Source organism: Pseudoalteromonas fenneropenaei, assembly GCF_042643375.1.
GTDB classification, from domain to species: Bacteria; Pseudomonadota; Gammaproteobacteria; order Enterobacterales; family Alteromonadaceae; genus Pseudoalteromonas; species Pseudoalteromonas fenneropenaei.
In genome coordinates, this window is sequence record NZ_JBHRSD010000027.1 from 1 (window position 1) to 57,671 (window position 57,671).

49 protein-coding genes, 1 tRNA gene and 1 pseudogene (1 of these 51 running past the window's edge) are annotated in these 57,671 nt (G+C 45.5%); 23 read left to right on the plus strand and 28 right to left on the minus strand.

Going from position 1 to position 57,671, the window contains the following annotated elements; all coding sequences use genetic code 11:
* Positions 1–373 precede the first annotated feature (373 nt).
* Together ACFOEE_RS14515 and ACFOEE_RS14520 are read right to left on the minus strand one after the other, a co-directional pair.
* The gene (locus tag ACFOEE_RS14515; protein WP_377125683.1) at positions 374–1,336 is read right to left on the minus strand and encodes a diguanylate cyclase; all 963 of its coding nucleotides are present in this window, start codon (positions 1,334–1,336) and stop codon (positions 374–376) included.
* A complete protein-coding gene (locus ACFOEE_RS14520) occupies positions 1,317–5,771 on the minus strand; it encodes a response regulator (protein ID WP_377125686.1) in 4,455 nt (1,484 codons plus the stop codon). The genes ACFOEE_RS14515 and ACFOEE_RS14520 overlap by 20 nt, the downstream gene beginning before the upstream one ends.
* A 192-nt stretch (positions 5,772–5,963) precedes the next feature.
* Between ACFOEE_RS14520 and ACFOEE_RS14525 the strand changes: the two genes are divergently transcribed.
* On the plus strand, positions 5,964–8,417 hold the full coding sequence (locus ACFOEE_RS14525; RefSeq protein ID WP_377125689.1) for an EAL domain-containing protein: 2,454 nt from the start codon (positions 5,964–5,966) through the stop codon (positions 8,415–8,417).
* Positions 8,418–8,444: 27 nt separating this feature from the next.
* Entirely contained in the window at positions 8,445–11,546 is a 3,102-nt protein-coding gene (locus ACFOEE_RS14530) for an ATP-binding protein (RefSeq protein ID WP_377125692.1), read from the plus strand.
* A 78-nt stretch (positions 11,547–11,624) separates the two neighbouring features.
* On the opposite strand, the gene ACFOEE_RS14535 is transcribed toward ACFOEE_RS14530, so the two are convergent.
* The 6 genes from ACFOEE_RS14535 to ACFOEE_RS14560 all read right to left on the minus strand — a co-directional run bounded on the left by ACFOEE_RS14535 (position 11,625) and on the right by ACFOEE_RS14560 (position 15,812).
* Positions 11,625–12,170, minus strand: coding sequence for a hypothetical protein (locus ACFOEE_RS14535; RefSeq protein ID WP_377125695.1), 546 nt, complete (start codon positions 12,168–12,170; stop codon positions 11,625–11,627).
* A 22-nt stretch (positions 12,171–12,192) separates the two neighbouring features.
* Positions 12,193–12,399: a hypothetical protein gene (locus ACFOEE_RS14540; RefSeq protein ID WP_377125698.1), complete on the minus strand. Its 207-nt coding sequence runs from the start codon at positions 12,397–12,399 to the stop codon at positions 12,193–12,195.
* Between the two features lie 137 nt (positions 12,400–12,536).
* Positions 12,537–13,004, minus strand: coding sequence for a hypothetical protein (locus ACFOEE_RS14545; RefSeq protein ID WP_377125701.1), 468 nt, complete (start codon positions 13,002–13,004; stop codon positions 12,537–12,539).
* Positions 13,005–13,084: 80 nt separating this feature from the next.
* Positions 13,085–13,624 carry a hypothetical protein gene (locus tag ACFOEE_RS14550; protein ID WP_377125704.1) on the minus strand — a complete coding sequence of 180 codons (540 nt, stop codon included), beginning with the start codon at positions 13,622–13,624 and terminating at the stop codon, positions 13,085–13,087.
* On the minus strand, positions 13,621–14,799 hold the full coding sequence (locus ACFOEE_RS14555; RefSeq protein WP_377125707.1) for a peptidylprolyl isomerase: 1,179 nt from the start codon (positions 14,797–14,799) through the stop codon (positions 13,621–13,623). Before ACFOEE_RS14555 ends, ACFOEE_RS14550 begins: the two co-directional genes overlap by 4 nt.
* Complete coding sequence (locus ACFOEE_RS14560) at positions 14,799–15,812, minus strand: phospholipase (RefSeq protein ID WP_377125710.1); 1,014 nt, start codon at positions 15,810–15,812, stop codon at positions 14,799–14,801. The genes ACFOEE_RS14555 and ACFOEE_RS14560 overlap by 1 nt, the downstream gene beginning before the upstream one ends.
* Before the next feature lie 207 nt (positions 15,813–16,019).
* Here ACFOEE_RS14560 and ACFOEE_RS14565 point away from each other — a divergent pair, with 207 nt between their 5' ends.
* Both ACFOEE_RS14565 and ACFOEE_RS14570 read left to right on the plus strand, forming a co-directional pair.
* On the plus strand, positions 16,020–16,868 hold the full coding sequence (locus tag ACFOEE_RS14565) for a MipA/OmpV family protein (RefSeq protein ID WP_377125713.1): 849 nt from the start codon (positions 16,020–16,022) through the stop codon (positions 16,866–16,868).
* Positions 16,858–17,271 carry a DUF3019 domain-containing protein gene (locus ACFOEE_RS14570; protein ID WP_377125716.1) on the plus strand — a complete coding sequence of 138 codons (414 nt, stop codon included), beginning with the start codon at positions 16,858–16,860 and terminating at the stop codon, positions 17,269–17,271. The genes ACFOEE_RS14565 and ACFOEE_RS14570 overlap by 11 nt, the downstream gene beginning before the upstream one ends.
* A 7-nt stretch (positions 17,272–17,278) precedes the next feature.
* Here the strand turns inward: ACFOEE_RS14570 and ACFOEE_RS14575 are convergent, their stop codons facing one another.
* From ACFOEE_RS14575 to ACFOEE_RS14590, 4 genes are all read right to left on the minus strand, one after another.
* A complete protein-coding gene (locus ACFOEE_RS14575) occupies positions 17,279–18,859 on the minus strand; it encodes a cryptochrome/photolyase family protein (RefSeq protein WP_377125839.1) in 1,581 nt (526 codons plus the stop codon).
* Positions 18,860–18,952: 93 nt separating this feature from the next.
* Entirely contained in the window at positions 18,953–19,468 is a 516-nt protein-coding gene (locus ACFOEE_RS14580; RefSeq protein ID WP_377125719.1) for a hypothetical protein, read from the minus strand.
* A 51-nt stretch (positions 19,469–19,519) separates the two neighbouring features.
* Positions 19,520–19,990 carry a globin gene (locus ACFOEE_RS14585; protein ID WP_377125722.1) on the minus strand — a complete coding sequence of 157 codons (471 nt, stop codon included), beginning with the start codon at positions 19,988–19,990 and terminating at the stop codon, positions 19,520–19,522.
* 131 nt (positions 19,991–20,121) lie between these two features.
* Positions 20,122–20,904 carry a delta-class carbonic anhydrase gene (locus tag ACFOEE_RS14590; RefSeq protein ID WP_377125725.1) on the minus strand — a complete coding sequence of 261 codons (783 nt, stop codon included), beginning with the start codon at positions 20,902–20,904 and terminating at the stop codon, positions 20,122–20,124.
* Between the two features lie 190 nt (positions 20,905–21,094).
* Between ACFOEE_RS14590 and ACFOEE_RS14595 the strand changes: the two genes are divergently transcribed.
* From ACFOEE_RS14595 to ACFOEE_RS14675, 17 genes and pseudogenes are all read left to right on the plus strand, one after another.
* Positions 21,095–21,171, plus strand: a tRNA-Met gene (locus ACFOEE_RS14595).
* 293 nt (positions 21,172–21,464) lie between these two features.
* Positions 21,465–21,920 (plus strand): ribosome maturation factor RimP, encoded by a 456-nt coding sequence (gene rimP / locus ACFOEE_RS14600; RefSeq protein ID WP_377125728.1) that lies wholly within the window; start codon positions 21,465–21,467, stop codon positions 21,918–21,920.
* A 38-nt stretch (positions 21,921–21,958) separates the two neighbouring features.
* Positions 21,959–23,458 (plus strand): transcription termination factor NusA, encoded by a 1,500-nt coding sequence (nusA, locus tag ACFOEE_RS14605; protein WP_377125731.1) that lies wholly within the window; start codon positions 21,959–21,961, stop codon positions 23,456–23,458.
* Between the two features lie 26 nt (positions 23,459–23,484).
* A complete protein-coding gene (infB, locus tag ACFOEE_RS14610) occupies positions 23,485–26,148 on the plus strand; it encodes a translation initiation factor IF-2 (RefSeq protein WP_377125734.1) in 2,664 nt (887 codons plus the stop codon).
* Positions 26,149–26,247: 99 nt separating this feature from the next.
* Positions 26,248–26,679: a 30S ribosome-binding factor RbfA gene (gene rbfA, locus ACFOEE_RS14615; protein WP_377125737.1), complete on the plus strand. Its 432-nt coding sequence runs from the start codon at positions 26,248–26,250 to the stop codon at positions 26,677–26,679.
* Positions 26,679–27,620 carry a tRNA pseudouridine(55) synthase TruB gene (gene truB / locus ACFOEE_RS14620; RefSeq protein WP_377125740.1) on the plus strand — a complete coding sequence of 314 codons (942 nt, stop codon included), beginning with the start codon at positions 26,679–26,681 and terminating at the stop codon, positions 27,618–27,620. The genes rbfA and truB overlap by 1 nt, the downstream gene beginning before the upstream one ends.
* 119 nt (positions 27,621–27,739) lie before the next feature.
* The gene (gene rpsO / locus ACFOEE_RS14625) at positions 27,740–28,009 is read left to right on the plus strand and encodes a 30S ribosomal protein S15 (RefSeq protein ID WP_377125743.1); all 270 of its coding nucleotides are present in this window, start codon (positions 27,740–27,742) and stop codon (positions 28,007–28,009) included.
* 235 nt (positions 28,010–28,244) lie between these two features.
* Positions 28,245–30,374 carry a polyribonucleotide nucleotidyltransferase gene (gene pnp / locus ACFOEE_RS14630; RefSeq protein ID WP_377125746.1) on the plus strand — a complete coding sequence of 710 codons (2,130 nt, stop codon included), beginning with the start codon at positions 28,245–28,247 and terminating at the stop codon, positions 30,372–30,374.
* 382 nt (positions 30,375–30,756) lie between these two features.
* Positions 30,757–31,638, plus strand: coding sequence for a lipoprotein NlpI (nlpI, locus tag ACFOEE_RS14635; protein ID WP_377125750.1), 882 nt, complete (start codon positions 30,757–30,759; stop codon positions 31,636–31,638).
* Positions 31,619–32,773, plus strand: a complete 1,155-nt coding sequence (locus ACFOEE_RS14640; protein ID WP_377125753.1) for a hypothetical protein — start codon at positions 31,619–31,621, stop codon at positions 32,771–32,773. Before nlpI ends, ACFOEE_RS14640 begins: the two co-directional genes overlap by 20 nt.
* 245 nt (positions 32,774–33,018) lie before the next feature.
* Positions 33,019–35,811 carry a monovalent cation/H+ antiporter subunit A gene (locus ACFOEE_RS14645; RefSeq protein WP_377125756.1) on the plus strand — a complete coding sequence of 931 codons (2,793 nt, stop codon included), beginning with the start codon at positions 33,019–33,021 and terminating at the stop codon, positions 35,809–35,811.
* Positions 35,811–36,167, plus strand: a complete 357-nt coding sequence (locus tag ACFOEE_RS14650; protein WP_377125759.1) for a Na+/H+ antiporter subunit C — start codon at positions 35,811–35,813, stop codon at positions 36,165–36,167. The genes ACFOEE_RS14645 and ACFOEE_RS14650 overlap by 1 nt, the downstream gene beginning before the upstream one ends.
* Complete coding sequence (locus ACFOEE_RS14655; protein WP_377125762.1) at positions 36,167–37,684, plus strand: monovalent cation/H+ antiporter subunit D; 1,518 nt, start codon at positions 36,167–36,169, stop codon at positions 37,682–37,684. The genes ACFOEE_RS14650 and ACFOEE_RS14655 overlap by 1 nt, the downstream gene beginning before the upstream one ends.
* Positions 37,684–38,220 (plus strand): Na+/H+ antiporter subunit E, encoded by a 537-nt coding sequence (locus ACFOEE_RS14660; RefSeq protein ID WP_377125765.1) that lies wholly within the window; start codon positions 37,684–37,686, stop codon positions 38,218–38,220. Before ACFOEE_RS14655 ends, ACFOEE_RS14660 begins: the two co-directional genes overlap by 1 nt.
* Entirely contained in the window at positions 38,214–38,483 is a 270-nt protein-coding gene (locus ACFOEE_RS14665; protein WP_377125768.1) for a K+/H+ antiporter subunit F, read from the plus strand. Before ACFOEE_RS14660 ends, ACFOEE_RS14665 begins: the two co-directional genes overlap by 7 nt.
* 9 nt (positions 38,484–38,492) lie before the next feature.
* Positions 38,493–38,822 carry a Na+/H+ antiporter subunit G gene (locus ACFOEE_RS14670; RefSeq protein WP_377125771.1) on the plus strand — a complete coding sequence of 110 codons (330 nt, stop codon included), beginning with the start codon at positions 38,493–38,495 and terminating at the stop codon, positions 38,820–38,822.
* A 123-nt stretch (positions 38,823–38,945) separates the two neighbouring features.
* A pseudogene (locus ACFOEE_RS14675) lies at positions 38,946–39,844 on the plus strand (IS110 family transposase); the annotation flags it as partial.
* 182 nt (positions 39,845–40,026) lie between these two features.
* Here ACFOEE_RS14675 and ACFOEE_RS14680 read toward each other — a convergent pair.
* The 16 genes from ACFOEE_RS14680 to leuS all read right to left on the minus strand — a co-directional run bounded on the left by ACFOEE_RS14680 (position 40,027) and on the right by leuS (position 54,703).
* Entirely contained in the window at positions 40,027–40,176 is a 150-nt protein-coding gene (locus tag ACFOEE_RS14680; RefSeq protein ID WP_377125842.1) for an IS630 transposase-related protein, read from the minus strand.
* A complete protein-coding gene (locus ACFOEE_RS14685; protein WP_377125774.1) occupies positions 40,169–40,351 on the minus strand; it encodes an IS630 transposase-related protein in 183 nt (60 codons plus the stop codon). The genes ACFOEE_RS14680 and ACFOEE_RS14685 overlap by 8 nt, the downstream gene beginning before the upstream one ends.
* A 211-nt stretch (positions 40,352–40,562) precedes the next feature.
* The gene (locus ACFOEE_RS14690; RefSeq protein ID WP_377125777.1) at positions 40,563–41,765 is read right to left on the minus strand and encodes an aromatic amino acid transport family protein; all 1,203 of its coding nucleotides are present in this window, start codon (positions 41,763–41,765) and stop codon (positions 40,563–40,565) included.
* Between the two features lie 162 nt (positions 41,766–41,927).
* Positions 41,928–42,893: a lipoyl synthase gene (gene lipA / locus ACFOEE_RS14695; RefSeq protein ID WP_377125780.1), complete on the minus strand. Its 966-nt coding sequence runs from the start codon at positions 42,891–42,893 to the stop codon at positions 41,928–41,930.
* Positions 42,890–43,477: a lipoyl(octanoyl) transferase LipB gene (lipB, locus tag ACFOEE_RS14700; protein ID WP_377125845.1), complete on the minus strand. Its 588-nt coding sequence runs from the start codon at positions 43,475–43,477 to the stop codon at positions 42,890–42,892. The genes lipA and lipB overlap by 4 nt, the downstream gene beginning before the upstream one ends.
* Positions 43,478–43,629: 152 nt before the next feature.
* Positions 43,630–43,908 (minus strand): DUF493 family protein YbeD, encoded by a 279-nt coding sequence (gene ybeD, locus ACFOEE_RS14705; protein ID WP_377125783.1) that lies wholly within the window; start codon positions 43,906–43,908, stop codon positions 43,630–43,632.
* Positions 43,909–44,149: 241 nt separating this feature from the next.
* Positions 44,150–45,313 carry a serine hydrolase gene (locus ACFOEE_RS14710; protein WP_377125786.1) on the minus strand — a complete coding sequence of 388 codons (1,164 nt, stop codon included), beginning with the start codon at positions 45,311–45,313 and terminating at the stop codon, positions 44,150–44,152.
* Between the two features lie 46 nt (positions 45,314–45,359).
* Complete coding sequence (locus ACFOEE_RS14715) at positions 45,360–46,127, minus strand: septal ring lytic transglycosylase RlpA family protein (RefSeq protein WP_377125789.1); 768 nt, start codon at positions 46,125–46,127, stop codon at positions 45,360–45,362.
* Positions 46,127–47,233 (minus strand): rod shape-determining protein RodA, encoded by a 1,107-nt coding sequence (gene rodA / locus ACFOEE_RS14720; RefSeq protein ID WP_377125792.1) that lies wholly within the window; start codon positions 47,231–47,233, stop codon positions 46,127–46,129. The genes ACFOEE_RS14715 and rodA overlap by 1 nt, the downstream gene beginning before the upstream one ends.
* Complete coding sequence (mrdA, locus tag ACFOEE_RS14725; RefSeq protein ID WP_377125795.1) at positions 47,230–49,101, minus strand: penicillin-binding protein 2; 1,872 nt, start codon at positions 49,099–49,101, stop codon at positions 47,230–47,232. The genes rodA and mrdA overlap by 4 nt, the downstream gene beginning before the upstream one ends.
* Positions 49,102–49,109: 8 nt before the next feature.
* Positions 49,110–49,580 (minus strand): 23S rRNA (pseudouridine(1915)-N(3))-methyltransferase RlmH, encoded by a 471-nt coding sequence (rlmH, locus tag ACFOEE_RS14730; RefSeq protein ID WP_377125798.1) that lies wholly within the window; start codon positions 49,578–49,580, stop codon positions 49,110–49,112.
* Between the two features lie 3 nt (positions 49,581–49,583).
* Positions 49,584–49,901, minus strand: a complete 318-nt coding sequence (rsfS, locus tag ACFOEE_RS14735) for a ribosome silencing factor (protein ID WP_377125801.1) — start codon at positions 49,899–49,901, stop codon at positions 49,584–49,586.
* A gap of 33 nt (positions 49,902–49,934) precedes the next feature.
* Complete coding sequence (nadD, locus tag ACFOEE_RS14740) at positions 49,935–50,582, minus strand: nicotinate-nucleotide adenylyltransferase (protein ID WP_377125804.1); 648 nt, start codon at positions 50,580–50,582, stop codon at positions 49,935–49,937.
* The gene (gene holA, locus ACFOEE_RS14745; RefSeq protein ID WP_377125807.1) at positions 50,582–51,622 is read right to left on the minus strand and encodes a DNA polymerase III subunit delta; all 1,041 of its coding nucleotides are present in this window, start codon (positions 51,620–51,622) and stop codon (positions 50,582–50,584) included. The genes nadD and holA overlap by 1 nt, the downstream gene beginning before the upstream one ends.
* Positions 51,622–52,113, minus strand: a complete 492-nt coding sequence (locus tag ACFOEE_RS14750; RefSeq protein ID WP_377125810.1) for an LPS-assembly lipoprotein LptE — start codon at positions 52,111–52,113, stop codon at positions 51,622–51,624. Before ACFOEE_RS14750 ends, holA begins: the two co-directional genes overlap by 1 nt.
* Before the next feature lies 1 nt (position 52,114).
* Entirely contained in the window at positions 52,115–54,703 is a 2,589-nt protein-coding gene (gene leuS / locus ACFOEE_RS14755; protein ID WP_377125813.1) for a leucine--tRNA ligase, read from the minus strand.
* 605 nt (positions 54,704–55,308) lie between these two features.
* Here leuS and ACFOEE_RS14760 point away from each other — a divergent pair.
* Both ACFOEE_RS14760 and ACFOEE_RS14765 read left to right on the plus strand, forming a co-directional pair.
* Positions 55,309–55,767 (plus strand): zinc ribbon-containing protein, encoded by a 459-nt coding sequence (locus ACFOEE_RS14760; RefSeq protein ID WP_377125816.1) that lies wholly within the window; start codon positions 55,309–55,311, stop codon positions 55,765–55,767.
* Between the two features lie 44 nt (positions 55,768–55,811).
* Positions 55,812–57,671, plus strand: partial view of a Lon protease family protein gene (locus ACFOEE_RS14765; RefSeq protein WP_377125819.1) — the 5' portion only. The gene runs 558 nt beyond the window's last position; the window shows 1,860 of its 2,418 coding nt (coding positions 1–1,860); the start codon lies at positions 55,812–55,814; its stop codon lies off the right edge, out of view.

The window sequence follows — 57,671 nt, forward strand, 5'->3', positions numbered from 1 at the left end:
CAAGCTCAGCTGACACTAGAGTAAACAACGCCCCCTTCTAGGGGGCTAATGCAAAGTCACCTTCTAAAGAAGGTGGTTTTGCATTAGCTCCTCGAAGGGGCTCTATCGACTCCAGTGTTTTCCTGTCACTATCTTATCCAAGATAAGCGCGACATAAAGTCACGCCTACAGAGCAAAAAATCTTTGTTGGGAGAGTTCACCTCTCGCTAATTCAATCCAAGGCCACAAATTTAAAGGCAAAGCCTAATTGATGATAACCACCTACTGAAGTAGGTGGTTTAAGGCTGAAAATCAAAGCTATATTCATTACAACCACAATGCACCTACAGCGATTTGCACTTTCCAGCAGGTACCAACTGGGTAGAATGGCGCCCTAGCTAACTGCTTTAGGAAACTGTGGATTTAGCATACTTAGATGCGGGAAAACGCAATTTTTACCCTGCTGTTTGGCATTGTAAAGGTGCTTGTCTGCGAGTGCGACAACACTTAGATCATGTTCATTCGCGTAGATCAAGGTAGATGCACCAATGCTAACGGTAAGATAATGAAAAGGCGATTGCGCATGTTCAATTTTCGCGTTGTAACATTGAGAGCAGATCCGCCCAGCGACTTCCAGCGCACCCGCTAAATCTGTATCCGGTAACACCACGACAAACTCCTCACCACCATAGCGACAAGCAAAATCTGTTGGCCTCAATATTGAGCTGGTAATGATCCGTGCAACTTGTCGCAGTGCTTCGTCACCTTTTAAATGGCCATAATGATCGTTATAGCGTTTAAAACAATCAATATCTAACAGCAGCAGCGCGGTGTCCTTTTGGTTACGAATACTGGCACTTTCGAGCTTTTTGATGTGTTCATCGAAGTACCTGCGGTTATAGACTCCTGTAAGGCCATCAATAAACACTAACTTCATTAAAAAATCCCGCTGGTACTTGATGGTTAAATGGACCTTTAAGCGGTTTTTTAAAGTTGTGGGGTTCACAGGCTTAGTAATATAATCCACGGCTCCAGCATCCCAACATGCATCTTCATCTTTTTGCCCAACAATAGCAGTTAAAAAAAGAATGGGAATGTCGTGGGTCCTTATATCTTGTTTTAAACGCCTACATACCTCTAAGCCGTCTATCCCAGGCATCATCACATCCAACAAAACGAGGTCAGGTAGCGTTTCTGAGCATAGTGCTAGCGCATCTTCACCTGAGGTGGCGGCAAGAATGGCATACTCTGGGCTTAATATGTTGTAGATGGACTGAATACTAATCGGCGCATCATCTACGACTAAAATCGTTGAGCCATGCGGATTAAACGCAGTTTCACCGTTTAGCGTGTTCATGTGATTTTTTCTCATCCATTAGCGTATCCAGTTCGGACAATAATGCTGCGGCTTCTCTAAATTTAAGCTTATTGAGCGCAATTGCAAGTTTATCTGACAGATCTGAAGAAGTTTGGCGTAATCTCGGTAACACCAAACTGAACGTTTCTAGCGCATGCATATTAAAATTCTTCACCTCCTCCTGGAGTTGTTTAAATTTTTGCGCAAAATCATCACTGCTGTATGGTATGTCGAGAGTGTGTGTTGTGCTAAGCAGTAAGTTATGTAACTGTTCACATTGTTGTGTAGCAAGAGCTAAATCGCGATTAAGAGTCTCAAGTAGCGCAGCAGACAAAGCTGCCAGCCCTTGCTCAGACAGAGTTTGTTCAAGCGTTTGTGCGGTACGTGATAGCGCACTAAACCCCAATGAAGCCGCAGTGCTTTTCAAGGTATGAAAGAGCCGTTTCAATTCATCTAATTCAGGAGTTGAGGCGAAAAGTTGTTGTTGATATTGCTGAAGATCTGCCATAAACAAGTCGAGTGAACGAGTGTAGGCGCTTTCGTTATTGTTAAAACGAGCCATTGCAGAGGTAATATCTAATCCTTGGTGTTGGCAATAAGTAGTGATATCCGGCGCCAATGTGGATACTTGCGCACACTCAGGGCTATCGTTGGCTACATTTGCCACTACTTTATTGTTTATCACACTTAATATCGTATTTACCAATGCCTCGACATCAATCGGCTTCCCTATATGCCCTAGCATGCCTGCCTCAAGGCACTTTTCTTTATCGGAAGGCAGGACATTGGCAGTCATGGCTAAAATAGGCAAGGTACTGAATTTCTCTTGACACTTAATCCGTTTGCAAGTTTCGTATCCGTCAATACCTGGCATTTGAATATCCATTAGCACAACATCGAACGTGATTAAGTTGTTTTCTAGCTCCGTCAATGCCTGTTGGCCACTTGCCGCCATTGTCACTGCCGCACCTTGTCCTTCTAATAGGGCGCGCGCAATCAACTGATTTGTCGGGTTATCTTCAACCACCAAAAGCCGCAGCCCAAAGAGTGGCAGCTCGCGCGAAGGAGAGAGCTTGGCATTTGAACTGATGGCGTTAGCATAAGCTTGCAATAGCTGAGTTCTTGTGACAGGTTTGGTTAGGAAGCCATCGAATAAATCGGTATTGTGCCGGAACTTTTCTGTCATTTCCTCTTTACTGAAGGCTGTGAGCATAAGTAGTATCGGCATTTCATCTTGTGGTGTGACTCTTCGAATCGCTTTGGCGAGCTCCCAGCCGTCCATCTCCGGCATCTGCCAGTCTAAAATAACGATATCAAAAGCTTCGTTATGATTGCGAGCTGACTGATAGAATGGCAACGCATCTTGGGGATTGGAGGTAGCTGTGACTTCCCATGCCAGTTGGGCTAACGTGTCGCACAAGATCTGTAAGCCAGTTTTATTGTCATCCACCAGCAGCACACGAATAGTCTTGTCGGGTCGAGGTAGCGCAGTGGCTTTTTTTGCTGCTGCGGGATTAACCCATATATCGCAGGTAAATTCGGAACCTTGGCCCTGTTTGCTCGCAACATTAATGTCTCCGCCAAGTAAATGGACATACCTTGTAGCGATAGTCAAACCAAGCCCAAGTCCACCAAATGCCCGAGAGGTGGAATTATCAGCTTGATTAAACATGTCAAAAATGGCTTGGATATCATTTTCTGATATACCAATCCCAGTATCTTTAACGCTTATTCCTAGCCTGATGCGGTCATTCGCTGTCGTTTCAATCACGAAAATTCGAATAATAACTTCGCCTTGTTCGGTAAATTTAACCGCATTACTCCCCAAGTTTTGCAGGATACGTTTTAACTTCTGACCATCTGTGCGAATAATATTAGGCACGTCTCTTTCTACAAAATAATGCACTTCAACGGGCTTCGCAGCGACCAGGTTGTAGAGTTGTTCGCCCACTTGCATGAGGACGTCGTCCAATGCAATATCTTGCTCGACTAATTCGTCGCTGTTATTTTCTAGACTGATAAACTCTAGAATATCGTCTACGATAGAGGTGAGAGAGCGAATGGCTTGTCTGGCTAAGGACAGGTTGGGCTGTTTAGCATTATGATTATCGCTTGTATCAATCAGTTGCAAGCAGCCATTGATAGCATTCAAAGGTGTTCTTATTTCATGGCTTATATTTGCAATAAAGTGGCTTTTTGCCTGATTTGCAGCATCAGCTTGATGCAACGCCATTTCCAATTGTTTTTCTTTTTCAAGCAACTCAGAAATATTCTTGGCAGCAATGAAAATAGCAGGCTCATTTTCAAATGTAATTAGGCAAGCGGACACCAGTTTAGGGGAGAGTTGATTTCCTGCACGTTTGAATGCGGCATCAAAAGTAGATTGTCCATGCTGTAGTATTTTTTCTCGAATATTGCCCCATGACTCACCCTGGCGAGGTTCTAGAAATGTACAAATATGATGGCTTCTCGTTTGTGGATTGGATATGCCAAGCGCTTCTTGTGCGTAGGGATTGCAGTAAAATATTGTGCCTTCCATTGTTATCCAAAGCATAATGTCTTTTGAGTGGTCGAGCACGGCCCGCAGTAAAGTTAATTCCTTCACAAGCTGCTTACTTTGACTGATATCGTTGGCAATAAAGACGTAGCCATCAATGCCCGCCATGCGAGAAATGGGGGCAATATTAAGTTGAGTAGCAATGTCTTGGCCGGATTTATTTTTCATTACAGCATGAACGGACACATACCTTGAACTCTCAGACGATTTCATCATCTGCTCAATAAAATCATCAGGCAGTTTGTTGCCAATGAATGAAATGTCAAAACTGCTGACATTCAACAGGCTCACCACATTCATTGTGTGAATGACCTCTTCTTCGCGATATCCTAGTAAACTGCTGGCCATGTGATTAAACAGTAAGACCTCACCATCAATCGTAGTTTTAATAATGGCAAAATTGGTGTTGTTTAAGATGCTGTCTTCAAAAGACATTTTTCCGACGAGTTGATCAGATTTGCAGAGCACATCTTGCTTAAGGGCATTATTGGTTTTAACAAGTTCATTTTGTAAATAGGTCACATCCGTTGCATCGTGTACCGTAAGCGTTGCACCCGTAAATTCGTTATTAATATGAATGGGGGAAAAGTTCAAAGCTAAGTAACGTGCTTCAACGGATGGGTCAGCTTGATATTTTATGCTCAGGTTATTGACCACCTGACCATTGGCGACCAGTTTATACACTGCAATGATTTTATCGGTTGCAAGTGAGCTGGCCAGCCAATTGATAAAAGGCTGGTTTAAAGAAGCCGGTGTGTCGAAGCCAAAAATTTTCTCAGCCGCTTTGTTCCACTGATTGATAGTAAATTGACTGCTCAGCGCAATTACGCCGTCGGATGCGTTATCAACTACAGCGGCGAACGCGAGCCGCTGCCTAAGTTCAGCAAGACGATGGCGTGAATAATGAATGATGGCAGCGAAGAATACGGCAATGAGCGCCGTCAGTAAGATGACTTGCCAAAATGCACGTGTAGCATTCTCAAGTGGTAAATGAGTAAAAAATCCATCAAGTGGGTTTACGTAGACTAACCATTTGCGCCCAAATACATTCACTTCTCTTGTCGCAGACAGTGCCTCAGCATTGTCTTTAAACGCAAAGTCACCATAAAAATCAATCGGGTCATTGGTAGTGGTATCTGAAATGGCGATTGCCAGCAGATTGGCTTTACTAAATACCGCGTCCAAAATTTCATGGATGAGCAAAGGTGCATAAACCCATCCTACCAGTTCTTCTTGGTTCGTTTGAGCCTGATGGTTGAATATGGGATGGAGCAGTAAAAACCCGTGTTTAATTTTCTGACTCTCCTGCACCAGTGTAATAGGGGCGGTGAGTTGTGTTGTCCGCGATGTTGCACTGATAAGTGCGGCTTGGCGGCGAAAATATTCTGATCCAATATCTAGGCCTACCGCTAACTGGTTATTCGCCTCTGGCTCAATATACTGGATAATCAAGAGCGGGTCGCTTGGGGAGTCAAGTTGCTTTAAGGTAAAGTGGCCGTCTCGTTCCAAGCGAGCCGATTGCAAAAAGGTGTCGAGCGTAGCTGCAGGCACTTTTTTTATTATGCCAAAACCGCGAGCACCCGGAAATTCTTTGGCATAATCTCTGCTTGCAAAGTACTTAAGGTGGTTTTGGTAATCCAATTTATCAAAACCAAGCGTATCAACAGACGCTTTTAAACCTCTTAGACCATATTCATACAGTTTGACTGCCGAAGCAGTATCACTAACGATTTTATCTAGTTCTCGTGTCAGATGTTCTGCAATGATGTTGTTATTGCGCTCACTAATCATCCGCTCCACATATATGGCAAACAGCGAACCAATAATAACGATAAAAACAGGAATATAGAGAAGTGCTTTAGATTGAGTTAAGCGCAAATGTGACTCCTATCATAAGGTGCATTGCTCCGCGTCTGCATAATGGCCTCATCAGGACCATAGTCATTTAAATTAAAGACTTTTTTTACTTACCCGCAAGCTATGTGAAAAATATAACCTATGATTGAGATAGTGCGAGTCAGAATTTTTACATAGGCTGGCAAGTTTGGCATTTAAACAAGGAGACTCAAGGTGCTGTTTGCAAATGTTCCTGAATCGGCGAGTAAAATCCTGATAGTGGATGATTCATTGACTAATATCTTGTCTTTGAAAGAAATCTTACATGACTGTGGTGATATCTACTTCTCCGACTCAGCGAAAGAAGCACTTGCGTTGATCCCATCCATTGTTCCAGACTTAATTCTGCTCGACATTGAAATGCCAGAAATGGATGGTTGGCAACTGTGTCAGACCTTAAAATCAATGCCCAAGTTTACAGACATTCCAATTATATTTATCACAGGCCACAGTGATAAAGACTATGAATCTATTTCTCTTGAATTGGGCGGCATGGATTTTATTCATAAGCCATTTAACCCCAAGATCTGCAAGTTACGAGTGTTTAACCAGTTAAAAATCAGGCATCAAAACAAATTAATTAATAGAGCAAAGGAGCAGCTACAGGCTTTGGTGAGACAGGTTCCCGTGCTTATCACCTACTGGAGCACAAATTGGCTGTGCCTGTTTTCCAACGACTACAGTGGCAGTTGGTTTAACGTGAAAAACACGGCAGGTTTGAAGTTTCCGCTCGAAGAAGGCTTCCCAGATGAACTGGCCTCAACAATAAAGCAAAAGGCCCATCAAGACCACGCGCAAAAATATACCGTCAAGACCATTGTGCAGGGTGAAACGCGCTTTTACCAAGTTTTTCAAACACCTGTTGAGCATGAGCAGGTGCTTGATGGTTTTCTCGTCACTGTGGTGGATATTTCTGAGCTTAAATTGGCAAAACAGGCGTTATATACAGAAAAAGAACGGCTGCGAGTGACGCTTAATTCCATTGGTGATGCGGTAGTGGCGACGGATATGAGCGGCGTTGTGACTTTTATGAATCCCATAGCTGAGCGTATGACTGGATGGCGATTTAAAGAGGCCATAGGTGAAAAGATTGAAAAAGTGATGCCACTGCGCGATGCAAGCTCAAAGCATATGCTCACTAACCCTATCTATTTGGCATTGCGCGAGCAACGTACCGTTGCAATGGCGTTAAACAGTGAGCTCCTCTCGCTTAACGGCCAAGTCTTTGCAGTAGAGGATTCAGCTGCGCCAATCAGGGATGAAAACGGTACAATAATTGGGGCCATTATGGTGTTTCATGACGTCAGCGAAGCTATGGCAATGGCGATAAAGATGAGCCACTTGGCCAATCATGATCAACTCACGGATTTACCAAATCGAATTTTGCTCCAAGACCGCTTAGTGGTTGCCTGTGCTAGTGCGAAAGCCCACCAGCTGAAAGCCAGCGCCCTGCTGATTGATATTGATAATTTTAAATATCTAAACGATTCACTGGGTCATCAAGCTGGCGATGAGTTGATCTGCCTGATGGCAAGTCGGCTGAAAAGTTTTATTCCCCAATCGTATACGTTAGCGCGGTTAGGTGGGGACGAATTTGTGATTTTGATGAATGACATTAACTCCGCTGAAGCGGCGTCAACTCTTGCATCGACTTTACTGGAAGCGATGCATGAACAGTTTAGGCTTAACGACCAATATTACAGTGTGTCCATCAGTATTGGGATTAGTGTGTTTCCCGATGATGCGCCAGATCCAGAGCAATTAATGCGTCATGCTGACGTTGCGCTGTATCGCGCCAAGCAAGAGGGACGCAACCGTTACAGCTTTTTTTCTGACGAATTAGAGTCTGCTTTAATGCAGCGTCATGAGCTAGAAAATGTCATTCGTCATGCGCTCAAACATGATGGATTGATAGTCCATTTTCAACCTAAGTTTGATTTAGTGTCCAAGCGTATTGTGGGTGCTGAAGCGCTCGCGAGATTAAAAGACAGGACTGGTAAGCTGATTTCGCCTGCTTCCTTCATACCATTGGCAGAGGAGTCAGGCTTAATTTTAGAACTTGGCCGCCAGATGTTAATGAAATCCTGTGTTGTTGCTAAAACACTTGAGCTGAAAGGTTTGGCTATCCCAATTTCTGTCAATGTTGCGGCTGCGCAGTTTCGTTCAGACGACTTGGATGCACAGATCAATACCGCACTGGCTGAGAGTCAATTACCCGCGCAATTATTGGAATTGGAAATAACGGAAACGGCATTAATGTTAGATGCTGAATTGACACAAACTAAACTGGAACAATTGAAAAATTTAGGTATTTCAATCTCTATTGACGACTTTGGCACAGGTTATTCAAGCTTAGCCTATCTGAAGAAATTCAATGTCGATGTGATGAAAATCGATATGTCGTTTGTACACGATATGCTCCTTAATAAAAATGACTACGAAATTGTGAAAACTATTATTTCTTTAGGGCAGTCAATGGGGTTGAAATTGGTTGCCGAAGGGGTTGAAAACCAAGCACAGTGTGACGCATTAGTCGCGTTAGCTTGTGGTACTGGGCAGGGCTACCTTTTTAGTAAACCCCTTGCTACGGAAGAATTTATTAGTTTTTGTAGTAAAGAGATGTGTTAAACCATGCCGAAAATCAAAAGCTTAAGAATGTTTAACAAGAAATGGCTGCCATTTTTCGGGCTTGGGATCTTAGTTTCTTGCGCCGTGGCATTGTATTTTGCCTTTTCAAAATATGCTTACACCGAGTTGCTCACCCAGCAGGCAGAACAGTTAAAAAATAGTAATAGTGCAGTATACAAAGCGATGACGTCTTCGCTTAATGATGTTAGGCGTAAAGTCGAGTTTTTACATGCTACCCCGCCAGTGAGTGGCATTGCAAGGGCATATCTCAATGCTGGCGTTGATCCGGCCGATAGCACCACGCTAGCGCAATGGCGTAAGCGCTTAGAAACGATTTTTGTCGCTTTTATTCAAAGTTATCCTGAAGTAAAGCAAATAAGACTAATTGGGCATGCAGATAATGGCCGTGAGATTGTCCGGGTCGACCGTCGCGATGGCAAGGTCGTCATTACGCCAGAAGCCTTGTTACAAGCTAAAGGGTCAACAAACTATTTTGCTGATATTACCAAGTTAAATGCCAATGAATATTATGTGTCGGATATTACGCTTAATCGTGAGCACGGTGTGGTCGAAACCCCAATTTGGCCGGCTTTAAGAGTTGCAAAGCCCATATTCGACGAGAATTATAAATTCTTCGGCTTTCTGATGGTGAATATCAATGCATCAGAGTTACTTGATACCCTTCAATCTACAGTGAATCGAGAAGGCCAAGCACTGTATGTTTTAAATGACGCGGGATACTTCATTTCGTCGCCCTACGAAAACCAAAATTATGGCTTTGACCTTGGTAATTCCGAGCTTCGTTGGCAGGTTCTTACGGATACCACAGAGCCCCCTCTGTCTGGAAAAGTTCAGGCAGCTTATATTGATAATGTTCGCCATTTAATTTTGGCCAGTCGCGTGTATTTATCGACCAAAGACAGTCGCTCATTAACCTTTGTAACTGGTATTTCTAATATTCAAATTCAAGCGCTGTGGGAAAAACAGCGAGATTATATTATTTTTATCATAGCCATTATAGTGCTGGTGGTTGTGGGTATTATCTATATTTACCAAAATTACTTAGATAAGCTGCTTAAGCTCTACAATGATCAATCTCGCTATGAGGCTTTAATCTCAGGTTCTTCCGATGCTATTTTAAATATCGATGAAGATGGTAATATTTTAAGTTGTAATGATTCAGCATCCTATTTATTTGGATTAAGTGAAAAGGAAGCCAAGCAGAAAACAATTGGCGATATTCTCGGCCGTAACAGTACTGCCCAAAATCTCGATAATGCACTGTTGTCAGGTGTTATTAAGCAGCGCAGTGCTGTTGCGTTAGAGCTAGATATTGAGCTGTCCAACAATAACACGCGTACATTAAATATTAATTTGTCACCGGTGACGCCAAAAAATGAGGCAATACAGCCAAGCGTTGCAGCGATTATTCGCGATGTAACAGAGGCAAAGAGCTATCAACACAAAATCATCGCTATTAATGAATCACTTGAGCAGCAAGTATCTGAAAGAACAAAACAATTAGCACTTGCGACGGAACAGGCACAAGAGGCAAATAAGACTAAAAGTGCTTTTGTTGCCAACATTAGTCATGAGATCAGGACGCCGCTCAATGGTATTGGAGGTATGTTAGAGTTGCTTAACCGCGAGGCGTTAACCGACAAGCAATCCAGTTACCTTGGTATGGCTAAAGCCAGTGTTGCAACCTTAACTGTACTTATTAACGACCTACTTGATTTAACTAAAATAGAGTCTGGAAAACTTGATATTGAGCCTAATCCATTCAATCTCATTGAAACTGTGAGCTCTGTGATTGCCACGATGAATTTAAAAGCGCTAGAAAAGGGACTAGCACTCTATGTCGATTTTACCGATGTGCAACATGAGAACTTGATAGCAGATTCTTACCGGCTCAAACAGATCATTATCAACTTGCTTGGCAACGCATTAAAATTTACAGATTCTGGCCATATATTGATAAAAGTGGGTACCAAACTAATTGCCACAGATGTAGTTGTGGACATTGCTGTTCACGATACTGGTATGGGGATCTCAAAAGCGCAGCAGCAAAAGCTGTTTAGGCCATTTACTCAAGCAAGTGCTTCGATTGCAAAGGACTTTGGAGGGACTGGGCTTGGCTTGTCGATTGCAAAACAACTGGTCAGTTTAATGGGTGGCGAGATATCTGTGCAAAGTAGCGAAGGACAGGGGAGTGTGTTCAAATTCACAATTATCGCTCAGTACGACGAGAATGCGGATTACAAAGCTGTCGCACCAGCATTGGCCGCGGTGAAGTGTTATGTTTTAGTCAAAGAACACCTCGAAAGAGACATCATACTGCGGCAATTAAAGGCGTGGCAATGTCAGGCAGAGGAGCTCAACTCAGTTGAGGCGTTTTTTGCGCTTACAGATGAGTCATTACCTGATTTAATCATTAGTGATAATGCATCTTTAAATGACAAATTTGCGCAGTGGCATGCGCAGAAAGCAGAAACAAAAAAGTGTAAGCTGATACTGATAAAAGATATCCATGATATTGAGCCGCAAGTACATGAAAGTGAGCGTTGCGTTTATCAAGAGCGGCCAATCTTGCCCATTTCACTACTTATGGCGTACAAGACACTGCGGCATCCAGAAATACAGTACAAAGCCGTCTCAAAGCCTACCGCAAGCATAGTTCACAAGCACACCAACTCATACCGAGTATTGATTGTGGATGACAATGAAATCAATCGATTCGTTGCGCAAGGCTTGTTGGAAAAGCATCCCATTGTGAGCCTCATTGCCACCAATGGTGAAGATGCGCTCCATGTGATGCGGGAATTGAAAGACGCTGAGCGGCTCGATCTGGTGCTAATGGATTGCCAGATGCCAATTATGAACGGTTTTGAAGCCACTGAACGTATTCGCAAAGGTGAAGTTGGAGAAGCGTTGCAAAATATTCCCATTATTGCGATGACTGCAGGTGCAATGGCGGGAGATAAAGATACATGTACCCAATCTGGTATGAATGATTTTATCTCTAAACCGCTTGATCCCGTGATATTTGAAACCAAAGTATTGCACTGGTTGAGCACAACGAAACAGTTTGATGACGAAAGCTGCAAGACTTCGGTGTCGTCAGGCTAGGGTGGTAAAGCAGGGTTTTATCGACCTCGGCCACTTAGTTGCGTGTATGGTTAATCGTTAAGCTAACAATACCTAGAATTAAAGCCACTTACTGTTCAGCTCAATACGCAAGGCGCGCGCGATTGGGTAGGCGAGCATGAGCATAGATGTGAATAGATTGAGTGATATCAAGCCTTGAGAATAAATAACGTTCAGCAAATTGGTATCGAAGACAACTCTGTCCGCATAGCGAAGTAGTTGCAAAACTACAGAAACCGCGGATAGATAACAGATATAGCGTGTGACTTTGGCCAGCTCACAACCTTTGCGATTATGGAAATGGACGATTGCCGCAATAGCGAGCAGTTCATGCACACTGAAGAAGATGTAATACAGCTGTCGTTTCCCCATCACACTCATATCGGCAGCCAAAATAGCATCGGATGCAAGTCGGCCAGTGAAATGAAAAACGGTTGCAACTGCGACCAGAACAAATAAGGAGTGCTCAACTTTTTCCACAACATTGTCAGCTGGCTGACCAAACAGTAAAGTTTTAGTGGAAACGACGGCAAAACAAAGCAGGGAAAACAGTGCTACAAATTTACTTGAAATAAAAATCCAGTCTAGTGTCACTGCCAAAGTCATATTCTACCGTCTGTGATGTGATCTAATCGGTTAGATTACATTTACTGCTGCTTTCGTCTTTATAGACTATTGGTGGTTCAACTCCGCCACCACCGCCACCTACGCCACCAAATATAGTGGACAAGCGTTCTGAATCGAGAGTTTTCAATTGCTTACTATTATGCTTCCGATTAAGAAACGCGGCGAGGTTACTACATAAAGCGGCTTTTGCAAGTTTTTTTGTATCCATTTAGATTGCTCCTATTGATAAACGCACTTCCAGCTTATCAGATTGAAGAGCAATTGCATGCATTTTGTACTTAAATTGGTTGCAAATTGTGTAGAGTGAAACACCTATTCTTTTGATGCAAAAGCTTGTGAAAACACCTAACCCTGATACCACATCAGGACAAACTGCCCATGCTCAGGTGTGGCGACCCACCACAGGCCTTGCTCTTTACACAAGTAAACTTGGTAGTGGCGCTGTAAGGAGGCGTAACGTAAGCCATTACTGGGCCACCAACTCGGTAACTGGGTTGGTAAGTGATCTATGTGTGTGCTTGCATAACAGGGTTTCGGCAGCCAATTTGTGCCTTGCTGGGTTTGTAAGCGAATAAATACGCGATTACTATCGAGATTATATTGCACTCGTAAAAGCTGACTGTCTTGCGGTAGCCAAGTTGGCAGCCAGCCTTTTTCTTGTAGCGCTTGGGCTTTTGCTAAAGTGGCATATTGTTCGTCAATTTGCTCCGTACAGGCACTAAGCCAAGTAGTCGCAATGAGTAGGCCCATCTTTGCAATGCGCGATAGCTCTGAACTGTAACGCAGCTTAATCTGCGATGGAAGTGCTAACACAAGAGGCTCCTAACTCAGTCTAATGACGACGATTAGAAGCCTAGCAAAGTGACGCTGAATCTCAGGTGACCAAAAACAGTTCAGTTTGACTCAAGTTCAGTTTGTAATTTATGACTCAGTGCCGCTAGTGCGGCGATCTTTTCCCGTGCCTCTGCCAATTGCGATTCTTCAAGGCCAGCTGCTATACCTTGAGCCAGCAGGCTTTCCAGCTTTGCGATTTTAATTTTACTGGCCGCGACAAATTCATGTTTTAACTTATCTTGCTGTTTCTGTTGGTGCCGCTGATAGGCTTCATGGTCATCTAAGTCACCTTGATACGCATTGCTAAGATGCTGCTCACTGCTCTTGGCAATAGGGGGTAAATAAATGATGGGAGACGAGTCAGGCTCTGGTGTTGCTTGGGGAGTCGTCTGAACTAGCGCTATAGCATCCGGCTGCAGCGCCTCAACTTGAACAAGAGCTGGTGCAATCTTTGCTTTGGGCTCTGCAATTGCTGCGAGTTCATGCGCGGCTGTCCCAGAAGGGTCCCGCGCGCTTGTTGTCGTGGGCCACAGCACATAACATCCAGTAGTAAAACTGATGATTAAAATCAGTAACAAGCTAACTTTCACTGCATTCATAGCGATGCGTCCTGTTGCTGCCGCCAATTGGCAAAACGTTGTTGATAGGCCGCTTGTGCCATGGCGGTGAGCAGGGCTTCACGGGCTTGATAGCGAACCGTCTCGCTGCTTAGGTCATAATAGGCGTAACTGCGGTTGCCGGTTTTTATCAGCAGCCATTGACCTTGTGGGGTTCGGATCGGGTGTGACAAAGTGTGTGGCGGCAAATTAAAGGCAACATTTTGCGACCAATTATTGCGGCTCTTGGCTTTATTGAGGCGCCCTTGAGCTGCGACAAATAACTGCTTATCGCCAAGCGTAGCAAACGAAACCTCGGGACTTTGATTGAGTTGCTCACGAAACGCCAATGCCTCGGCTTGGCTATCAAAGCTTGCACCCTCGGCTTCAACTTCGGCAACATAACGAAAGTCTGCTTTATGGGCATGATAGTATGCGGCAATTTGTGCTGTTGAGACTTGCTCAAGTAAGGCTGTCAAGTAAGGACTTTTCTCGCTGTGCATCTGCTGTTTGACACCTAAATAGGCCAGCATAGCGGGGCGTAGCACCTCAGCTTGGCTGAGCTCAAATAACGCATCTAAAGTAATTTGGCGTTTGTCTAACTCAGGTTGGAGGCGAGCTATGATTTGCCTATAGTAGTTGCGCCGCTCTAATTCGTGATGTAGTACCCGTACATCACCTTGATGAAGGGCGAAGCGCATTTGCATCGAAAGTGTGCTGACAATATCCGCCAAACTGCATTGCACTGAGGGTAATTGCAGCTCGACCTGTGCCAGTTGCTTAAGCTGGTCGGCGCTATATTGCCCAGTTGCTGGATAAGAGCCAAGTTGCGCCATCAACCAAGGCTTATCAAAAGTCGCTAAGTCATGGTCACTAAGTGGATTAACGCTGGGAAAAGTAAAGTTATGCTGGAGCAAGTCTAGCATATAACGCTCGGTATGAAATTGAGTACTAAAGCCAACCTCTGCCTGACGAGTTAAAAAGTGTGGCGCTAAGCGATGTGCTTCGGCCAACAAGAAGCGGTTTTCACTAACACGATGTAATAACTCGTCTTTACTCAGCATTTGTCCTTGCGCTTGATAGGCTTTATCCAACAAACCCAATATTGCAGGAGTGGGCTTAGCCCACACCATAAATGGCAGGAAAAGACCTGCCAACAAAGTCAATAACCAAGGCATTAACGCGCTACCATGGCATGGTTAAGCAAATGTACAACCATGGCAATTGCGTGCGGGATCACTTGCTTGCCGGTTTGCACACGGTCGTAATGATCGGTTGAATTTAATACTATGCCGCCTTCAGCATAGGAAAACGCGCCGCCTTGCGTCAGTAATGGGCGGATATCACTGCTATTGCTTGGCACCGCAGAGAAGTTGGCCATCGCCGCTTTTACCAATTGGGTATCGTTCAGTTTTTCTTGGTCATAATAGTCTTTTACCCAGCTTTCCCAACTTGAGTGATTTAAATCTGAAGTTGTCCAAGTGTGGTGAGGTTGCAGCAAATCTGTGGTGTGAAACACAAACCCCAAGATCTGCGGCTGGCCGCTTTGCAGATAGCTTTGGTACCAATATTGGCCTAAGTTATCGATAGGCTGAAAGGGGATCTTTTCAAAGTCTTTATACATGCTGTAGCTAGATTGGCTGTCGATACGATAATGGGCTTCAGTAATACCGTAGCTATTGTATTTACTGTCGTCAGCGCCAAACCAACCAGTTTGTCCGCCTTTGCCGTCGTCAAGATGGTCGCCTTTAAGCCAAGTTGCAGCCATAGTGTCAATCGCACCCCAAACCGTCAGTTTGTCGTAATTATAGCCGCCAAAGTCGTTACCATGGGCATCGGCACCTTGGGTATGGTTTTGAAAATGCCAGTAGCTAGTGTATTTGACGATACTTTCAGCGCTACCCCAAAGCGGCGCTTGTACACAGTCCCCTGTTACCGCACCACATAAAAAAGTATCTTCAAAATCATCTACGTCATAAGCTGCTTGACCTAACACATTGGCAAGCTGTGCCAGCGTCATACCATGTTGACTGGCATATTGCTGTAATTTACTAAATTGCGTGGTTTGCGGATTTTGCGCCATATAGTTAACCGCATCAATAACGATACGTTTATGTGTTTCTTGACTGAAAGCCTGTGCTTCCATGGTAAATAACGGCAGTAGCAGCGCGAGAGTTAATGTTTTTTTCATATTTGTACCTTAAAGTAATGGCTCTAAACCAGAGCGCGCCCAATTAGACGGCGTTTAAGTTACATTAGTATTAAATTAATGTTAAATAAAGGGTGTTTTTAGAGTTTATTCGATGTTTTATTAGTCAACTAAAATGCGATAGAATGGGTTGGTTTTGAGCACAATAAAAATAATAACAACCATAATTAGATCACTAATGGACTCTGCATGACAATTAAGCACCTGATCACTCTGTTTTTTTTCTCGGCGGCGATACTGCTTAACAGCCCTCACTCATTGGCCGCAGAACACGAAGGTAATGATGAGAGAGAAAGTGAGTTTCGTTGGCAACTGAGTGCGGGTTTATTCGCCTTGGATATGAACATGCCAAAACTCGTGGGCACAGATAGCCGCTTTCGAGGCTTCACTCCGCTTGCTGATATTACCGTTGAATATAAGAACTTTTATGTTGATAGCAAATTAGGCGACTTTTACGGTGGTTCGGATATTGGCTATCAATGGATTGTTGAACCTGATTGGGGAATTGACATTATTTACGGTAATTACCAGTTACCGTTTGATGAGACTGGTTACTTTAATGTTGAAGGTGACTTACCTGTGCCAGAGCTGCGTGGCATTCGTAAACGCGAGTCAGATCAATCGTTTGGCCTCTCTTACTACCGTACCTATGGTAATTTCCAAACTTCAGTTGAGGTGGTTTATGACTTGCTCGGTGACACCAAAGGCTGGGTAATTCATGCCGAAGCGACTCGTAATTTTGAACTACGCAATTGGGACTTATGGCTCAACTTTGGCGTGAATTATTACTCGCAGAACTTCCAAAACTATTTTTATGGTGTGACGCAAGAAGAAGTCAGAGCCAATCGTCCTTATTTTGAAGCTAAGGCCTCGGCCAGTGCGTTTTTGCAGTTTGAGTTAAACCATCCTATTTCTGAAAGCTGGGTGTTTAGTAGTGGCGCGTCATTGATCTGGGGCTTGTCAAATATCCAAGACAGCCCACTGGTAGAACGTAATTATGCGCGAGTGCTGTTTATAGGGGCAAAATATGTCTTTTAGAAACAGCGTCAGGGTGTTGCTATTGATAGCTGGATTTGTACCTGTGTTTGCGTTTGCCAATAACAGCACAGATACGCCACTTGAGCCGCAGCTACCACTGGCGATTTCACCCAACAAATGTGTTGCGCTGAATGAAGGCCGGACTTGCTTTGCTGATGTAACCTTTACGCTTAAATTACCAGATAATGGTGAATATTGTTTGCGTGAGCGTGACAATCCCAAACCGATAGGTTGTTGGAAAGAAGCGCAGACTATCCATTATCTGTATAGTTTTGCCCGTGCCGAAACCACCCTTTATGAGTTAGTCCGGCGCCGTAGCGGTGAGGTATTAGGTGAAGCGGTAGTTGAGGTTAATTGGGTACACCGTATTCGCACTAAAAAACGCCGTTGGCGCCTGTTTTAATTGACCATTACAACGCGTTGAGGGTTAGCAAATATTGCTCAGCTTGCGTTAAAATTGCATGACGAGTTGCTTCGTCTTGGCGATACCATTGTCGGTAGAGGATAGTCATGCGAGGATTATTGCTAAACAAAGCTTCATGACGCTGTAAAAAATGCCAATACAGACTGTTGAACGGACAGGCGTCAGGGCCAACTTTGTTTTTTACGTTATAGTGGCAATGCTGGCAATAGTCGCTCATTTTATTGAGATAGTTACCACTGGCAACGTAAGGCTTAGTGGCAATGATCCCGCCATCGGCAAATTGGCTCATACCTCGGGTGTTTGGGAGTTCAACCCATTGTAGGGCATCCACATAGATACCAAGATACCACGCATCTACGTCATCTGGGGCAATCCCAGTGAGTAGGCAGAAGTTACCGGTCACCATCAGCCTTTGAATATGATGTGCATAGCCAAAACGTAAACTTTGCTTAATGGCTTGCTGCATACACTGCATTTGTGTTTCACCGTGCCAAAAATAATCTGGCAGAGGCCGCGTCGCGTGCAAGCTGTTAAGACTTTCATACTTTGGCATATTGCACCAGTAAATTCCCCTAACAAATTCTCGCCAACCTAAAATTTGCCTGATAAAGCCTTCGATTTGCGGCAGGGAAATGCGTTCAGGCGACGCTTGATAAGCATCAATGGCGCTCGTTATCACATCCAGTGGGTGAAACATTTTGCTATTTAAGGCAAAAGAGAGCCGGCAATGGTAGAGACTCCAGCTATGCTCAGTTTGACAACTCATGGCATCTTGAAATTGGCCAAAAAAGGGTAAGCAAGTTTGGCAAAAGTGGGAGAGTAGTTGCAGTGCCTGTTTTTTATTGGTGGGCCACAGTAATTTCGACTGGCTTTTGCCAAAAGTAGAGATTTGATGACGTGCTAAACGCGCTAAAATCTCCTCCACATCGTTTGCAAAGCATAAAGGTGTGGGAATAGCTGCTAAATCGTCTTTGCGTAGCGCTTGGCGATTCTCTTTGTCAAAGTTCCATTGTCCACCAACTGGCTTACCCTCGGCCATAAGGATGCCATAACGACGGCGCATGGCACGATAAAAGTATTCCATAGTGTGGTGTTTATTGGCGCTAAAATAGCGTGGAATGTCATCAAAAGGCAGCAAAAAATGCTCACTGTCATAACGCTCGACACGGACAGGATTGGCACGCTTTTTCAATATCGTGGCAAAGTCTAACAATTGCTCAGCCACCCGATACTCATCGGGTTGCTGATAGGCAAAAGCTTGGCATTTAAATCGTGTCAGTAAAGCCTGAAGTAGCGTGGGTAGGTCAGGGTAGGCTTGGGTGTCATCTAATGTAAGGTACAGCACCTCATGGCCCGCTTGTTGTAAAGCGTGCGCGAAATTCTGCATGGCCGCAAAAAACGCGCAAACTTTTTGCACATGATGTTTAACGTAATCGGTCTCTTGTCTTAGCTCAGCGATGAGGTACAACGTACTTTCGTCGCGGGTTTTAAACCAGCTATGTTTAGGGTTGAGCTGATCGCCTAAAATCAGACGAAGCTCGCGGTACTGAGGTAGTGATGTGGTCATGATGCTATGGCGTAAGACATTATTCTTGCTATACGCCATATGCGCTCGATACGATCAGCTTTGCTGGCAGAAACCTGCCATCAATCTAACGTGTTACTGCGTTTTGCAGGTGTCGATTATTTGGCGTAGGTGAGAACCAATATCGGCACTTTTGTTTTGTGTATCGGCAAGCAGCGCTGCAGCTTGTGCTTTTAACTCAGCTAAATCGTATTGTGCCAGCAGAGTACGCAAATAGGATACGGTGTCGGCACCTTGGCGTAATAAATTAGGTAATTGCTCAAGGCTAATTTCTTGATTACTTAAGTCTGCGATATTTGCCACCAACTCGCTGAGGTTTGCGCTGTCTTGCAATGCCCCTTCGACTTCTATCAACGCACCCATAGGGTCGGCGTCAAGTTTGTTGGCTACACAGGCTGCAAGTGTACCTTGCTCGGCAGTTTTTGCGACCGCATCTAAACCTTTCGCGCGGATCTCAGAGATCACGGTTTGTAACTCTTGATGCTGTTCTAAATATTGCGTTTCCAGTTGGCTTTTGTTGGAAACAATAACATCGCAGCCGCTTAACCACAGAGTAGTGGCAACGGCTGTAACGGCTAAGTGTAGTTTCATAGTCTCGCTCGAGTATCTTTATTAGAGACAGTTTACTTGGCCTTTAAGTTGCTAACAAGCCTGAGATTTACGCGCTTTATATTCGCTTAGGCTAACAATATTGTGACGACCAAACATTTCGTGATTAAGCACATTAGCCACTAAATGCAACAGGCGGCGCCAGGCATTGCGCATTGCCAAGGTAAATTGGCGACTTAAATGGAGCTGCAGGGTGACCAATAAACTGTTACACAACACGGAAATATCGCGTTCAGTCATATGAAAGGTCTTGAGCTGTTCGCCCAAGGGACGCAAAAATTGGATCAATTTTTGACTGTCCACCGTGAGATTGACGCATTGCTGTAAAAAATTAAAGAGTTGATGTTCGTTGTTTAAAATCACTTGCTCATGAGAGAACACTTCACTGTTCATTTGATAGCGATTGACATGATTCAGCCAGCTAATGCAGAAGCAATGAAAATTGGGGCGGATGATGGCCACTGATTGGGTTAACATGCGATATTGGTAGGGAGATATGCTCATAGTCGCTCCAATTAAAAAATCAGATGCGCTTCCTTTTGCTTAAAAACACTTACGAGCTGAGTATAGACAGCGAATGTGCAGTTTGCGACATTCGCCATCAAGTTTGTGCTATATTTCTAGCAACAATAATTTTAATTGATTGGTGACAATAACTTAGGATTCGTTACTAACTCTCGCACACCATGCGCGTGATCTTCCTCAAACACGTTTTCTTCGCACCATTTAGCCAAACTGTTGATATCAACTTTGGCACAGCTTGGGCGCACGCTCCACGTCACTTGTAGGGGTGAGCATTGCTGATTGTTGTAACTTGGACCTGTGGTAGAGCCTAAAAACTCAATCGGTTTGCCCGTGTTATTTGGGATATGTTTAGCTTGATGATAACCATTGACGATATTACCGTCATAATCGAGGGTATTAAAATCCACAGCGTCTGGGTCGTTCACCACTAAAAATACCTGAGTCTCAACACGCAGGTTAGGGTTGGCACATTGCTCATTTAAACATGAGCCTAATCCCTTACCCGGCGCAACATCACATGAGCTATGTACCCAGTGAACTTCAATCGTATCGCCAGGCTTGAGGTTTTTACACACTTTCCCTTCGGGTGCTTTCAGCTCAGCGGCGGTTAAGCTGCTGGTCGCATTACATTGATAACCACCATATTGACCTTCACCGGCAAATACAGAAAAGTCTTTGGCTTTGTGCTCAGCATTTTTGTGGAAATGAATATTACACAAGTTCATTTGATCACTGGCTGGAGCTTTACTGAATACTCGGGCATTCTCGCCTAGTACACTGTCAATATCACGTGGCGTTTGTGGGCCGTAGCCTTTGCAGCTGGCTGCGATAGCTGAGGTTGAGGTTAGACCGACTACAATACTGGCTAACAGCGAATTTAATGTCTTATTCATAAAAATTCCTATAATGGGTAAATGCTGTTAGTATAAATGGAATAATAATGGCGACAAGTGTTATCGAAAATAACCATCCCAATTCAAATTAAGCCAAGATAACTTTTATTTTTCGATGGGTTGCTTATTAATGTAACACTCTTTATAATGGCCGCCAGTTTTGACACGTTCCTTGTTGGACGTGCGTTGCCGCGGGATGGAGCAGCCTGGTAGCTCGTCGGGCTCATAACCCGAAGGTCGTCGGTTCAAATCCGGCTCCCGCAACCAAGACTTTTTTGCGTTACGCAGAAATTACGTTGAAAGCGCGTAAGCGTTTTGTGAGAAGTCGCGCATTCTGGTAATGCGCGTTTTTGTTTCGGCGCTTCTCAAGGCAAAAAAGTTTGACCGCAACCAAGCTGGCCTTAGGCCACACCGCTAAGTTTTTGTGTGACGCCCCGCTTGGTCCGGGGCGTTGTTGTATCTGGTTACTGCTAAAGTTTTTGACTAGACTCAGTAAACGATACTGTTACAGCTATATTTTGGGGGCACATGCCCTTTTTTTGTTTGTATGGAGGAAATTCGTGACAAAACTCGAGCAAGATTTAACCACTATGCTTGAACCCGCTGTAGAAGCTTTGGGTTTTGAGTTATTGGGTCTTGAGTTTGTAACAGCTGGCCGTCACTCGACGTTGCGCGTTTACATTGACCATGAAGATGGAATCAATGTCGAACATTGTGCGGAAGTCAGTCATCAAGTGAGTGCTATCTTAGACGTCGAAGACCCGATTACAAATGAGTACACCTTAGAGGTCTCTTCGCCAGGCGTAGACAGACCTTTGTTCAAGCAAGCGCATTTTGAAAAAGCGCTAGGGGAAGAAGTACGTATTCGTACTAAGCTTCCTCAGGATGGTCGCCGCAACTTTAAAGGCGACTTAGTTGCAGTTAACGGTGATATGCTCACGCTAAAAATCGACGGTGCTGAATTTGTCCTTATGGTCAGCAACGTTGAGCGTGCCAATATCATTGCAAAGTTCTAATTTGAGTGCGAAGGAACAGGGCAAACGAGGCATTACCTATGGCAAAAGAAATATTATTGGTGGCTGAGGCCGTCTCTAATGAAAAAGCGGTTCCAAGAGAAAAAATCTTTGAAGCTTTAGAGTTCGCACTAGCGACCGCCACGAAGAAAAAACATGAAGGTGAAATCGAAGTACGTGTATCGATTAACCGTAAAACAGGCGAGTACGATACTTTCCGTCGTTGGCAAGTTGCTGAAACGTTGGAAAATGGTGCGCTTGAGCACCCGTTCTCACAAATCACTCTGGATGCAGCGCGTTTTGATGATCCTGAAATCCAATTAGGTGATTATGTCGAAGAACAAATCGAGTCAATTAAGTTTGACCGTATTACCACGCAAATGGCGAAGCAAGTGATCGTACAAAAAGTACGTGAAGCTGAGCGTGCGTTAGTCGTTGACGCTTATAAAGATCAAAAAGGTGAACTAGTTACTGGTGTTGTTAAAAAAGCATCACGTGACGCTGTTATCCTTGATTTAGGTAACAATGCTGAAGCGGTTATTTACCGTGAAGACATGCTACCGCGTGAAACGTTCCGTCCTGGTGACCGTGTACGTGGTTTACTTTATGAAGTAAAACCAGAAGCGCGTGGCGCGCAGCTATTCGTAACACGTTCTAAACCAGAGATGTTAATGGAACTGTTCCGTATTGAAGTACCTGAAATCGGCGAAGAAATGATTGAACTGCGTGGCGCAGCGCGTGACCCAGGTTCTCGTGCTAAAATCGCGGTTAAATCCAACGACAAGCGTATTGACCCAGTAGGTGCGTGCGTGGGTATGCGTGGTGCGCGTGTACAAGCAGTTTCTACTGAGCTTGGTGGTGAGCGTGTTGATATCGTGCTTTACGATGATAACCCAGCGCAATTTGTTATCAATGCAATGGCCCCAGCAGAAGTGGCGTCAATCGTAGTTGATGAAGACAAACGTGCCATGGATATTGCGGTTGAAGCAGATAACCTAGCACAAGCTATCGGCCGTAACGGTCAAAACGTGCGTTTAGCAAGCCAACTGACTGGTTGGGAGCTGAACGTGATGACAGTGGAAGAAATGCAGCGTAAGAACTCTGAAGAGTCTGACAAGCTTATCCATCTATTCACTGAAAACTTAGATATAGATGATGATTTCGCGACGTTACTTATCAATGAAGGTTTCTCTTCATTAGAAGAAGTTGCGTACGTACCAGTTGCTGAATTCCTTGAGATCGATGGTCTTGATGAAGACACAGTGGAAGAGCTACGTAACCGTGCGAAAGACGCGTTAACCACGAAAGCGCTGAAAAACGAAGAAAGTCTGGAAGGCGCTGAGCCATCAGATGAATTGTTGGCACTTGAAGGCTTAGATCGCCACACTGCACTAGTGTTGGCAAGCAAAGGTATCATTACCTTAGAAGATTTAGCTGAGCAAGGTATCGACGATTTAGTTGAAATCACAGATTTAACAGAAGAACGTGCTGGTGAGCTTATCATGGCTGCCCGTAACATCTGTTGGTTTGGTGAAGAGTAAATTATTAACGGGAGGTAACACACACAATGGCAGAAGTGAGCATTGAAAAGCTAGCCGAGACGATCAATACAACTGTTGATAAGTTACTCCAGCAGCTACAAGACGCTGGTATCACCAAAGCCAAAGGTGACGCGGTTACGGAAGCGGAAAAGGCGCAATTATTGAACCATCTGAGCAAACAGCATGGTGGTTCTGGCGCTGAAGGTCCTGAGCGTATGACGCTACAGCGTAAGAGTAAAAGCACGCTGAGCGTTACCGGGTCAACTGGCAAAGCAAAATCAGTTCAGGTTGAAGTGCGTAAAACACGTACCTACGTGAAGAAAAGCGCACTTGAGCAGCAACAAGAACTTGAGCGTCAGGCACAAGAAGACGCAGCACGTTTAGAAGCAGAGCGTCAAGCTCAAGCACAAGCGGCGCTGCGCGCCAAAGAAGAAGCGGAACGCAAAGCGCAAGAAGACGCTGAGCGTAAAGCGCAAGATGAAGCAAAACGTAAAGCAGACGCAGAGCGCAGTAAAGATAAAGTGCAGGAAGCACACAAGCCGACCTTAACTGAGGCGGAGCGCGCGGAGCAGGAGCGTTTGCGTAAAGAAGCGGAGCAAGCAGCACTGAAAAAAGCTGAAGAAGAAGCTAAACGCGTGGCAGAAGAAGCAAAACGCTTAGCGGAAGAGAATGAAGCGCGTTGGCAGCAGGAAGAAGAAGAACGTCGTGTGCGTGAAGCGAATAGCGATCACCACTTGATGACTTCAACTTATGCGCGTCAAGCTGAAGATGAATCAGATGAGCGCGAAGAGAAAAATGCACGCCGTAGCGTGAAGAAGAGCAAGTCAAAAGCGAGCCAAAAAGAGCGTGAATTGCCGGTTAACCGCAAAGCGCACAAAGGTAAGTTAAAGGCACCTTCAACGTTACAGCAAGGCTTCCAAAAGCCAACTGCTGAAGTGAAAAACGAGGTTCGTATCAGTGAGACTATCACAGTTGCTGAACTGGCTTCACGTATGGCAGTAAAAGGCGCGGAAGTGGTTAAAACCCTGATGAAACTGGGTGACATGGTAACCATTAACCAGGTTATCGACCAAGAAACAGCACAATTAGTTGCTGAAGAAATGGGTCACAAAGTGGTTCTGGTTAAAGAAAACCAACTTGAAGAGCAAGTGCTAAGCGACCGTAGCGAAAGTGAAGAGCTAGTACACCGTGCACCAGTTGTAACCGTAATGGGTCACGTTGACCACGGTAAAACGTCAACACTTGACTACATTCGTAAAGCGAAAGTAGCCTCAGGTGAAGCGGGTGGTATTACTCAGCACATCGGTGCGTACCACGTAGAAACCGAAGGTGGTATGATCACTTTCCTAGACACCCCAGGCCACGCGGCGTTTACCTCAATGCGTGCTCGTGGTGCGAAGGCAACGGACATCGTGGTATTAGTGGTTGCAGCAGACGACGGCGTGATGCCACAAACGAAAGAAGCGGTACAACATGCTAAAGCAGCAGGCGTGCCTCTGATCGTTGCGGTAAACAAAATGGATAAACCAGGTGTTGATCCAGACCGCGTGAAGAACGAACTCGCTGCACTTAACGTTATCCCAGAAGAGTGGGGCGGTGACACGCAATTCGTTTATATCTCTGCAAAAACTGGCCTAGGTATTGATGACCTACTTGAGTCAATTTTGACTCAAGCCGAAGTACTCGAACTCCGCTCTGCTCGTAAAGGTATGGCGGCTGGTGTGGTTATCGAATCACGTCTAGATAAAGGTCGTGGTCCGGTTGCAACGGTATTAGTTCAGTCAGGTACGTTAAACCAAGGTGACATCGTACTGTGTGGTCTTGAGTACGGCCGTGTACGTGCGATGAAAGACGAAAATGGTCTAGACATCAAAGAAGCCGGTCCGTCAATCCCAGTTGAGATCTTAGGTCTTTCTGGTGTGCCAGCTGCAGGTGATGAAGCCACAGTGGTACGTGATGAGCGTAAAGCACGTGAAGTTGCGTTATACCGCCAAGGTAAGTTCCGTGAAGTGAAATTGGCACGTCAACAGAAAGCTAAGCTTGAAAACATGTTCTCGAACATGACAGAAGGCGATGTATCAGAAGTGAACATCGTACTTAAAGCCGACGTACAAGGTTCTGTGGAAGCGATTTCTGACGCGTTAGTGAAGTTGTCTACGGATGAAGTGAAAGTGAAGATTGTAGGTTCTGGTGTAGGTGGTCTGACTGAGACTGACGCAACACTAGCTGCTGCTTCTAACGCTATCCTAGTTGGCTTTAACGTTCGTGCTGATGCTTCTGCGCGTAAAGTGATTGAAGCTGAAGCGCTAGACCTACGTTACTACAGCGTTATCTACGACCTGATTGAAGAAGTGAAACAAGCGATGGTTGGTAAACTAGCGCCTGAGTTCAAACAACAGATCATCGGTCTTGCTGAAGTACGTGATGTCTTCCGTTCACCTAAGTTCGGCGCAATCGCTGGCTGTATGGTTACTGAAGGTATTGTTAAGCGCAGCGCACCAATCCGCGTACTACGTGATAACGTGGTTATTTACGAAGGTGAACTTGAGTCACTACGCCGCTTCAAAGACGACGTACAAGAAGTACGTAACGGTATGGAATGCGGTATCGGCGTGAAGAACTATAATGACGTAAGAGCAGGCGATCAGATCGAAGTATTCGAAACGATCGAAGTTCAGCGTACGCTGTAAGGCATTGACCCGTAAGGTCATAGGCTGAATAAAATGGGGGCTCAGCCCCCATTTTGTCATGTCGAAACCCAGTTTTTAATAAAGAGATTAAGTAAAAGCATGAGAGAATTTTCTCGTACTGACCGAGTAGGCCAGCAAATTCAAAAAGAAATTGCTGTGATTATTCAAAGAGAAATCAAAGATCCACGATTAGGTCTAGTGACTGTATCGGCAGTTGAAGTATCTCGCGATTTATCTTACGCAAAAGTATTTATCACAGTTCTAAATACCTCAGACGAAGACAAGAGCAAGCAAAGTGCGGCAATCTTGAATGAAGCGGGTGGCTATATTCGTTCGCTATTAGGCAAACGAATTCGCGCACGTATCATGCCTGAGCTACGTTTTGTTATTGATACTTCGTTACTAGAAGGGATGCGTATCTCTAACCTAGTTGAGTCTGTGATCCGTGAAGATAAAGAAAAGCGCGGTGAAGACGCAGATTTACCTGAGCAAGCCGACGACAAGGCTGGTGACGAGAGCGAGCAGGCGTAATGGCGAAACGCAATAAAGGTCGACCGCTAGACGGCATATTGTTGTTGAATAAAGCCCAAGGCATTTCGTCTAATAAAGCGTTACAACAAGCCAAATTTTTATTTGGCGCGCAAAAGGCAGGTCATACAGGTGCTTTAGACCCATTGGCGACAGGCATGCTGCCAATTTGCTTTGGTGAAGCCACAAAGTTCACGCAGTTTTTGCTCGATACCGACAAAACCTATGTGGTACGGGCAAAATTAGGTGAACGCACTACCACCTCAGATTCTGATGGCGAAGTGGTGGAAACCCGTGCTGTGAATATTACCCGTGCGCAACTCGAAGCGGAAGTCGCAAGCTTTTTAGGTGAGTCAGATCAATACCCATCTATGTATTCGGCGCTGAAATATCAAGGTCAACCGCTCTACAAATATGCCCGCGAAGGCATTGAAGTGCCGCGTAAATGCCGTCGTATTACGGTGTTTAGCATCAGTTTAGATGAATATGATAGTCACGCTGAAGAAATTCAGATGACGGTTCACGTGTCAAAAGGCACGTATATCCGCACTATTGTTGATGACTTAGGTGAAAAGCTTGGCTGTGGCGCGCATGTGATCATGTTACACCGCAGTGAAGTAGGCCATTATCCGAGTGAAAAGATGGTGGATTTTGCACATCTTGAAGCTTTGGTGGCTGATGTAGCAGAAGACGAAAGCGCACGCCATGCGTTGCTGGATAAGCTGCTTTTGCCGATGGATAGCGCCTTGACTGATTTACCTGAGGTGGCGATTTCTGCTGAGCAAGGTAAAGCGTTTAGTCATGGTCAAGTGGTGAAACTGGAAAGTGAAGTGCCAGCAGGCATCATCAAAGTGATGGCGGAAGGGCAATTTATTGGCTTGGGCGAGCGCAATCAGCATGGCCATCTGAAAGCCAAACGTGCACTCTCTACGATGCAACAGTAAAGCACATTAAAAGCGGTGGAATTTTCTAAGCGGAGCTGTTAGAATGCCGCCGCAATTGCTTTGGCTGAATTAGTGATCGGCTAAAGCGTGTCTATACCCATAAATTTTGGAGTTTTATTATGTCACTAAGCAATACAGAAAAAGCAGCAATCGTAGCAAAATTTGCACGCGCTGAAGGCGACACTGGTTCACCAGAAGTTCAAGTTGCACTTCTAACTGCAGACATCAACAAGCTACAAGGTCACTTTGCTAACCACAAGCACGACTTCCACTCACGTCGTGGTTTGCTACGTAAAGTTAGCCAACGTCGTACGCTTCTTGACTACCTAAAAGGTAAGAGCGTTGAGCGTTACGCAGCACTAATCAATGAGCTTGGCCTACGTCGCTAATAATTTGATTAAAGTAGGTTGATTCTAACCTGCTGAAGAAAAAGGGGCTAAATAGCCCCTTTTTTTGTTGGGCTATCAGAAGTATACTTAAGCCCGATTTAGCACAAGGCTAAATCACGTCATACTTTTGCCAATTGTAGTGCTTAAGTGGATTATTCACCTCGCAGTAAGTCCTCTTAAGACTGTAATTGGTTGTAGTTGGCGTTTATTTTTTTTCAATAAAAAGGAATAAATTGTGCAAGCAATTATTAAAGAATTCCAACTTGGCCGCCACACGGTCACTTTAGAAACCGGCGCAATCGCACGTCAAGCAGACGGCGCTGTGCTAGCAAGCATTGGCGATACTTCAGTACTTGTTACTGTAGTTGGTAAGCGTGAAGCAGCTCCAGGCCAAGATTTCTTCCCACTGACGGTTAACTACCAAGAGCGTATGTACGCTGCAGGTCGTATACCAGGTGGTTTCTTAAAGCGTGAAGGTCGTCCTTCAGATGGCGAAACCTTGATCGCGCGTCTAATTGACCGCCCAATTCGTCCACTGTTCCCAGACGGTTTCGTTAACGAAGTGCAAGTTATCGCTACTGTAGTTTCAGTAAACCCTGAAATTCAACCAGACATCGTGGCGATGATCGGTACTTCTGCAGCGCTAGCTGTATCTGGTATTCCGTTCAATGGTCCACTTGGTGCGGCACGTGTTGGTTTCATCGATGGTCAATACGTACTAAACCCAACGCTTAAAGAGCTTGAGCAAAGCAAACTTGACCTAGTGGTTGCTGGTACTGAAAACGCAGTATTAATGGTTGAATCAGAAGCTGGCGTATTGTCTGAAGACATTATGCTAGGTGCGGTCGTTTACGGTCATGAACAAGCGCAATCTATCATCACTGCGGTAAAAGAATTCAAAGCCATGGCTGGTAAAGCTGATTGGGCTTGGACTGCAGCTGAAAAAGACGTAGCGTTTGCAGACAAAGTTGCTGCTATCGTTGGCGACAAAGTAGGCGAAGCGTACCGTATTACGGATAAAGTAGCACGTAAAGACGCCCTTGCTGCGGCAAAAGAGCACTTAGTAGCAACGCTAAGCGCAGAACTTGCTGAAGGTGAAACACTAGACGGACAAGAAGTATCGAAGCAATTCGGTTCACTTGAGAAGAAAATCGTGCGTAGCCGTATCATTGCTGGCGAAAAACGTATTGATGGTCGTGACACTGACATGGTGCGTGCACTAGACGTGATGACGGGCGTGCTACCACGTACGCATGGCTCTGCGATTTTCACTCGTGGTGAGACGCAAGCACTTGTTACTGCAACACTAGGTACTGAGCGTGACTCACAACTTATCGACGATTTAGTTGGCACGCAAAAGCATCACTTTATGATGCACTACAACTTCCCTCCGTTCAGCGTGGGTGAAGTGGGCTTTGTTGGTTCACCAAAACGTCGCGAAATCGGTCACGGTAACCTTGCTAAGCGTGGTGTTCAGGCTGTTATGCCAACACTGGCTGAATTCCCATACTCAATCCGTGTAGTATCAGAAATTACTGAATCTAACGGTTCTTCTTCAATGGCTTCTGTGTGCGGTGCATCACTTGCACTAATGAACGCCGGTGTGCCTATCAAAGCATCGGTTGCAGGTATCGCAATGGGCTTAGTGAAAGAAGGCGAAGAGTTTGTTGTACTTTCAGACATTCTAGGTGATGAAGACCACCTTGGCGACATGGACTTTAAAGTAGCAGGTACGCGTGAAGGTGTAACGGCGCTGCAAATGGACATCAAGATCGAAGGTATCACCAAAGAGATCATGCAAATCGCGCTTAAGCAAGCCAAAGCGGCTCGTTTACACATCTTAGGTGTGATGGACGAAGCGATTGCTGCGCCTGCTGCGGAACTGTCTGAGTTCGCACCGCGTATCTACACTATGAACATTCCACCGAAGAAAATTGCTGAAGTTATCGGTAAAGGTGGCGCAACAATCCGTCAATTGACTGAAGAAACTGGTACTACTATCGAAATCGAAGATGACGGTACAGTGAAAATCGCAGCAACAGATGGTTTAAGTGCGAAAGAAGCAATTCGTCGTATCGAAGCGCTTACAGCTGAACTAGAAGTAGGCACAATCTATACAGGTAAAGTGATCCGTATCGTTGATTTCGGTGCGTTTGTAAACATTCTGCCAGGTAAAGATGGCTTAGTACACATTTCTCAAATCAGCTCTGAGCGTGTGACGAATGTTGCTGATCACCTAACAGTAGGTCAGGAAGTGAAAGTTAAAGTGCTAGAAGTTGACCGTCAAGGTCGTGTACGTCTAAGCATCAAAGAAGCGTCAGACTCTGCTGCACCAGCAGCACAAGACGCAACGCCTGCAGAATAAGCAATTTTCTGTAAGCAATGAGAAAAGGGGCTGCTGAGCCCCTTTTTTTATGTTTTAATGGCAAAGTGTCAATTGGGCTTGGGTTAAAAATTGAGAATTTGCTCTTAATCGCCAAACACTTATCGTTGTGTGTTAAAGTAGGTGAACAAGGCTGCAATAACACAATCTAATCTAAGGCCAGGGCCAAGGTTGATTATTTAGTTGCGCTTGATGCGAAACATTTTACCCAGTTGGTATCAGATTGGCCCCTAAACGGCACAATTATAAAATTGAATAGTATTCTTTGTGGGTCATTGTTGATTTTCGTGCCTGACGCCATCAACTTGCACAGCAATGTCAAAACAGACTCAACGAATCAGAGGTTCGTGAGCCCGAGGAGTGTATGAAACTAAATTTATCCGTATTAGTGGTGCTGGCAGGCGCGCTATTAAGTGGTTGTCAAACTACCACACCGCCTGAGACACAATCGGTATTAAATGTTCCGTTTGGTGTGCCTTTGAATGCAGACTACCGCAATGAAATTGCCATTGCGCGTTTTTCCGAATTATTAACCCGCACTGAGTTACCGCCAGAGCAACAGGCACAGTTATTTTATGACCGTGGCGTGTTGTACGACAGTTTAGGCTTGACCACTTTGGCTCGCATTGATTTTAACCGTGCCGTGAAAATGAAGCCGGATCTGGCTGAAGTGTATAATTTCTTGGGTATTCACCATACCTTATTGCAGCAGTACGAACAGGCTTATGAAATGTTCGATACTGTACTGGAGCTCAATGATAAGCACGAATATGCCTATTTGAACCGTGGCATCGCTTTGTATTATGGTGCCCGTGCAGATCTTGCGAGTAAAGACTTTGCCGCGTTTCAAGCGCATGCACCGCAAGATCCTTATCGTAGTTTGTGGTTGTTCCTTGCACAAAGTCAGGGCGATACAACAGCGGCACTACAATCGCTGAAAAGCCATGCGGCGCAGTTAGATCAGAATAACTGGGGAACACAGATTGTCGCGCTGTACCTTGGGCAATTATCTGAGAGTGACTTTTTAGCGAACCTGCCTGTTGGCATTGAAACGGCGCAGTCTTACGCAGAACGTCTATGTGAAGCGTATTTTTATCTTGCTAAGCTTTATCAAGCACGTGGTCAAGAAGCTGTTGCGATAGATTTCTTCAAACTGGCACTGGCAACCAACGTGTATGAGTTTGTTGAGCACAAATACGCGCGCCTTGAATTGGATATTATGAGCGGTGTGGCAGACGAAGGCTAAGCTGGTAGCTCTGTCGCTGTTATTAGTTGGGGTCAAGGCAAGCCATGACCCCATACCCGCGTTATCCCAAGGTTATGCACTCTCTACGCTCAATACTCAGCCACTCAGTTACTTCCAAGCACCTACTATTGCCGCGTTAGCTTTGCCCTCAGTAGCACATGAAAGCCGCTTAGTATTAGCGGAGCTGCAGGTTCAGCCAGCGCAATTCCAAATACTCGCAACAGAGCTTGTCCGCCAACCACTGCAATTTGTTGCGTCGGCTTGGCATCGTTATTTGGATACTTGGTCTGGTGCACAAATACAACAGTTAGCCACTGAGCTTGTGACACAGCAGGCATGGTCGGCACTGAACTGGCTAAACAGCCATTACCAGCTTGCGGATGAACAGCGCACTTTGTTGGCGCTGCATGTAGGTCTCAGTGTTGCGGCTCTGCCGCTTAACTATGCAACGCGGCTGCAATTACAGCCTCACTCTATTGCTGCTCAAGCATGTGCAAGCCGAGTGCTGGTGGTGGTCGAGAATCTCGCCGCACTCGCTACAGCAGAGCGTTTAATCAAAGCCTATCAGCAATCACCAGAGCCGGCACCGCATAGTTTTTGTTTTTCAGTGCCACTTTATGCCAATGGGGCGCTTTCTTGCCAGCAAAATGATGAAGGCGCATTCGCTCAGTGTTTATGGCGCCCATTTCTGAGGCAATTTCAAACGGTTGTTACTGATTTTGACTTTGCGGTCGTTATCACTCAGGTAGGCAAAGCGAATGTGCAACACGGGGTAATGACAGTGAGTCAGACCGTAGAGCACGCTACCTTTATTCACGAGTTAATGCATTTTCATGGCTTTGAGGATGAATATCCGTTTAGTGCAGCTAAAGCGAGTTGGCGCTGCAATAAATCGGGTCTTATTGCGCCCAATCTGTTTGTTGGTCGCCGTGAAGATGCCCCTGCAAATTGGCAACCTAGCCCGAGTTGTGAAAAGGGCTTATTACCGGCATTTCGACCCAGTCAAAGTTGGAGCAAAATGCAATATCAAACTGTGGCTTTGGATGCACAATATAGACAGCTATGGCGACAAGAAATCGCTGAAGACAAATTTGCCGATATAAAATTGGCACATACTTTATGGCAGCCGATGTAGGTGAAATGTACATGTTTCAAGGTATTATTTAAATTAACCTGAAATGTTTGTTAAGTATGGTTAAAATATCACCAGCTAGATTGGCGTGAGCTGGACAAGCACTTTGCGAATAAAGTATAACTGTGGTCGTTACGCGCGAAAAAAAGTATATAATTTATGCGCTTGGCTAAGACATTCAAAAAAGCTGTATTTCGCGAGTGGTCTTAGAAAATGGCGTCAGACTTAATTTTGAAAAGGTAGGTTCTATGGCATTGCTTTGGATACCCTTGTTATCCTTGTTCGGCAGTTTAATAACATCCTTGCTGGGACGGCTTGGTCGTACTCAGTTAACGGCTGTGGCGCTGGCGATGCCACTAACAGCTTTGGTGCTGACTTTCCAACTTGCTCCACAAGTGTTTAGCGGAGAAACGTTACGTTACTCACTAAGCTGGATCCCTTTATTAGGTATTGATGTGTCGTTTCGTTTAGACGGCCTTGCCTTACTATTTGTGTTGTTAATTTTAGGTATTGGCTGTCTGGTGCTGTTTTATGCACGCTACTATTTAAGTGAAAAAGACTCAATGCCCAAGCTCTATAGCTACTTATTGCTGTTTATGACGGCAATGCTGGGGATTGTGTTGTCAAACAACGTGATCCAGCTTTGGCTGTTTTGGGAGCTTACCAGTATCAGCTCATTTTTGTTGATAAGCTATTGGTCGCATAAGAGTGAAGCACGCAACGGCGCGCGCATGGCGCTGGCAGTAACGGGTGGCGGAGGCCTTGCGCTGCTTGCTGGTTTGTTGTTATTAGGCCATATTGTTGGCAGTTATGATCTTGATGTGATTTTAGCCAGTCGAGCGCTTATTCAGCAGCACGCATGGTATGAAGTGACCTTAGTGCTGGTGCTTCTAGGCGCATTTACTAAATCTGCGCAATTCCCATTTCATTTTTGGTTGCCGCATGCCATGGCAGCACCAACACCAGTAAGTGCCTACTTACACTCCGCTACTATGGTGAAAGCTGGGATCTTCCTATTAGCCCGTTTTTATCCAGCTTTGGCAGGTAGCGACCTGTGGTTTATTTTAGTTGGTCTCACAGGGCTTACGACTTTGTTAGTAGGTGCCTATGTTGCGTTATTTAAGCATGACTTAAAAGGGCTATTGGCGTTTTCAACCATCAGTCATTTGGGCCTTATCACTTTGTTGTTGGGCTTAGATACTGAGTTGGCGACGGTCGCGGCGATATTCCACATTATCAACCATGCAACCTTTAAAGCATCGCTGTTTATGGCAACGGGGATCATCGACCATGAGACGGGCACGCGAGATATGCGTAAGCTTAATGGGATGTGGCAATTTATGCCTTATACCGCAACGCTTGCCATGGTAGCGGCTGCGGCTATGGCGGGTGTGCCACTTCTGAACGGGTTTTTATCAAAAGAAATGTTCTTTGCCGAAACCTTGCATCAGCAATTATTGGGCTCAATGTCTTGGCTTATTCCAGTGCTCGCGACCGTTGCAGGGGCTTTTTCGGTGGCCTATTCCGCCCGTTTTATTCATGATGTGTTTTTCAATGGGCAGCCAATTGATTTACCTAAAGAGCCACATGAAGCACCGCGCTATATGCGGGTGCCAATAGAAATTCTGGTGGCACTGTGTTTATTAGTCGGTATGTTCCCGAATTTAATCGTCGAAGATATGCTCAATGTGGCATCAAGTGCGGTATTAGGGACCGCTGCGCCTGAATTTTATGTTGCCATTTGGCATGGGTTTAATCTGCCTTTGTTGATGAGCGCTTTGGCTGTATGTGGTGGTTTACTGATTTATACTCAACGCAAATACCTGTTTCAGTTTCAGGCTTCTTTGCCACCACTCAGTGCTAAACACATTTTTGAAAATATGATTAACAGCATGACTGACTGGAGCAAGCGACGTATTGATGCGATTGAAAACGGCTCGTTACAGCGCTATTTAATGCTGATGTTTATTGTGGTGCTGCTGGCAGCTGGTTGGCCACTCTTTGAAATGCATCGTTTAGTAGGTAATAAAGTGCCTACTGATATTGACGTCCACGTTGGCATTGGTGCGGCGATGTTAATGGTTGGAGCGCTCGGTACGGTGATTTGGCATCGTGCGCGTATTGTTGCACTTATCATGATCTCTATTGTAGGTTTGATGGTATCAGTTGCGTTTACCCGTTTTTCCGCACCGGATTTAGCATTAACACAATTAACGGTTGAAGTAGTCACTGTGATTTTGCTGATGTTGGCGCTGTTCTTCTTACCTCAACATACGCCCAAAGAATCAAGCTCCATTCGAGTCTTGCGTGATCTTGGTATTGCGACCGCTATTGGGGTCATTGTTGGCAGTATTTGCTATGCGCTAGTGACGCGGCCGCTGGATTCTATTTCACAATTTTTTGTAGAGAATGCCAAGTCGGGCGGCGGTGGTACCAACGTAGTAAATGTGATTTTAGTCGACTTCCGTGGCTTTGATACTTTAGGTGAAATTACCGTATTGGGTATCGCAGCGCTTGGTATCTTTAAACTGCTCGTCAATTTGCCGCTGTTTATGCCAGCCAGTGATGGTGAGGGTAGACCTTGGGCGAAAGAACGCTATCCAATTTTGCTTGCGAGCATTTCACAGGCGCTATTACCTCTGGCATTGCTGGTATCGGTGTATATTTTCTTACGTGGCCACAATCTCCCTGGCGGTGGTTTCATTGCCGGTCTTATCACCGCAATCGCCTTTATTTTGCAATATATTGCCCATGGTTCTGAGTGGATAGCGGCACGCTTTACAATTAACTACCGCAAAATTATCGCCTCAGGTATTGCGATTGCGCTGGCAACTGGATTAGGCAGTTGGCTATTTAATCGACCTTTCTTAACCAGTTGGTTTGATTATTTTGATATTCCAGGCATAGGCAAAATTGAACTAGCCAGTGCCATGGCGTTTGATTTGGGCGTATATGTGACTGTGGTTGGCGCAACTATGATGATCCTCGCGAGTCTTGGTAAATTGACCACGCAAGCTGTTAGTAAAGAGGTACCCCATTAATGGAACTACTCTATTCTTCAAGCGTAGGCTTACTGGTTGCCTGTGGCGTATTTTTGATTTTGCGCGCTCGTACCTTTCCCGTTGTGCTTGGTTTAACTATGTTGTCTTATGCAGTAAACCTATTTTTGTTTGCTTCAGGTCGTTTGAGTTTGAATCAGGCAGCAGTACTTGGGATGAGCAAAAGCTATGCTGATCCGCTCCCACAAGCGCTGGTGTTAACCGCAATCGTAATAGGTTTTGCTATGACTGCGTTTGTGGTGATATTAGCCATTCGTGGTCGCGCAGATTTGGGTAATGACCATGTTAATGGTGTCGTGCCAACACCCAAAAAAGCTAGAAAAGGCAAGGAGTCTTGATGTTAATGCATTTAATTGCCTTACCCATTTTATTGCCGATGCTGGCAGGGGTCATTTTATTAATGCCACCTTGTGGTAAAAATGTGCGTATTCGTCGCATTGCTTCGGTTATTTTGGCGGTACTCACAACCTTAGTGACTGTTTCATTATTACTTCAGGTACTCAGTCAAGGCCCGCAAATTTATGCCTTAGGTAACTGGCAGGCGCCGTTTGGCATTGTGCTGGTTGCCGACCCACTTGCGGTTATCATGACTATCCTGACATCTTTGCTGGCTTTAGTGTGCGCCGTTTATAGCACTGCGGGTGATGATGAAAGAGGTGGCTTTTTCCATCCCTTATTGCATTTTTTATTGCTCGGGGTCAATGGTGCGTTTTTAACCGGAGATGCGTTTAACTTATTCGTATTTTTTGAAGTGTTATTGATTGCCTCGTATTCGCTCTTGATGCACGCGGCAGATAAACACACCACGCGAGCGGCTTTGCAGTATGTGATTATGAATTTGGTGGGTTCTGCAGTATTTTTGATTGCGCTTGGCACTTTGTACGGTGTGCTCGGTACACTCAACATGGCTGATATGGCGCAAAAGGTTGGTCAACTTAGTGGTGACGACGTGTATTTGGCGAAAATCGGTGGGCTATTATTACTGGTGGTTTTTGCCCTCAAAGCAGCCTTATTGCCACTGCATTTATGGCTACCGAGCACCTACGCATCGGCCACGCCTGTGGTCGGAGCGATTTTTGCGATCATGACCAAAGTGGGTGTGTACTCTATGCTGCGTGTATACACTTTGATCTTCGGTGAGCATGCCGGTGAGCTTAACCATATGGCACAGGACTGGCTCTGGGGCTTGGCGCTTGCCACTATAGTGGTGGGAGCAGTTGGTGTATTAGCCAGCCAGGATTTACGAAAAGTAGCCGCCAATCTCGTCATTGTTTCTGTTGGTACTTTGGTTGCCTTAGTGGCGGTGCAAACGCAAGCGGCAACCGCAGCGGCGATTTACTATATGGTGCATTCTACCTTAGTTTCAGCTGCACTGTTTTTACTTGCTGATCTCATCGCGCGCCAGCGTGGCAAAGTCATGGACCGCATCACCGCCGGTCGTGCGGTCAATCAGCCGCTGCTCCTTGCTTTAGGGTTTGGGATGGCAGCATTGACGGTAATTGGCATGCCACCCCTGTCCGGTTTTATCGGGAAAATCTGGCTATTGAATGCCACTTTAGAGGCAGGTCACAGCCAAACGTTTTGGCCACTTTACTTGTTCGTTAGTTTTGCATTGTTAGTGGCTTTGGCACGGGCGGGAGCAACGGTGTTTTGGCAACGTCCACAAAAGGACATTCACGCCACAGCGACAGAAAATGCGCATCCCGCGCAGCTGGTCGCAGTATTTATGTTACTGCTCTGTTCACCATTACTGGCTATTTTTGCCGGTCCAATGACTGAGTTGAGCAATCATGCGGCTGTTTGGGTGCATGATTATGCTGGGATGTTGCGATTAGTGTTAGGAGGGCAGGGCTAATGCGTGTTGAGGCTCGTTTTCGATGGTTACCTACGCCATTTCGCAGCTTAATGCTGTTTGTTGTATGGTTATTGCTAAATAACAGTGTTTCAGCTGGTCATATCGTGCTCGGTGCAGTTTTAGCGATAGTGATCCCTTGGGTTATTTCGCCATTTCGTGATCCTCAGCCTTTGATTTTACGTCCGGGTTTAGCCGTTAAACAATTGGCGATAGTATTATTCGATATTATTACTGCCAATGTTCAGGTTGCGGCATTAATTTTAGGGCCAAATAAACGCCTTAATCCTGCGTTTGTTAAAGTGCCACTCGATTTAACTGAAGCTATGCCCATTACCATCTTAGCCAGCACAGTGTCTTTGACGCCCGGAACGGTAAGTGCCGAGGTCTATCCTTGGCCTGAAGCCTTAGCCACAGGCGAGGAGCCAACTGAGCGTTATTTGCTTATCCACGTGCTGGACTTAAAAGATGAAGCTGAACTAATCGCGACAATAAAATCGCGCTACGAAGCACCGCTAAAGGAGATCTTCCAATGTTAGAAACAGTGTTACTGATAGTATTTGCGATGCTTGGTTTAGCTTTGTTATTAAGCGTGTGGCGATTGGTAGCGGGACCATCGATCCCAGACCGGATTTTGGCGTTAGATACTATGTATATTAATTCTATCGCCTTAATTATTCTGTATGGTATGAGCATGGGCACTGCGCTTTATTTTGAAGCGGCGCTACTGATTGCCATGCTTGGTTTTGTCAGTACCGTAGCTGTGTGTAAATACCTGCTACGTGGCGACATCATCGAATAGGGGATGAATATGAGTGAATGGATCATTTCTATTTTATTGTTAATCGGTGGTGTGTTTGTTCTCATTGGTTCAATTGGCTTAGTTAAAATGCCCGATTTTTTTATGCGCTTACATGGACCAACTAAGGCAACTACATTAGGCATGGCGTGTTTGCTCACTGCTGCTATGGTGTACTTTAGCCAATCGCTAGAGGGAATAAGCGCAAAAGAAATTTTAATTTCTATCTTCCTTATTCTAACAGCGCCGATTAGTGGTTATATGCTGATCAAATCTGCCATTCACCATAAGCTGCCTGCCGCCAAAAAAACCACTGGCGAAGAGAAAATCGAAGAAGATTAATTTTATTAGTCCAATTACTCTATTTGCATGAGCCCAATAGGGTACTTGGGCTAAATGCCAAAGCTCACCTATAGCTGGATCAAAATAAATTGCGATAGTTCAAGCGCTTAGTGAACAGCTCTTCCACCATGTCTAATTGCTTTTGAGGCATGTGGCGGAGCCCATTGGTTGGGGCGTTTCTGCCAGCAACACGACCAGGAAGTTCGGCCAATTCCTCCCCAGTACGTCAAACCTTTTGTCAAAGGCAAGAAAAATGATTTTATTGATGCTAAAGCCATTGGTGAAGCAACCCTTAGGCCGGGGATGCGGTTTGTCTGCGTCAAAAGTGGAGAAGCTCAGGTGATTTCGGCCATTGGTAAATCCCGACAGGGTTATATCAAGAAAAGGACGGCTTGTATGTCACGTATCGGTGCACTGCTGCTGGATTCGGAATGAGCCTGCCGCAAGGTTATAGCGCGATGAAAAAGCTGTTCAACTGGCTAGCGATGCAAAGCCAGTCACTGCCGCCTTTATTGATGCAGGAACTGGCCGAACAGTAAGAATACTATATTCTACTCAATGAACGAATTGTCAAACAGGATATAAAGCTTCAGCAGTTGGTCGAGCATAATCCAGTGGGAGAGCTGCTGAAATAGGTGCCGGGTATAGGTGATATGACAGCAAGTCTATGTTTATCCAGCATAGGCAATGCCACCCAGTTTAAAAACAGGCGCAACATGGCTGCCAAGCAGGGGCAGGTTGCCGCGCAATACTCGACTGGCGGGAAGCCGAAGTTGCTGGGAATAAGCAAACGAGGGAACAAGATGCTAAGAACCTTGTTCATTCATGGCGCGAGAGTGATTCTGTCGAGGCCGGATTAAACGGGTAAAGTATTCGGTCAATGGCTGTTGGATCTCAGGGTATCGAAACCGTTTAACGTGGTATGTACAGACTTAGCAAATAAGCTGGTACAAATAGCGAGGGCGGTCACGAAAAGGAAACAACCTTTTAACCACAAAATGTTAGAACCGAATTTGCAATGAGGTATGTGATGACGAAAACGGTAGAACCACTGGATTAAAACCTGACATAATAAACAGCTGTCAGAAGCTTTTGGTTTTTTGAGGATAATCCAGCGTGGATCTCATCGTGGAGCCGGATGTGGGAGCACCCAACAGGACTCAGAATACATTAGCGCAAACCAACCCAGTTATTAACAAGTTAATCATTGCGATAACGAGGCGGACCATACATTTTTATAGCTGATATTGAGGCGTTTTAGCGCGTAATGAATGGCAGGTTGGTTTACGTTCAATCGTTTAGCGCGTTCCCACTGATAGTCATCAGGAAACTGTTCAATATCGCTTTTAGTAATTCCATATTGACTTTACTTGCTGGTTTATCACGTTTTGGCAAGGCTCCACCTTATTCGGCCAACGGAATAATGAAGCGATGTTGACACCAAAGTGTTCACTTGTTTGCTCAAAAGTAAGGTGGTGCTTTTCTTTATAGGCAAACACTCGTCGCCTGAAATCTAAACTATATGCCATTAAACCGTTATCGCATATTATCTGTATTTGGCAATAAAGTATTAGGTTACAACGATACCCTATTATCGGTAGGGACGCATATACAGTTCGTTATCGCCCAGATATTTATCAGTACAAACCTGCAGCTGATAGATAATACAGACAGATATGGCGAAAATAAAAAGGGCTCAGCGAGCCCTTTCTACTAACGAAAATTTTTATCTTTCAGTGCTTAGCCAATTGCTGGAACGACACCAACCATTTGCAGTAATTGTGCGCCAATAATTGCCACGCCAGAAAGTGCGGCCAGTGCAAGGCCCATGTTACCCCCTTTAACTTGATAGCTAGACGAAGCATTGGCTTTGCGTTGCTGCCAAACCATAGCCACTGGCAAAAAGATAGCCAAGACCACTAAGGCAATTGCGGCGTAACCTAGCGCCATAATAAAGCCTTGGGGATAGAACAAGGCAAAACCCAGCGGTGGTAAGAAAGTGACTAATGCAGTTTTAACGCGGCCATGAGGTGAATTTTGCTGTTTTAACGCATCAGTAAAGAAATCAAAAAGCCCTAAACTCACGCCAAGAAATGAGGTGGCCAACGCCAAATCAGCAAACACTGAAACAAAGGTGCTGATCTGTTCACTATGCACTAATGTCGCAACGCTACTAACAAAACCTTGCAAGCCCGCACTTTGCATCAAGCTTGCTTGACCTAAGATACCAAGGCTTAGCAACTGCCAGAAAATATAAATCACTAAAGGCACTGAAGCGCCGACTATCATCACTCGACGTAATGTTTTGATGTCGATCCCAACATAACGAACAATCGAAGGGATAGAGCCATGAAAGCCAAACGAGGTGAAGATCACCGGTAATGCGGAAATAATTAAGCCTTGCTGCACTGGCATATCCAATAAGTGTTGGCCACGTACATAAGGGGTCAAAACAAAGAATAAGCTGCCTAAAACCACAACTTTGAGGGTAAACAAGACACGGTTTAATTTATCTACTGTGCTGGTGCCTAAAGTGACGATAATGGCAACAAGTACCGCGAGAATCACAGAGCCGAATTGGGGTGCTAAGTTTATTCCTAGAGCGTGGTTGAGCTTAGTTTGTAATTGCCCGCCACCACCTGCGATATAAGCTGCACATAAGGCATAAAATAAGAATACCATGGCAAAATTTGCCACCAATTGACCGCGACGGCCAAGCCATTGCTTAGCCAAAGTATTGAGAGTCGCTTCTGGTGCGGCATGTTGATGCACTTCTAGCATCAATAATGCAGTGTAAGTCATTAACAGCCAAATCACGACCATAATGGCTAACGCGGTTGAAAATCCTAATCCTGCTGAAGCGATAGGCAGCGCGAGCATTCCTGCGCCAATGGTTGTGCCGGCGATGATAAGCATGCTGCCGAGCGTTTTATTTTTTTGCACAAACTGCCCCTTGTACGGTGAGAGAGGTTGGAAGATATAATGACCGCACAAAAATTGAAATAGTTTTGCTATAAATCAATGCAACGTTGTGTAACTTGTGGCTTACAAGTAGGAGACGATGGCAAAAAGATAAACGCCACCGAGCGGTGGCGTTTATCTAGTCTATTTGACTTCTTTACCTGCAGCTTGTTGATCTGCGTGGTAACTAGAACGGACGAACGGTCCGCATGCTGCATGGACAAAACCGATTTCGTCAGCATAGTCTTTAAGTGCATCAAACTCAGCGGGTGGCACATAACGTTTCACTGGTAAATGGTGCTTAGACGGCTGTAAATATTGGCCGACAGTCAGCATATCTACGTTGTGTTCACGTAAGTCGCGCAGTACTTGTTCTATTTCACTCATTTCTTCGCCAAGACCAACCATTAAGCCTGATTTGGTCTTAACTTCAGGATGCGCTTCTTTAAAACGGCGTAATAGCTCTAATGACCACTTGTAGTCTGCACCCGGACGCGCCAGTTTGTATAGACGTGGCGCCGTTTCTAAGTTGTGGTTAAAGACATCAGGTGGCGTGGCACTTAGGATTTCTAGCGCACGCTCCATCCGGCCACGAAAATCTGGCACTAAAATCTCAATGGTGATGCCAGGGTTATGCTTACGAATTTCACGGATACAGTCAGCAAAGTGCTGCGCACCGCCATCACGTAAATCGTCACGGTCAACTGAAGTAATAACGACATATTTTAACTTCATGTCTTTGATAGTCAGCGCGAGTTTTTCTGGCTCAGCTGCGTCGGGTGCTAATGGGCGACCATGCGCTACGTCGCAGAATGGGCAGCGACGGGTACAAATTGCCCCCAAAATCATAAAGGTTGCAGTGCCGTGGTTAAAACACTCAGATAAGTTAGGGCAGGAGGCCTCTTCACACACTGAATGCAGGCCATGCTTGCGCATCGCTTGTTTGATGCCATCAATACGCTCGCTTGATTTGGGTAAGCGGATCTTCAACCACTCAGGTTTACGCAACATTTCATCACGTTCAGTGGGTAGCACTTTGACTGGGATCAACGCCATTTTCTCAGCGTCGCGCAGTTTTACACCTGGTTCCATTTTAACTGGATTTTTCATTGGTTTTCGAACCCTTCTGTTTCTATCACGCACTCTGCCTGAAGGCGTTTTAGCATCTGTTGCACAAGCCCTTTGCCCGCCTCGGTAACGGTTTGTGGCCCTTGTAAATCTTTGGTTTGCACCATATTCATGCCGGCGTAACCACATGGGTTGATACGCAAAAACGGTGATAAGTCCATATTGACATTAAGCGCCAAGCCATGAAATGAACAGCCACGACGCACTCGCAGACCAAGTGACGCAACTTTGCTTTCATTCACGTACACACCTGGAGCGTCTTTTTTCGCGTAAGCTTTGATGCCGTATTCGTCGAGCGAATCTATGATACTTTCTTCGAGCCAAGTGACAAGTTCACGCACGCCGATTTTCAGACGACGCAAGTCCAGCAGCACGTATAACATTTGTTGACCAGGACCGTGGTAGGTAACTTGGCCACCGCGGTCTACTTTGATCACTGGGATATCGCCTGTTGCTAGCAAATGTTCTTCTTTGCCAGCCTGACCTTGAGTAAATACTGGCTCATGTTCAACCAGCCATAACTCATCTGGCGTCGTATCATCACGAAGATCGGTAAATTGCTGCATTTTTTGCCAAATGGGTTCATATGCCTGACGGCCCAAATGGCGTACATAAACGTCAACTGCTTTCACGTTTTATCCTGTCCGTATCGGGTGGAGTATAACCCACCACGCCCAGCAAATTTGTTGGGACGATTAGATTGATGTCACCACTGCACTTATAGCATGTGGCGCACGTGCTCGAGGCTTCCTACTTCGTTGTAGATAAGTTCGATATGCTCTTTACTGGTGACAATGGCCACTAAGGTCACTGACTCATAGTTGCCTTTGCTGCTTGGTTTTACTTTCGGTGCATAATCACCTGGGGCAATACGCTGCATCACAGTTAGCACTTGGTCAATTAAGTTAACATTAGCCAAGCCCATGATTTTAAATGTAAATGAGCAAGGGAACTCAAGGTACTCATCAAATTTGGTGTTTTGTACGGGTGTTGCCACTTAGATGTCCTCACGCTGTTGCGGTACTTTTCCTGCACGTTTGCTGTATTGACTCTGGTACTTGCAGACCCTCTAATGTTTGCGATGAGACAGCAGGAGTACCAAGTTTTTAGCAAATGAAAGTGCACAGGGAACTACATTTGGCCGCCGGATGACGGAATTGTCCGGCATTTTACCATTTTTGTAGCAAAAAAAAACGCCCCAAAAAGTAGGGGCGTTAAGGTAAGACCTGAAGTTGTGGTTATTGCATGATCTGTAAACGTAAATAGTCATAGATCTTGCCAAAGAAGCTGCCTTCACCGACTTCTTCCAAGGTAACTAACGGGTAACGAGCAATTTCTTCACCGTCTAGCTGTAAGAATAACGTGCCGACTTTGCTACCCTTAGCAAGAGGTGCTTCTAAGGTTTTGTCTAGCTCAAAAGTCGCGGCTAAATCTTTACGCTGACCACGTGGGATAGTAATAGGGGTATCTTGTAAAATCCCCAAAGAAACCTCTTCTTTATCACCCATCCAAATACGTTGTTTGGCAAAACTATCACCGGCTTTATAAGGGGTGATGGTTTCAAAGAAGCGGAAGCCGTAATTTAGCAGCTTTTTACTTTCGTCTTTACGAGCGCGCTCGCTTTCTGCACCCATTACTACGGCGATTAAACGCATATCGTCTTTGGTAGCTGAGCTTACTAAGCTATAGCCAGCTTCTGAAGTGTGGCCGGTTTTAATGCCGTCAACATCTAAGCTTGCGTCCCACAATAATGAGTTGCGGTTATACTGCTTAATACCATTGAAAGTAAAAGACTTTTCTTTGTAGATGGCATATTCATCAGGCACATCACGAATAAGTGCTGCCCCTAACGTTGCCATATCGCGAGCTGTTGTATAATGCTCGTTAGTATCTAGGCCGTGGCTATTGATAAAATGGCTGTTGGTCATGCCGAGCTTTTCAGCGTGCGCATTCATGAGATCTGCAAAGGCGTTTTCAGTACCTGCAATATGCTCAGCTAAGGCGACGCACGCGTCGTTACCAGATTGAATGATAACACCGCGGTTAAGCTCATCGACAGATACTTGTTTACCAACCTCGATAAACATTTTTGATGAGTCTGGGAAGTTTTTCGCCCAAGCATTCTTACTCACTGTGACCATGTCTGTTGGGGCAATGTTACCTGCCAAAATCTCAGTGCCAATCACATAACTGGTCATCATCTTGGTTAAACTAGCCGGTGCCAACTTGTCGTCAGCGTTACCTTCGGCCAGCACTTTACCAGTAGTAAAGTCGACTAGGATATAGCCTTTGGCATTGACTTGAGGCGGCGCAGGTAAAATTTGCGCCGAAGCGGAAAACACTGTAGCACCTAACGCAATACCACAGATTTTTTTGACTAAGGTGGGTTTCAACACTGTCATTACACTCGTAATTTTATTGGTCGTTAATCTTAAATGACGTCTTATTCTAAAGTTGCTTTTCGCTATAAAGCAAGAAAGCACGATTAAATTGGCCACTTCTGAGCTCATTTAATAGTTTTTCAGCGTCTTCATCGGAGGCAATCGGGCCTAATCGTAACTTATATAGGCCTTTTTCCTCACTAATATTGTGTGCAAGGCGATATTGTTTGCTGAGCGCATCACCTAATGCTCGAATATTATTCAGTTGTGAAGAGGCTGCAACTTGCATATAAGTGAAGCGCGGCGCTGGTTCATCCAGTGTAATCGCTTCAATCTTAACTCGCGCTGTACCATTATGATAATAGCCGAGTTTGTACGCTGCAGCGTACGATAAGTCGATAATGCGGTCGTCGTGAAATGGCCCGCGGTCATTCACTCGGACTATCGCAGATTTACCGTTTTCAAGGTTGGTGACCTTAACAAAACTCGGCAGAGGCAAGGTTTTGTGTGCTGCTGTCATGGCGAACATATTAAACACTTCGCCGTTTGAGGTGTAATAGCCATGAAATTTACGACCGTACCAAGAAGCAATTCCTTCGGCTTGATAACCTTGTTCGCTTTTCATTGGCGTATAAGTTTTACCAAGTACCGTATATTGGCGCCCAGCCGCAGCACTTTTGCGCTCGTTAGTGACCAAGGCATCTTGCATTTCCAACACAGTAGGTGAGCGCAGCGGCGCCGCATCTTGGCGAATGTGGTAACGGCTTGGGCTACTACATCCAGCAAGGCCAGCTGCTAAGCTTAAAGTGAGAATTAAGGTTTTGATGTTCTTCATTATTTTAAAAGCATTTTCTTTTCTGTTGCGACCGCCATAATGATCCCAAACCCCGCCATCAGTGTAACCATGGATGTGCCACCATAACTGATAAGCGGTAGAGGAACCCCAACTACAGGAAGTAAACCTGACACCATGCCAATATTGACGAAAACATAAACAAAAAACGTCAAAGTCAAAGCGCCCGCCAATAGTTTACCAAAGGCATCTTGTGCATTAACAGCAATATAGAGCCCACGCGCAATAATAAATAAATACATACAAAGCAGCAGCACAACGCCAACCAAGCCAAACTCTTCACTTAGCACCGAGAAAATAAAATCGGTATGGCGTTCTGGAAGAAACTCTAACTGTGATTGCGTCCCTTGCAACCAACCCTTGCCTTCAATACCGCCCGAGCCAATCGAGATTTTAGACTGAATAATATGATAACCGGTGCCGAGCGGATCGCTCTCAGGGTTTAAAAACGTCAGCACGCGCTGCTTTTGATATTGGTGCATGCCATAGTGCCACAGTAAATAACCAGCGGGCACAGCGAGTACCAAAGAAGTGCCGATAAAGCGCCAACTAAGCCCGGATAAAAACAGCACAAAAATCCCTGAGCTGGCAATCAGTATTGATGTACCAAGGTCCGGCTGCTCTTTAATTAAAATAGTCGGCGCCATTACGATGGCAAAGCCTATCAATAATTGCCAAGCTTTGGGTGGCAGTTGGCTGCGGCCAATGTACCAAGCCACCATCATAGGCACGGCAAGTTTCATGATTTCAGACGGCTGAAAACGGGTAAAGCCAAGGTTTAACCAGCGCTGCGCACCTTTTGAACTGACGCCCACAACGAGCACTGCCACTAGCATCATAAGTCCTATCAAATAGATGGGTATAACGACCCGTTTGAGCGTATTGGGCGGTATTTGCGCGAGGAAGAACATCGCCAGTAACGCTCCGCCCATACGGGTAGTATGGCGCATCATCATATCCATATCTTGGCCGCTGGCGCTGTACACTATGGTTAAACTGCCGACCATCATCACCAGTAGGGCTAATAGCAGCGGTAAGTCTAGGTGCAAACGTTGCCAGATTGAACGACGGTTTTGTAATTCGGTCATGGCTGTGCCCCTTCCAATGGATTAGCAGAAAAGTAATAGTCCATCACTTGGCGGGCAATTGGCGCAGCCACAGAGCTACCACCACCTTGGTTTTCGACCACCACAGCAACAACGATTTGCGGGTTATCGAAGGGGGCAAAGCCGATATAAATAGCGTTATCGCGATGCCGCTCTTGCAGCTTTTCAGCGTCATAGCGCTCACCTTGAGCAATACTGACGAGCTGCGCTGTGCCTGTTTTGCCGGCAGCATCATAAGTGCTGCCAGCAAACGCTTTATGTGCAGTGCCATTTTTCTTTTGTACGGTATTGTGCATGGCATCAAGCGCAATTTGCCAATGGTGTGGATTTTTCAGCTGGACTGGCGGTTTTTCTTCGGTGAATAACTGCTCAACACTGGAGTCTTGCCGTGCAACTTGGACTAAATGCGGTTGTAGATAAGCGCCACGGTTAACCAAAATGGTCATGGCGTTGACAATTTGCAATGGCGTTGCCGTCCAGTAACCTTGGCCGATGCCAACGGAAATTGTGTCGCCTGCCCACCAGTTTTCTTTGTAGCGGTCGCGCTTCCACTCGACACTGGGCAAAATGGCAGTGGTTTCTTCATAAATATCTATGCCTGACAATTCGCCAAAGCCAAACTGGCTCATAAAGTCGCTGATTTTGGTGATGCCAAGCCGATGCGCGATATCATAGAAAAATGTATCGCAAGATTCTTCAATGGCTTTAAACACATCTACTTTGCCATGTCCCCAGCGCTTCCAGTCACGCCAGCGGTGGTCAACATTAGGAATTTTGAAAAAACCGGGGTCGAACATTTGGGTATGTTCAGTCACTAAACCTTCTTCTAACCCTAAAATGGCCATATGAGGTTTAATGGTCGAAGCTGGCGCGTAACGACCTTGCGTGACGCGGTTGATGAGTGGTTTGTCGGCATTGAGCAAGGCGCGATAATCTTTACCGCTAATACCGTGGACAAACAGGTTAGGGTCATAGCTGGGGTTGGAATACATAGCCAAGATCCCGCCATCGCGAGCATCCATAGCCACCACGGCGCCGCGGGTGTCTTTGAGTGCATGCTGGGCAATTTGCTGTAGGCCAATGTCCAAAGTGAGAATAAGGTCTTTCCCCGGTTGGGGTGGGCTAAATTCTAAGGTACGAATGATACGTCCGCGGTTATTGACTTCGACCCGCTGCGAACCAACGATGCCGTGCAGTGCTTCTTCGTAGTACTTCTCAATGCCAAGTTTGCCGATGTCATAGGTAGCGCGGTAGTTCGTATCGCGACCAGCCATTTCAAGCTCATTGAGCTCTTTCTTATTGAGCTTAGAGACATAACCAAGGGCGTGGGTGAGGGTGTCACCGAATGGGTAATAGCGCGTGAGGCGAGCTTCAACACTAAAGCCTGGAAATTTATGCTGGTTAACTGAAAATATCGCGACTTCTTGTTCGTTTAAACGCGCTTTTAAAACCTGACTTTTAAAACGGCGATTATGGCGAATGTCGTTTAAAAACTCTTCGCGTTGCTGGTCGCTAATATCAATTAACTTGGCTACTGCGTCGAGCGAGCTATTGAGATCTTTAACTTCTTCCGGCACGACTTCGAGATTATAAACAGGACGATTCTCGGCCAATAGCACGCCATTGCGGTCATAGATAAGACCCCGGTTTGGCGCCACCGGAATAACCTTGATACGGTTATCGTCCGAGCGCGTGGAATAAGTTTCGTATTGCTGAACTTGCAAGTCGTAGATGTTATACGCCAGCACCGCCACCAAAATAGTTACGAACACAAAGCTGACAAACGCGCGGCGCGCGAACAAATTTGCTTCCGCAGAGTGGTCACGTATGGCGGGGCGGCGTTTTGGCATCTTTTCGACTATTCCCTGTGATATGGGTGGTTGTTATTGACGCTCCAGGCACGGTAAAGGCTTTCGGCAACAATAATTCGCACTAATGGATGCGGCAAAGTGAGGTTAGACAACGACCATTTTTGCTCCGATGCAGCAATACATTCTGGAGCGAGTCCTTCTGGGCCACCGACGAGCAAGCTGACATCACGACCATCATGCTGCCACTTTTGCATGTGACCAGCAAGCTCATGAGTATCCCACGCTTTGCCTAACACTTCTAAGGTGACAATGCGGTTACCTTTAGGAATGGCAGCAAGGGTTTTTTCCCCTTCAAGTTGTAAAATGCGCTTGATGTCGGCGTTTTTTCCGCGCTTTCCCGCCGGAATTTCGAGCAACTCAAGCTGCATATCTTTTGGGAAACGGCGCTGATATTCCTTAAAACCGACTTCCACCCAAGCGGGCATTTTAGTGCCAACGGCGATAAGCTGGATCTTCAAACTTTAGCTCCAAAGCTTCTCTAATTCATAAAGTTGGCGAGTTTGGTCTTGCATCACATGAACCACCACATCACCCAAGTCAACTAAGACCCATTCACCGACATCTTGACCTTCTTGACCAAGGGGAGTTTCACCAGCGTGGCGCGCTTCTTTAGCGACGTGATCGGCGATAGATTGGACGTGACGTTTTGACGTACCAGTACAAATGAGTAGAAAATCGGTGACGCTAGATTTACCACGGACATCCAGTTGGACTATGTCCTTGGCTTTCATGTCATCGACTTTATCAAAGGCAAAATCAAGTAGTTGTTGCGATTCCAATGTTGTTTCTCTTCTTGCAATTAATAGGGCATTTTAACACGGGAAACCCGTTTCGCCAGCGTAGAGCTGGTGTTCTGTGATATAGCTTAAGACTGCCGTTGGCAGTGCGAGTTCATTTCTTCGGCCTTGCTGTAACAAAGCGCGGATTTGGCTTGATGAAACATCAAAGGTGGGGCCAGCCATAAAGTAACACAAGCCACCCGCTTGCTGGTGTAATTGGTTTGGCTCAGTGACTTCTGCCGCGGCCAAATAGGCTTGCAGTTCGGCACTTGGTGCAAATACATCGCCTGGACGCTGATAAACCACAATATGGCATAGTGCAACCAATTGTTGCCAATGATACCAACGATGAAGTTGGTTAAATGAGTCCATACCGAGTAAAAATACCAGTGGCTCGGTTGGTCTGTCTTTGCGCCATTCTTGCATACTGAGCAGTGAATAGGACGGCTCGGTGCGCTCTAGTTCGCGAGTATCAAGCAAAAACTCAGGATGCTCAGCAATCGCGAGCTTGAGCATGGCGATACGGTGGGCATCAGCAACACCCGGGCGCGCTTTATGCACAGGGATTGCGCAGGGCATAAAGTAGAGATGTTCGGCTTGCAATTGCGATAGTGCAGACGTGGCCATATTTAGATGGCCGCTATGCACTGGATCAAACGTGCCGCCGAAGATCACCTGCATCAGTCACTATCCTCAGTGAAAGGTAACGCAAAGGGTAAACGGGTGCAAAATAATAGCGCGATATGCAGCAATGCTTGATACGGAGCCACCATAGCTTGTTGCTTGAAAGCGCGGTCAAAATCTGCGAGCGCTAATAAGATTTGCTCAAGGTCATGGTTGGTCAATCTTTGCATCGCTTGTTGCACAGGCGCTTGCTGATTTTTCCAAATATTATGTTGCTTACACAAAGTTTGCCAGTCTTTGCCTTCGCGTTGACCGAACTGTAAGTCTTGCAGCAATTGCGCTTCTTTTTGTAGTGCCCACACTAAACCCATAGGTTCACTGTTGTCGCTGGCCAACTTATTGATGATTTTGCACACTTGCTTGGCATTGCCGTGGAGCAGTGCTGCACTTAAGTCAAAAATATCAAACTTGGCTTGGTTGAGAAGGCCTTGCAGGACTGTTTGCTCATGAATTTGTGTTTGACCAAACAGCAGCGAGAGTTTTTCCAGCTCTTGATGGCACGCGAGCAAATTCCCTTCTGTGGCTTCTAACAGGCGGTTTTTGGCTGGCGCGGCAAGGTTTAAACGTAAGCGTTGGCATTGTTCGTCTAACCAGCGCCGTAAATGAGTCCCGGTCAGCGGATAGCATGGTACAAAGGCTCCTTGTCCATCAAGCGCTTTAAACCACGCACTGCGTTGTACATCTTGCCCTGCTGGGAGGTTTTTCAGTACTAACACCACGTCAGGGTTAATCTGTTCACTGAGGGTTTTCAGTACTTGTGCGCCATTGGCCGCCGGTTTTTGTTGGTTTAAGTCGATTTCGATTAAAGTGCGGGCACTAAACAGCGACATACTGAAATACTGCGCCACCACATTTTGCCAGTCAAAGCCGGGCAACACCGCAAATTTGACGACTTCATCAAATCCTTGCTGCTTGGCATGGGCGCGAATCGCATCGACGCACTGCTGCTCCTGAAAAGGCTCTTCGCCAAACACCAAGTAAAACGGCGCTAGGGACTTTTGTAATTGAGAGGCTAATTGGTTAGCGTAGTACCGCATTACAATAAAGATAACTGACGAATGATACGTTGACTGGCTTGCCTGCGCAGTTCACTGAGCAAAAGTTCTAGTTCTTTAGATTTTGCTAGCGCGTTGTTAGGGTCATCCTGATAGTTACGATACAGCTCAAAACGCTGTTCAATCGGCTCCTGACCTCTGCGAATAACTTGATAGCTGACACTGTACGCCAATTCATACTGAGCAACTTGGCCATTTTTAAATAGGCTCAGTGTTTGTCGCTCCAAACTGTCTTTGAGTAGGATCAGTTGCGATGCCTCAGCGTTATCTTCAGTCAATAAGGTGACTTGCGCGCGCGCTAAATCCGACTGCAGCTGCATATACAAAGCAGAGCGTTCATCTTCGGCATGTAGTACCAGCTGTTTTAAGTCATCCGGAATATACGAGGCTTTTTTTAACTGAAAGCCACAGCTGCTCAGTAGCACACAGCCCAGCGCAAAAAGCGCTGAGCTGAGTTTAGGCCAAGATGACATCTTAGCCTACCACCACGTTTAACAGTTTGCCCGCAACGTAAACCACTTTGCGGATAGTTAGACCATCGGTGAACTTAGTGACGTTTTCATCCGCAAAAGCCAGTTTCTCAACTTGCTCTTGGCTAGCGTCAGCCGCCACGGTGATTTTCGCACGTAGCTTACCGTTGACTTGCACTACGATAAGCTTCTCGTCTTCAACCAGGGCAGAAGAATCCACTTGTGGCCAGCGGGCATTCAGTACGTCATCGCCTTTACCCAATAATTGCCATAATTCATGGCTCATATGTGGCGCAATCGGCGCAAGCATAATAATCAGCGCTTCTAACGCTTCATTGGCAAGCGCGATGTCTTGTGCTTCAGTCAAAGGTGCTTTAGTGAGCTTGTTCGACAACTCCATAATCGCTGCGATGGCGGTGTTGAACGTTTGGCGACGTTCAAGGTCGTCCGTCACTTTGGCGATGGTCTTGTGAATTTCACGGCGTAGCACTTTTTGCTCGCTGGTTAATGCCGTGATATCTAAGCTTGCAGTGCCAGCCGCTTTAACGTCTGCAGCGTATTTCCAAATACGTTTTAAGAAACGATGTGCACCTTCAACACCTGAGTCAGACCATTCTAGCGTTTGCTCTGGCGGCGCAGTAAACATCATAAACAAACGCACGGTGTCAGCACCGTATTGGTCGATAACCACTTGTGGGTCGATACCGTTGTTTTTCGACTTCGACATTTTCGCCATACCAGCAGATTGCACAGGTTCACCATCGACTTTGTGCCATGCTTTGATAATACGGCCTTTGTCGTCAGTTTCAGTGGCAACATCAGTTGGCGCAATCCAAATATCACCACCTTTCTCGTCTTTACGATAGAAAGTCTCAGCTAGAACCATACCTTGGCACAGTAAGCGCTCAAATGGCTCATCTGACGTAACTAGACCGAAATCACGCAGTAATTTGTGGAAGAAACGCGCATACAATAAATGCAGGATCGCGTGTTCGATACCACCGATATATTGGTTTACTGGTAGCCAGTAATTTGCTGCGCCTGGCTCTAACATGCCTTCATCGTAACGTGGGCTACAGTAACGCGCGTAGTACCAAGAAGACTCCATAAAGGTGTCAAAAGTATCCGTTTCGTGGAATACCGTTTCGCCATTTAACGTCGTTTTTGCCCACTCTGGGTCAGCTTTAATTGGCGAAGTTACACCATTCATCACGACGTCTTCTGGTAAGCGTACTGGTAGCATTTCTGCTGGTGCAGCAAGCTCTTTACCATCCGCCGTGTTCAGCATTGGGATTGGTGAACCCCAATAACGTTGACGGCTCACGCCCCAGTCACGTAGACGGAAGTTTACTTTACGTTTGCCGGCGCCTAAACCTTCAAGTTTAGTGGCAATGGCATTGAAGGCTTGCTGGAAATCAAGACCGTCAAACTCACCTGAGTTTACTAGCACACCTTTTTCAGTGTAAGCCGCAACGTCTAAATCAACCACAGCGTCAACCCCCGCCGCTGGTGCGATAACTTGTTTGATATCAAGGCCGTATGCGGTTGCGAATTCAAAGTCACGTTGGTCGTGACCTGGTACTGCCATTACTGCACCTGAGCCGTAATCCATCAACACAAAGTTAGCAACCCAAATTGGTACTTCTTTGCCAGTTAATGGGTGAATAGCGCTAAAGCCAGTGGCGATGCCTTTTTTCTCCATCGTCGCCATGTCAGCTTCGGCAACTTTGTTGTTTTTACATTCGTCAACAAAGCGAGCTACTGCGTCACGGGTTTTTGCGGCTTCTTGGGCAATTGGGTGGCCTGCTGCCACAGCCACATAAGTGACACCCATAAAGGTATCTGGGCGAGTGGTGTAAACTGTGAAAGTTTCGCCGTTATCAGCGCGTTTAAAATCGATTTCTAAGCCTTCAGAGCGACCAATCCAGTTACGTTGCATGGTCTTCACTTGCTCAGGCCAGTGATCTAACTTGTCTAAATCGTCAAGCAATTCCTGCGCGTAGTCAGTGATTTTGATAAACCATTGTGGGATTTCTTTTTGCTCAACCAAAGCGCCAGAGCGCCAGCCGCGACCGTCGATAACTTGCTCATTAGCTAGTACAGTTTGGTCAACAGGGTCCCAGTTGACGGTAGCCATTTTCTTGTAAACTAAGCCTTTTTCGTACAACTTAGTGAAAAACCATTGTTCCCATTTGTAGTATTCTGGATGGCAAGTCGCAATTTCGCGGTCCCAGTCATAACCAAAGCCAAGTTGCTTTAATTGGTTACGCATGTAAGCAATATTTTCATAGGTCCATTTTGCTGGCGCGGTATTGTTTTTGATAGCAGCGTTTTCAGCTGGAAGACCAAAAGCGTCCCATCCCATTGGCTGCATGACGTTTTTGCCTTGCAGACGGTGGTAACGCGAAACCACGTCACCTATGGTGTAGTTACGGACGTGACCCATGTGCAGACGGCCGCTTGGGTAAGGGAACATTGACAGACAGTAGTACTTTTCTTTGTTTTCGTCTTCAACGACTTTAAATGACTTGTTTGCTTCCCAATAAGCTTGAACTTTTTGCTCTATCTCGCGTGGGTTATATTGCTCTTGCATTGATGTTTCCAGACTTCCAGCAAATTAAACGAAAATTGCGCTAAGCATACCCGAAATGATTCGCAGATCACAGCGCTTGGACGGGATTTTGTCAGAGAAATACGCTTCGTGTACTTCAGAGTTAAAAATGTCAGAGTTTGTTAGTTAATTCACTTCAAGTCAGGGACCGAGTAAACGCCTTCGTTTACATTGGTTAACCATGTTGGCTTTATCTGTGAAATTGGTGTGATATATTGGTTTCAAGATACCAAGGCGCTGCGACAAACGAAGTGCTGTGATAAGGAAAAGACATGCCGGTCTTCACAAGGATTGAAGGTTGTGTTTGTACAGCTACCTTGGTTATCGCCTCGCTTTTTACTTGTCTCGTGCATAACTGCACAGCTTGATATCAGGAATTATTGCGCTCTAGTACTTAAGCCGCTGAATTCGTACTTGCTGAGCTTATTTTGGAGCTTCAAAGGTGCTGCTTTAATCCTTGCGGTAATGCCACTATTTTTCTGCAACTAGTTATTCTTTAGTACTTTTTCATTTCTCTCTAGGTTGTTTTTTACGGCAAAAACAACTAAACCTATAGCATCAGTGGGCAAAAGTAAGGGGACTAAGCAATGGCAGATTATCAAGGCTTACTCAAACAATTTGCAGCGTGGCTTCAGGACGTAAATGAGCATGAAGTGAAGCAGCTGATAGTAAAGTTTATCGCCTACCAGCAAGCCTTACAGCAATTGTCGGAAGACAAATTGCAGCTCTATAGTGACTACCTCAAACGCGATTTTGCGCATTTCAAACAACACCATCAAGAGTATAACGAGATAGCACTGCAGGAGCTGCGTGATACCATTTGGTACGAATTGGCGCAACTTGAAGACCGCACTCAACTTGAGTGGCAAGCGCTGCAAGGCGATTTCCAACACCAAGGTAAATATAAAGCCGGTGAGGCGATAGCGTTAGGGCAATTAGTATGTAAGAATTGCGGACATTGCCATGATGTATATTATGCCCAAGCGATATTGCCATGTAACGAGTGTGGCGGTGAAGAGTTTATTCGCAAGGCGTTACATCCTTAACTCGGGCCTCTAGCCCTGTTTCTTTGTCGATTAAGAAGTTTACAATGATAAAAATCAAGCCTTTAGAACCCGCAGGCCTTTCGCCTCAGGTGTCTCTTGCGCACGTCGAAAATAGCATGACCAATCCTTATCCTGACTCTCTGCCTTTTATCGGTCAGCAACGCGCTCAAACCGCGATGGATTTTGCTTTGGGTATGCACTTACCGGGCTACAACATGTACGTCATGGGGGAAGCGGCTCTTGGTCGTTTTACTATGGTTAAAGACAAACTTGAAGCCCACAGTAAAACGCGCGTGACCCCAAAAGAATGGCTGTATGTCAATAATTATGACGATCACCGTGAACCCATCGCGCTGTTTTTAAATGCCGGGCAAAGTCGCCAACTTGCTGATGATGTAGACGAGTTGCTCGACGAAGTGGTCGACACTTTCCCTGCTGCATTCGACAATCCAGGTTATCAACGTAAGAAAAAAGCCATCGACCGCGATTTTGATAATAAATACGACGCAGCTATGTCCGCAGTTGACCAGCTGGCGGCAGAAAAAAGTGTGGCATTGCTAGAAGATAACGGCATGGTGGTATTTGCCCCTGTGGTAGACGGCAAGCAACTTAATGATGCGGAATTTGCTGAGCTTGACGAACATGTGCAGGCGGAGTTTTTTACTGCCATTGAAGTGCTCGAAGATGCACTCAATGAAGCGTTAATAGAGTTGCCGCGATGGAAACGCGAATCGTCAGAAAAACTGCGTAATCTGAAAAAGTCGACCATAGAAACCGCCACAAAACCACTGCTAAAAGCCCTTGAGCATAAATATGCTAGCAGTCTTGGGGTGCTACGTTACCTTAAAGATTTAAGAACAGAAATTGTGGATGCGGTGCTGGATTGGCTGGACGACAGTAACAGCAACGATGAAAACAAAGACGATTTTGACGCCAAAGGCATGCTAAGCGACTACTTTGCTCCCAATATTTTGGTGGAATATAAAGAAGACGACCCCGCGCCTGTGGTGTACGAGCCCAATCCAACGTTTGGCAATATTTTTGGTAAAGTGGAATATGCCACTGCGCAAGGCACTTTGATCACCAGTTACCGCTCGATTCAGGCTGGTGCTTTGCATCGCGCCAATGGTGGTTATCTGATCATGGATGCGGAAAAAGTGCTAGCTAATTCGCAAGTTTGGGATGGCTTAAAACTCTCGTTAAAAACCAAGCAGATCAAAGCAGATTTACCGTACCAAGATTCTTCAGTAGGCAGCAGCTTTACACTACGCCCACAGCTGATCCCTTTAGATGTGAAAATCATCTTACTTGGCTCACGCGATTTGTATTACACCATAGGTGAATACGACGAAGAATTTGGTGAGTTATTCCGCGTTTTGGCGGATTTTGATTACTACTTGCCGGGTACGGACAAAGTGCAATATCAGTTCATTACTAAAGTGATGGAATATTGCCAAACCACATTACAGCTTGGCATTAGTAGCGAGGCTATGGTGCGCTTATTGAAGTTCAGTTACCGTCAGGCTGAGCACCAAACCAAACTCTCTGCGCGCTTTGCGGATGTATTAGAATTGGTAGCTGAGGCGAGTTTCTACGCACGTCAAGATCAAAGTCAGGATATTCAAGCAGTGCATATCGACGAGGCCATTGCGGGCAAGCAATATCGCACAGGTCAGCTCAGTGAAAACATGCTTGATGACATGCAAGAAGGGCATACCTTAATCGCAACCTCAGGCGAAGCGATTGCTAAGGTCAATGGTTTAACTGTGCTCCATATCGGTGATACTGCATTTGGTACACCGGCACGTATTACAGCTACGGTTTATGCAGGCTCAGATGGTGTTATTGACGTTGAACGTGAAGCGGATTTAGGCAAGTCCATTCACTCCAAAGGCGTGATGCTG

What these genes read in the sequence shown, in the direction of transcription:
- ACFOEE_RS14515 (WP_377125683.1), bottom strand. Translation starts at nt 1,336, where the DNA reads ATGAACACGCTAAACGGTGAAACTGCGTTTAATCCGCATGGCTCAACG.
- ACFOEE_RS14530 (WP_377125692.1), top strand. Translation starts at nt 8,445, where the DNA reads ATGTTTAACAAGAAATGGCTGCCATTTTTCGGGCTTGGGATCTTAGTT.
- ACFOEE_RS14535 (WP_377125695.1), bottom strand. Translation starts at nt 12,170, where the DNA reads ATGACTTTGGCAGTGACACTAGACTGGATTTTTATTTCAAGTAAATTT.
- ACFOEE_RS14540 (WP_377125698.1), bottom strand. Translation starts at nt 12,399, where the DNA reads ATGGATACAAAAAAACTTGCAAAAGCCGCTTTATGTAGTAACCTCGCC.
- ACFOEE_RS14550 (WP_377125704.1), bottom strand. Translation starts at nt 13,624, where the DNA reads ATGAATGCAGTGAAAGTTAGCTTGTTACTGATTTTAATCATCAGTTTT.
- ACFOEE_RS14555 (WP_377125707.1), bottom strand. Translation starts at nt 14,799, where the DNA reads ATGCCTTGGTTATTGACTTTGTTGGCAGGTCTTTTCCTGCCATTTATG.
- ACFOEE_RS14560 (WP_377125710.1), bottom strand. Translation starts at nt 15,812, where the DNA reads ATGAAAAAAACATTAACTCTCGCGCTGCTACTGCCGTTATTTACCATG.
- ACFOEE_RS14565 (WP_377125713.1), top strand. Translation starts at nt 16,020, where the DNA reads ATGACAATTAAGCACCTGATCACTCTGTTTTTTTTCTCGGCGGCGATA.
- ACFOEE_RS14570 (WP_377125716.1), top strand. Translation starts at nt 16,858, where the DNA reads ATGTCTTTTAGAAACAGCGTCAGGGTGTTGCTATTGATAGCTGGATTT.
- ACFOEE_RS14575 (WP_377125839.1), bottom strand. Translation starts at nt 18,859, where the DNA reads ATGACCACATCACTACCTCAGTACCGCGAGCTTCGTCTGATTTTAGGC.
- ACFOEE_RS14580 (WP_377125719.1), bottom strand. Translation starts at nt 19,468, where the DNA reads ATGAAACTACACTTAGCCGTTACAGCCGTTGCCACTACTCTGTGGTTA.
- ACFOEE_RS14585 (WP_377125722.1), bottom strand. Translation starts at nt 19,990, where the DNA reads ATGAGCATATCTCCCTACCAATATCGCATGTTAACCCAATCAGTGGCC.
- ACFOEE_RS14590 (WP_377125725.1), bottom strand. Translation starts at nt 20,904, where the DNA reads ATGAATAAGACATTAAATTCGCTGTTAGCCAGTATTGTAGTCGGTCTA.
- nusA (WP_377125731.1), top strand. Translation starts at nt 21,959, where the DNA reads ATGGCAAAAGAAATATTATTGGTGGCTGAGGCCGTCTCTAATGAAAAA.
- infB (WP_377125734.1), top strand. Translation starts at nt 23,485, where the DNA reads ATGGCAGAAGTGAGCATTGAAAAGCTAGCCGAGACGATCAATACAACT.
- rbfA (WP_377125737.1), top strand. Translation starts at nt 26,248, where the DNA reads ATGAGAGAATTTTCTCGTACTGACCGAGTAGGCCAGCAAATTCAAAAA.
- truB (WP_377125740.1), top strand. Translation starts at nt 26,679, where the DNA reads ATGGCGAAACGCAATAAAGGTCGACCGCTAGACGGCATATTGTTGTTG.
- rpsO (WP_377125743.1), top strand. Translation starts at nt 27,740, where the DNA reads ATGTCACTAAGCAATACAGAAAAAGCAGCAATCGTAGCAAAATTTGCA.
- nlpI (WP_377125750.1), top strand. Translation starts at nt 30,757, where the DNA reads ATGAAACTAAATTTATCCGTATTAGTGGTGCTGGCAGGCGCGCTATTA.
- ACFOEE_RS14645 (WP_377125756.1), top strand. Translation starts at nt 33,019, where the DNA reads ATGGCATTGCTTTGGATACCCTTGTTATCCTTGTTCGGCAGTTTAATA.
- ACFOEE_RS14650 (WP_377125759.1), top strand. Translation starts at nt 35,811, where the DNA reads ATGGAACTACTCTATTCTTCAAGCGTAGGCTTACTGGTTGCCTGTGGC.
- ACFOEE_RS14655 (WP_377125762.1), top strand. Translation starts at nt 36,167, where the DNA reads ATGTTAATGCATTTAATTGCCTTACCCATTTTATTGCCGATGCTGGCA.
- ACFOEE_RS14660 (WP_377125765.1), top strand. Translation starts at nt 37,684, where the DNA reads ATGCGTGTTGAGGCTCGTTTTCGATGGTTACCTACGCCATTTCGCAGC.
- ACFOEE_RS14665 (WP_377125768.1), top strand. Translation starts at nt 38,214, where the DNA reads ATGTTAGAAACAGTGTTACTGATAGTATTTGCGATGCTTGGTTTAGCT.
- ACFOEE_RS14670 (WP_377125771.1), top strand. Translation starts at nt 38,493, where the DNA reads ATGAGTGAATGGATCATTTCTATTTTATTGTTAATCGGTGGTGTGTTT.
- ACFOEE_RS14685 (WP_377125774.1), bottom strand. Translation starts at nt 40,351, where the DNA reads ATGGCATATAGTTTAGATTTCAGGCGACGAGTGTTTGCCTATAAAGAA.
- lipA (WP_377125780.1), bottom strand. Translation starts at nt 42,893, where the DNA reads ATGAAAAATCCAGTTAAAATGGAACCAGGTGTAAAACTGCGCGACGCT.
- lipB (WP_377125845.1), bottom strand. Translation starts at nt 43,477, where the DNA reads ATGCAGCAATTTACCGATCTTCGTGATGATACGACGCCAGATGAGTTA.
- ACFOEE_RS14710 (WP_377125786.1), bottom strand. Translation starts at nt 45,313, where the DNA reads ATGACAGTGTTGAAACCCACCTTAGTCAAAAAAATCTGTGGTATTGCG.
- ACFOEE_RS14715 (WP_377125789.1), bottom strand. Translation starts at nt 46,127, where the DNA reads ATGAAGAACATCAAAACCTTAATTCTCACTTTAAGCTTAGCAGCTGGC.
- rodA (WP_377125792.1), bottom strand. Translation starts at nt 47,233, where the DNA reads ATGACCGAATTACAAAACCGTCGTTCAATCTGGCAACGTTTGCACCTA.
- mrdA (WP_377125795.1), bottom strand. Translation starts at nt 49,101, where the DNA reads ATGCCAAAACGCCGCCCCGCCATACGTGACCACTCTGCGGAAGCAAAT.
- nadD (WP_377125804.1), bottom strand. Translation starts at nt 50,582, where the DNA reads ATGCAGGTGATCTTCGGCGGCACGTTTGATCCAGTGCATAGCGGCCAT.
- holA (WP_377125807.1), bottom strand. Translation starts at nt 51,622, where the DNA reads ATGCGGTACTACGCTAACCAATTAGCCTCTCAATTACAAAAGTCCCTA.
- ACFOEE_RS14750 (WP_377125810.1), bottom strand. Translation starts at nt 52,113, where the DNA reads ATGTCATCTTGGCCTAAACTCAGCTCAGCGCTTTTTGCGCTGGGCTGT.
- leuS (WP_377125813.1), bottom strand. Translation starts at nt 54,703, where the DNA reads ATGCAAGAGCAATATAACCCACGCGAGATAGAGCAAAAAGTTCAAGCT.
- ACFOEE_RS14760 (WP_377125816.1), top strand. Translation starts at nt 55,309, where the DNA reads ATGGCAGATTATCAAGGCTTACTCAAACAATTTGCAGCGTGGCTTCAG.